Origin of the sequence: Rhizobium sp. Leaf453 (assembly GCF_001425605.1) — a bacterium.
Classification (GTDB): domain Bacteria; phylum Pseudomonadota; class Alphaproteobacteria; order Rhizobiales; family Rhizobiaceae; genus Pararhizobium.
On sequence record NZ_LMRG01000031.1, the window covers coordinates 57516 to 115186 of the forward strand.

At 61.1% G+C, this 57671-nt stretch carries 56 protein-coding genes (1 of these 56 only partly in view); 14 read left to right on the top strand and 42 right to left on the bottom strand.

Annotated features, from left to right (window positions below; translation table 11 throughout):
• Window positions 1-3: 3 nt before the first annotated feature.
• Together ASG68_RS29335 and ASG68_RS29340 are read left to right on the top strand one after the other, a co-directional pair.
• Window positions 4-867 carry an SDR family NAD(P)-dependent oxidoreductase gene (locus ASG68_RS29335; RefSeq protein ID WP_062584661.1) on the top strand — a complete coding sequence of 288 codons (864 nt, stop codon included), beginning with the start codon at window positions 4-6 and terminating at the stop codon, window positions 865-867.
• 85 nt (window positions 868-952) lie between these two features.
• The gene (locus ASG68_RS29340) at window positions 953-2509 is read left to right on the top strand and encodes a VOC family protein (RefSeq protein WP_062584662.1); all 1557 of its coding nucleotides are present in this window, start codon (window positions 953-955) and stop codon (window positions 2507-2509) included.
• Window positions 2510-2515: 6 nt separating this feature from the next.
• Here ASG68_RS29340 and ASG68_RS29345 read toward each other — a convergent pair whose 3' ends face one another.
• From ASG68_RS29345 to speB, 12 genes are all read right to left on the bottom strand, one after another.
• The gene (locus ASG68_RS29345; protein WP_062584664.1) at window positions 2516-3076 is read right to left on the bottom strand and encodes an NADPH-dependent FMN reductase; all 561 of its coding nucleotides are present in this window, start codon (window positions 3074-3076) and stop codon (window positions 2516-2518) included.
• Window positions 3077-3170: 94 nt separating this feature from the next.
• On the bottom strand, window positions 3171-4124 hold the full coding sequence (locus ASG68_RS29350) for a ring-cleaving dioxygenase (RefSeq protein WP_062584666.1): 954 nt from the start codon (window positions 4122-4124) through the stop codon (window positions 3171-3173).
• Window positions 4125-4226: 102 nt separating this feature from the next.
• Window positions 4227-4730 (bottom strand): DUF3833 family protein, encoded by a 504-nt coding sequence (locus ASG68_RS29355; protein ID WP_062584669.1) that lies wholly within the window; start codon window positions 4728-4730, stop codon window positions 4227-4229.
• 97 nt (window positions 4731-4827) lie between these two features.
• A complete protein-coding gene (locus tag ASG68_RS29360; RefSeq protein WP_062584671.1) occupies window positions 4828-5610 on the bottom strand; it encodes a carbon-nitrogen hydrolase family protein in 783 nt (260 codons plus the stop codon).
• A complete protein-coding gene (locus tag ASG68_RS29365) occupies window positions 5607-6407 on the bottom strand; it encodes an ABC transporter permease (RefSeq protein WP_062584674.1) in 801 nt (266 codons plus the stop codon). Before ASG68_RS29365 ends, ASG68_RS29360 begins: the two co-directional genes overlap by 4 nt.
• Complete coding sequence (locus tag ASG68_RS29370; protein WP_062584676.1) at window positions 6404-7258, bottom strand: ABC transporter permease; 855 nt, start codon at window positions 7256-7258, stop codon at window positions 6404-6406. The genes ASG68_RS29365 and ASG68_RS29370 overlap by 4 nt, the downstream gene beginning before the upstream one ends.
• Window positions 7255-8292 (bottom strand): ABC transporter ATP-binding protein, encoded by a 1038-nt coding sequence (locus tag ASG68_RS29375; protein ID WP_062584678.1) that lies wholly within the window; start codon window positions 8290-8292, stop codon window positions 7255-7257. Before ASG68_RS29375 ends, ASG68_RS29370 begins: the two co-directional genes overlap by 4 nt.
• A 234-nt stretch (window positions 8293-8526) precedes the next feature.
• Window positions 8527-9615, bottom strand: a complete 1089-nt coding sequence (locus tag ASG68_RS29380; RefSeq protein WP_062584680.1) for an ABC transporter substrate-binding protein — start codon at window positions 9613-9615, stop codon at window positions 8527-8529.
• A gap of 89 nt (window positions 9616-9704) precedes the next feature.
• A complete protein-coding gene (locus ASG68_RS29385; RefSeq protein ID WP_062584682.1) occupies window positions 9705-10352 on the bottom strand; it encodes an amino acid ABC transporter permease in 648 nt (215 codons plus the stop codon).
• Window positions 10349-11017, bottom strand: a complete 669-nt coding sequence (locus ASG68_RS29390) for an amino acid ABC transporter permease (protein WP_062584684.1) — start codon at window positions 11015-11017, stop codon at window positions 10349-10351. Before ASG68_RS29390 ends, ASG68_RS29385 begins: the two co-directional genes overlap by 4 nt.
• A gap of 3 nt (window positions 11018-11020) precedes the next feature.
• Window positions 11021-11821 carry a transporter substrate-binding domain-containing protein gene (locus ASG68_RS29395; RefSeq protein ID WP_062584686.1) on the bottom strand — a complete coding sequence of 267 codons (801 nt, stop codon included), beginning with the start codon at window positions 11819-11821 and terminating at the stop codon, window positions 11021-11023.
• A 96-nt stretch (window positions 11822-11917) separates the two neighbouring features.
• Complete coding sequence (gene speB / locus ASG68_RS29400) at window positions 11918-12979, bottom strand: agmatinase (RefSeq protein ID WP_062584936.1); 1062 nt, start codon at window positions 12977-12979, stop codon at window positions 11918-11920.
• A gap of 254 nt (window positions 12980-13233) precedes the next feature.
• Between speB and ASG68_RS29405 the strand changes: the two genes are divergently transcribed.
• Window positions 13234-14283: a LysR substrate-binding domain-containing protein gene (locus ASG68_RS29405; protein ID WP_062584688.1), complete on the top strand. Its 1050-nt coding sequence runs from the start codon at window positions 13234-13236 to the stop codon at window positions 14281-14283.
• A gap of 36 nt (window positions 14284-14319) precedes the next feature.
• Entirely contained in the window at window positions 14320-15498 is a 1179-nt protein-coding gene (locus ASG68_RS29410; RefSeq protein ID WP_062584690.1) for an aminotransferase, read from the top strand.
• Window positions 15499-15509: 11 nt separating this feature from the next.
• Here the strand turns inward: ASG68_RS29410 and ASG68_RS29415 are convergent, their stop codons facing one another.
• From ASG68_RS29415 to ASG68_RS29450, 8 genes are all read right to left on the bottom strand, one after another.
• Entirely contained in the window at window positions 15510-16394 is an 885-nt protein-coding gene (locus ASG68_RS29415; RefSeq protein WP_062584692.1) for a DMT family transporter, read from the bottom strand.
• A gap of 72 nt (window positions 16395-16466) precedes the next feature.
• Entirely contained in the window at window positions 16467-17498 is a 1032-nt protein-coding gene (locus tag ASG68_RS29420) for an alcohol dehydrogenase catalytic domain-containing protein (RefSeq protein ID WP_062584694.1), read from the bottom strand.
• Window positions 17499-17520: 22 nt separating this feature from the next.
• The gene (locus ASG68_RS29425) at window positions 17521-18954 is read right to left on the bottom strand and encodes an aldehyde dehydrogenase family protein (RefSeq protein ID WP_062584696.1); all 1434 of its coding nucleotides are present in this window, start codon (window positions 18952-18954) and stop codon (window positions 17521-17523) included.
• A 16-nt stretch (window positions 18955-18970) separates the two neighbouring features.
• Window positions 18971-19705 (bottom strand): MBL fold metallo-hydrolase, encoded by a 735-nt coding sequence (locus ASG68_RS29430; RefSeq protein WP_062584698.1) that lies wholly within the window; start codon window positions 19703-19705, stop codon window positions 18971-18973.
• 2 nt (window positions 19706-19707) lie between these two features.
• Window positions 19708-20799, bottom strand: a complete 1092-nt coding sequence (locus tag ASG68_RS33120; protein ID WP_062584700.1) for an ABC transporter ATP-binding protein — start codon at window positions 20797-20799, stop codon at window positions 19708-19710.
• Window positions 20796-21584 (bottom strand): ABC transporter permease, encoded by a 789-nt coding sequence (locus ASG68_RS29440; protein ID WP_062584702.1) that lies wholly within the window; start codon window positions 21582-21584, stop codon window positions 20796-20798. The genes ASG68_RS33120 and ASG68_RS29440 overlap by 4 nt, the downstream gene beginning before the upstream one ends.
• 1 nt (window position 21585) lies before the next feature.
• Complete coding sequence (locus tag ASG68_RS29445; protein ID WP_062584704.1) at window positions 21586-22449, bottom strand: ABC transporter permease; 864 nt, start codon at window positions 22447-22449, stop codon at window positions 21586-21588.
• A gap of 214 nt (window positions 22450-22663) precedes the next feature.
• Window positions 22664-23758 carry a spermidine/putrescine ABC transporter substrate-binding protein gene (locus ASG68_RS29450; protein ID WP_062584938.1) on the bottom strand — a complete coding sequence of 365 codons (1095 nt, stop codon included), beginning with the start codon at window positions 23756-23758 and terminating at the stop codon, window positions 22664-22666.
• 117 nt (window positions 23759-23875) lie between these two features.
• Between ASG68_RS29450 and ASG68_RS29455 the strand changes: the two genes are divergently transcribed.
• Entirely contained in the window at window positions 23876-24502 is a 627-nt protein-coding gene (locus ASG68_RS29455) for a TetR/AcrR family transcriptional regulator (RefSeq protein WP_062584706.1), read from the top strand.
• Window positions 24503-24516: 14 nt separating this feature from the next.
• Window positions 24517-24909 (top strand): YybH family protein, encoded by a 393-nt coding sequence (locus ASG68_RS29460; protein ID WP_062584708.1) that lies wholly within the window; start codon window positions 24517-24519, stop codon window positions 24907-24909.
• A gap of 80 nt (window positions 24910-24989) precedes the next feature.
• Here the strand turns inward: ASG68_RS29460 and ASG68_RS32080 are convergent, their stop codons facing one another.
• The 3 genes from ASG68_RS32080 to ASG68_RS29470 all read right to left on the bottom strand — a co-directional run bounded on the left by ASG68_RS32080 (window position 24990) and on the right by ASG68_RS29470 (window position 27232).
• Window positions 24990-25136 carry a hypothetical protein gene (locus ASG68_RS32080; protein ID WP_156373622.1) on the bottom strand — a complete coding sequence of 49 codons (147 nt, stop codon included), beginning with the start codon at window positions 25134-25136 and terminating at the stop codon, window positions 24990-24992.
• Between the two features lie 169 nt (window positions 25137-25305).
• Window positions 25306-26223, bottom strand: coding sequence for a transglutaminase-like domain-containing protein (locus tag ASG68_RS29465; protein ID WP_062584710.1), 918 nt, complete (start codon window positions 26221-26223; stop codon window positions 25306-25308).
• Window positions 26224-26551: 328 nt separating this feature from the next.
• On the bottom strand, window positions 26552-27232 hold the full coding sequence (locus ASG68_RS29470; RefSeq protein WP_062584715.1) for a GntR family transcriptional regulator: 681 nt from the start codon (window positions 27230-27232) through the stop codon (window positions 26552-26554).
• A 357-nt stretch (window positions 27233-27589) separates the two neighbouring features.
• Here ASG68_RS29470 and ASG68_RS29475 point away from each other — a divergent pair, with 357 nt between their 5' ends.
• Genes ASG68_RS29475 through ASG68_RS29505 form a run of 7 tightly spaced genes read left to right on the top strand, consistent with a single transcriptional unit; the run spans window position 27590 to window position 34120 of the window.
• Window positions 27590-28720, top strand: a complete 1131-nt coding sequence (locus ASG68_RS29475; protein ID WP_062584941.1) for a BMP family ABC transporter substrate-binding protein — start codon at window positions 27590-27592, stop codon at window positions 28718-28720.
• A gap of 17 nt (window positions 28721-28737) precedes the next feature.
• Window positions 28738-29868, top strand: a complete 1131-nt coding sequence (locus ASG68_RS29480) for an ABC transporter permease (protein ID WP_062584717.1) — start codon at window positions 28738-28740, stop codon at window positions 29866-29868.
• Entirely contained in the window at window positions 29868-30788 is a 921-nt protein-coding gene (locus ASG68_RS29485) for an ABC transporter permease (RefSeq protein WP_062584718.1), read from the top strand. Before ASG68_RS29480 ends, ASG68_RS29485 begins: the two co-directional genes overlap by 1 nt.
• Window positions 30789-30799: 11 nt before the next feature.
• Window positions 30800-31516 (top strand): cysteine hydrolase family protein, encoded by a 717-nt coding sequence (locus ASG68_RS29490; protein WP_062584719.1) that lies wholly within the window; start codon window positions 30800-30802, stop codon window positions 31514-31516.
• A complete protein-coding gene (locus ASG68_RS29495; protein WP_062584943.1) occupies window positions 31516-33066 on the top strand; it encodes an ABC transporter ATP-binding protein in 1551 nt (516 codons plus the stop codon). Before ASG68_RS29490 ends, ASG68_RS29495 begins: the two co-directional genes overlap by 1 nt.
• Window positions 33066-33743 (top strand): cysteine hydrolase family protein, encoded by a 678-nt coding sequence (locus ASG68_RS29500; RefSeq protein WP_062584720.1) that lies wholly within the window; start codon window positions 33066-33068, stop codon window positions 33741-33743. Before ASG68_RS29495 ends, ASG68_RS29500 begins: the two co-directional genes overlap by 1 nt.
• A complete protein-coding gene (locus ASG68_RS29505) occupies window positions 33743-34120 on the top strand; it encodes a cupin domain-containing protein (RefSeq protein ID WP_062584945.1) in 378 nt (125 codons plus the stop codon). Before ASG68_RS29500 ends, ASG68_RS29505 begins: the two co-directional genes overlap by 1 nt.
• Before the next feature lie 76 nt (window positions 34121-34196).
• On the opposite strand, the gene ASG68_RS29510 is transcribed toward ASG68_RS29505, so the two are convergent.
• The 15 genes from ASG68_RS29510 to ASG68_RS29580 all read right to left on the bottom strand — a co-directional run bounded on the left by ASG68_RS29510 (window position 34197) and on the right by ASG68_RS29580 (window position 51244).
• Complete coding sequence (locus ASG68_RS29510; protein ID WP_062584722.1) at window positions 34197-35516, bottom strand: extracellular solute-binding protein; 1320 nt, start codon at window positions 35514-35516, stop codon at window positions 34197-34199.
• Window positions 35517-35609: 93 nt separating this feature from the next.
• Window positions 35610-36455, bottom strand: coding sequence for a carbohydrate ABC transporter permease (locus ASG68_RS29515; RefSeq protein WP_062584724.1), 846 nt, complete (start codon window positions 36453-36455; stop codon window positions 35610-35612).
• Window positions 36455-37387, bottom strand: a complete 933-nt coding sequence (locus ASG68_RS29520) for a carbohydrate ABC transporter permease (protein ID WP_062584726.1) — start codon at window positions 37385-37387, stop codon at window positions 36455-36457. Before ASG68_RS29520 ends, ASG68_RS29515 begins: the two co-directional genes overlap by 1 nt.
• A 1-nt stretch (window position 37388) precedes the next feature.
• Window positions 37389-38480, bottom strand: coding sequence for an ABC transporter ATP-binding protein (locus tag ASG68_RS29525; protein WP_062584728.1), 1092 nt, complete (start codon window positions 38478-38480; stop codon window positions 37389-37391).
• Between the two features lie 206 nt (window positions 38481-38686).
• Window positions 38687-40198 (bottom strand): alpha-N-arabinofuranosidase, encoded by a 1512-nt coding sequence (locus ASG68_RS29530; RefSeq protein WP_062584730.1) that lies wholly within the window; start codon window positions 40196-40198, stop codon window positions 38687-38689.
• A gap of 114 nt (window positions 40199-40312) precedes the next feature.
• On the bottom strand, window positions 40313-41239 hold the full coding sequence (locus ASG68_RS29535) for an ArsR/SmtB family transcription factor (RefSeq protein ID WP_062610330.1): 927 nt from the start codon (window positions 41237-41239) through the stop codon (window positions 40313-40315).
• 117 nt (window positions 41240-41356) lie between these two features.
• Window positions 41357-42625: a glycerate kinase gene (locus ASG68_RS29540; protein ID WP_062584735.1), complete on the bottom strand. Its 1269-nt coding sequence runs from the start codon at window positions 42623-42625 to the stop codon at window positions 41357-41359.
• Between the two features lie 6 nt (window positions 42626-42631).
• Entirely contained in the window at window positions 42632-42946 is a 315-nt protein-coding gene (locus ASG68_RS31985) for a Dabb family protein (RefSeq protein WP_062584737.1), read from the bottom strand.
• A gap of 9 nt (window positions 42947-42955) precedes the next feature.
• On the bottom strand, window positions 42956-44611 hold the full coding sequence (locus tag ASG68_RS29550) for a GMC family oxidoreductase (protein ID WP_062584739.1): 1656 nt from the start codon (window positions 44609-44611) through the stop codon (window positions 42956-42958).
• 170 nt (window positions 44612-44781) lie between these two features.
• The gene (locus ASG68_RS29555) at window positions 44782-45555 is read right to left on the bottom strand and encodes a 3-ketoacyl-ACP reductase (RefSeq protein WP_062584741.1); all 774 of its coding nucleotides are present in this window, start codon (window positions 45553-45555) and stop codon (window positions 44782-44784) included.
• Window positions 45552-47051: a GMC oxidoreductase gene (locus tag ASG68_RS29560; protein WP_062584743.1), complete on the bottom strand. Its 1500-nt coding sequence runs from the start codon at window positions 47049-47051 to the stop codon at window positions 45552-45554. Before ASG68_RS29560 ends, ASG68_RS29555 begins: the two co-directional genes overlap by 4 nt.
• A 9-nt stretch (window positions 47052-47060) precedes the next feature.
• Window positions 47061-48173: an ABC transporter ATP-binding protein gene (locus tag ASG68_RS29565; RefSeq protein ID WP_062584744.1), complete on the bottom strand. Its 1113-nt coding sequence runs from the start codon at window positions 48171-48173 to the stop codon at window positions 47061-47063.
• A gap of 4 nt (window positions 48174-48177) precedes the next feature.
• A complete protein-coding gene (locus ASG68_RS29570; protein WP_062584746.1) occupies window positions 48178-49059 on the bottom strand; it encodes a carbohydrate ABC transporter permease in 882 nt (293 codons plus the stop codon).
• On the bottom strand, window positions 49059-49937 hold the full coding sequence (locus ASG68_RS29575) for a carbohydrate ABC transporter permease (RefSeq protein ID WP_062584748.1): 879 nt from the start codon (window positions 49935-49937) through the stop codon (window positions 49059-49061). Before ASG68_RS29575 ends, ASG68_RS29570 begins: the two co-directional genes overlap by 1 nt.
• Window positions 49938-50020: 83 nt before the next feature.
• Window positions 50021-51244, bottom strand: a complete 1224-nt coding sequence (locus ASG68_RS29580) for an ABC transporter substrate-binding protein (protein ID WP_244484363.1) — start codon at window positions 51242-51244, stop codon at window positions 50021-50023.
• Window positions 51245-51653: 409 nt separating this feature from the next.
• On the opposite strand from ASG68_RS29580, the gene ASG68_RS29585 reads away from it, so the two are divergent.
• Window positions 51654-52661, top strand: a complete 1008-nt coding sequence (locus tag ASG68_RS29585) for a LacI family transcriptional regulator (RefSeq protein WP_156373626.1) — start codon at window positions 51654-51656, stop codon at window positions 52659-52661.
• Between the two features lie 266 nt (window positions 52662-52927).
• On the opposite strand, the gene ASG68_RS29590 is transcribed toward ASG68_RS29585, so the two are convergent.
• The 4 genes in view from ASG68_RS29590 to ASG68_RS29605 are tightly spaced (at most 10 nt apart) and all read right to left on the bottom strand, a layout consistent with a single transcriptional unit that may run on beyond the window.
• Complete coding sequence (locus ASG68_RS29590) at window positions 52928-54436, bottom strand: aldehyde dehydrogenase family protein (RefSeq protein ID WP_062584754.1); 1509 nt, start codon at window positions 54434-54436, stop codon at window positions 52928-52930.
• Window positions 54436-55215 carry an enoyl-CoA hydratase/isomerase family protein gene (locus tag ASG68_RS29595; RefSeq protein ID WP_062584756.1) on the bottom strand — a complete coding sequence of 260 codons (780 nt, stop codon included), beginning with the start codon at window positions 55213-55215 and terminating at the stop codon, window positions 54436-54438. Before ASG68_RS29595 ends, ASG68_RS29590 begins: the two co-directional genes overlap by 1 nt.
• Window positions 55208-56821, bottom strand: coding sequence for an acyl CoA:acetate/3-ketoacid CoA transferase (locus ASG68_RS29600; protein ID WP_062610332.1), 1614 nt, complete (start codon window positions 56819-56821; stop codon window positions 55208-55210). Before ASG68_RS29600 ends, ASG68_RS29595 begins: the two co-directional genes overlap by 8 nt.
• 10 nt (window positions 56822-56831) lie before the next feature.
• Window positions 56832-57671 carry the 3' portion of a Gfo/Idh/MocA family protein gene (locus ASG68_RS29605; RefSeq protein ID WP_062584759.1) on the bottom strand. Its footprint extends 162 nt past the window's final position, so 840 of the gene's 1002 nt are visible here — the last part of the coding sequence; its start codon lies off the right edge, out of view; it ends in the stop codon at window positions 56832-56834.

The window sequence follows — 57671 nt, forward strand, 5'->3', positions numbered from 1 at the left end:
GCGATGAACCACGCAGCCTTTGCCAGCAACCATGTCGCCGTCGTCACCGGTGCAGCCTCCGGGATCGGGCTTGCCGCCGCACGGCGTTTCGCGGGGCTCGGCATGAATGTCGTGCTGGCCGACCTGCCGGGGGAGAAGCTGGAAGCAGCGGCGCGCGAGACCGCATCGCTCTCGCCGCATGGGCCGGAAAGCGTCATTGCGGTTGCGACCGACGTGTCCAGCGTCGATTCGCTAAAAGCCCTGGAAAAGGCGGCCATCGATCGCTTCGGCAAGATCCACGTGCTGATGAACAATGCGGCTATTCAGCCCGGCAGCTCGATCCTTGGGAGCCAGGATATCTGGCAACGGGTGATCGACGTCAATATGTGGAGCGTGATCAACGGCTCGCGCATCTTCGCGCCCGGCATGATCGCCCATGGCCAGACGGCGTTGATCATCAATACCGGCTCCAAGCAGGGCATCACTACACCGCCCGGCGATCCCGCGTACAATGTCGCGAAAGCTGGCGTGAAGGTATTCACCGAGGCCCTCCAGCACGAATTGCGCAACACGGCCGACTGCAATGTCACGGCGCATTTGCTGATCCCGGGCTTCGTCTATACCGGCCTGACCGCCAACGGTCGCACCGAGAAACCGGACGCCGCCTGGACACCGCAGGAAACCATCGATTTCATGATGCAGAGCCTGGAAAACGACGACTTCTATATTCTCTGCCCGGACAATGACGTGCAGCGATCGACGGACGAGAAGCGCATCCTCTGGGCCGCCGGCGATATCGTCGAAAACCGTCCGCCGCTATCACGCTGGCATCCGGATTACGGCGATGCCTTCAAGGCCTTTCTCGCCAGAGACCGCCAGAAGCAGTAGATTTCTCGCTTCCGGCCTATCGATCACTTCCGTAGCTTCTACTCCCTGCGCGCTTCGCGCGGACAGATTCACAGGTTCCCACTCCATGACAAGCGGCATCCACCACATTACCCTGATCACCCGCAAGGTTCAGCCGAATGTCGATTTCTATGCGGGCTTCCTGGGTCTGCGTCTCGTCAAGCGCACGGCGGGTTTCGAGGACGCGACACAGCTTCACCTGTTTTATGGCGATGCTGCCGGCTCGCCGGGATCGCTCATCTCGTTCCTCGTCTGGGAAGATGGCGCGCCGGGCCGCGTCGGCCATGGCCAGCCGAGCGAAGTTTCCTTCGTTGTTGCGCCTGACAGCATCGGTTTCTGGCTGACACGAGCACTTCGCTACAATGTGGCCACGGAAGGACCGGCGCAGGAATTCGGAGAACCGGTGATCCGTCTGAAGGATCCGGACGGCGTGATCATCAAGCTGGTGGGAACCGATACGATCGCTGCGCCGGCGCTCCATGTCCACGGCGATATTCCGCCGCATGATGCCATCCGGCGCCTGCGTGGAGCAACCATTCTTACCGCAATGCCGGAAGGAACTGCCGCCTTCGTCACCCGGCATTTCGGTTATACGGAAACCGATAAGACCGAGACGATCCGCCGGCTCACATCGGAATCCGGCGATATCATCGACGTGCGCGATGCCGGCGGCTTCTGGACGGCCGCGCCAGGCACGGGAACCATCGATCACATTGCCTTCAGGGCAACGGACAAGGCAGCCGTCCATGCGGTGCAGATGCAGCTTGAAGCCGAGGATGCCGGCACGATCTCGGCGCACGACCGGCAGTATTTCTATTCGCTCTATGTCCGCGAACCCGGCGGTACGCTGTTCGAACTGGCGACGGACGGTCCGGGCATGGCGATCAACGAAGATCAGGCGACGCTCGGCACACATCTCTTTGTCCCCGAGCATTTCGGCGGCGAAAATCAGGACAGTCTCGTCATTTTGCCGCAATTCGCGCTGCCCGGCGAGGCGCGTGTTCCCGCCCGCGAACTGCCCTTCGTGCACCGCTTCACCGTTCCGGAAAATCCGGACGGCCGCACGCTGATCCTGCTGCATGGAACAGGCGGCAATGAGACCAGCCTCTTGCCGCTCGGACGGCAGATCGCGCCGGATGCGGAACTCTTAAGCCTGCGGGGACGCAGCGTCGAGGAAGGCTATCCGCGCTTCTTCCGCCGCATCACCAACACCACCTTCGACCAGAAGGACATCATCTCCGAGGCGGAAGCCTTCGTTGCCTTCGTCGAGGGTGCTGTCACCGGCTATGGCATCAACCTGCAGAAGACGGTGTTCGTCGGCTATTCCAACGGGGCAAACATGCTCGGCGCCGTAATGCTTCGCCATCCGGGCCTGATCCACACCGCCGTGCTGCTGCGCCCGATGAGCGTACTGGAGAGCATTCCCGTAGCGGACCTGACGGGAACGCGCGTGTTGATGACGAGCGGCGCGCAGGACCCCTATTCGCCCTACGCGACGGAACTCGAAAAGAACCTTCTGAACGGTCACGCCGCCGTGGAAAGTGTCATGATCAATGCCGGGCACCAACTCAGCCCGCAGGACGTGACCATAACCAAAACATGGCTCGCCGGGCTGGAAATCTGACCCGGACTACCGATCCTTGACCGTTGCGACATAGGCGGCAAAAGCTTCGACGAAAGTCTTCAGCCGAGCCTTGGCTTCCTCGTCGATCATGTTGCCGTCCTTGTCGAACACCGATCCGGCCTTCGGCACCATCAGCCGCTTGCCGGCCCAGAGATCGGCGCCGAGCGTGCGGAACACCGACAGCCACGCATCCTGGCTAAGCAGGGTTCCGAACGGGCCGGGCGACGCACCGGCGAGCGCAAAGGCTCGGCCGGCAAAGACATTCGGCGCGCCGGTCATCGACGAACTCACCCAGTCGATCGCGTTCTTGAACACGCCGGGCATCGAATTGTTGTATTCCGGCGTGAACAGGATGACGCCATCGGCGCTCGCGATCTGGTCCTTCAACAACTGCACGGCTTCCGGCACGCCTTCCCGCTCGACATCGGCATTGTAAAGCGGGATGCCCTCGATCGTTCCCGTCGTGAAGCTGACACCTTCCGGCGCCAGCGGCAGAGCGGCATTGAGCAGGGACCTGTTGAACGAGGCCTTGCGCAGGCTTCCGGAAATACCGAGCAGTTTTGTCATGGAGCGATCCTTTCGCGTTTGGTGCCAACATGCTGGCCGCGACAAAAAAGTACAGTGCAAAAAGCCGGGATGAACCCGGCTTTTTGTCTGACGATCAGACGAGCGGCTTCAGCCTCGCCTCGATCTGGGCACGCTTGTGCTCCAGGAACGGCGGCAGCGATAGGCCCTCGCCCAGCGTTTCCATCGGCTCGTCGACGGCAAAACCGGGGCCATCCGTGGCGATCTCGAACAGGATACCGTTCGGCTCGCGGAAATAGAGCGAGCGGAAATAGAACCGCTCCACCTCGCCGCTCGACGGCAGCCGGAAACTGTTCAACCGCTCGGTCCACTCATGCAGCGCAGTCTCGTCCGGAGCGCGGAATGCGACATGATGAACCGCACCCGCTCCCTGCCGTGCGGTTGGCAGGCCCGGCTGGACTGCGACATGCAGTTCAGCGGCTGGACCACCCTCGCCCATCGAGAACACATGCACATCGCCATTGCCGTCCGGAGACGGATACTGCCGCTGCTTCGTCATGTTCATTACATGCTCCAGCACTAGCTCCGTATTGGTGATATCGGGAACACTCATGACGATCGGGCCAAGACCCTTGATCTGATGCTCAGCCGGTACAGGACTGCGGTCCCAGGGATGGGACGGCGCCAGGCCACCATCATCGATCAACCGGAAGCGCTGGCCTTCGCCATCCTCGAAATCGAGCGACAGGCGGCCATCGATCTCGATGACACCGCCGGTGGCTACGTTCAATTCGCGAAGGCGGGCTGCCCACCATTCGACGCTCTCCGTACTACCGACGCGAAGACTGGTGCGTGAAACGCTGTGCGTACCGCGTGTTTCGCGGTTTACCGGCCAATCGAAGAAGGTGAGATCCGTGCCCGGCGTTGCCTGTCCGTCGGCGTAGAAGAGATGATAGGCGGTGGTGTCGTCTTGGTTCACGGTCTTCTTGACCAGCCGCATGCCGAGCGTCTGCGTGTAGAAGCGCAGGTTTTCCTTCGCGTTCGCGGTAATGGCGGTGAGATGGTGAATTCCTGTCAGTTGCAAGCTCATTGCTGCCTCCATTCGATGATCTGGAGCGAATATCGTCTGGGCAGCCTGTTTAATAAAGAGGTCCGATACGGACAGAATGTTCACTAAAATTGAACGACTGCTTTAGCGCTTGAAATCAACCTTCACGCGGGCAACCGGAAAAACATACTTCCAGACTGAAGCAGTGTTGGCGACAGTTTTTCCATCCTTCGAAAACACCAGTTTGTCGAAGAAATGCACGATGTTCCGGCCTTGCCCTGGATCAAGATCAACCAAATAATTGAAGCGCACTGTATTGCCATCGACCCGCACAGTCGTCTCGCCGACCACATCTTCCCGCGTTCCAGTATATGTGTTCGGTCCGGTCCGCACGAAGCGCCAGGTCTTGCGGTCCCTCTCGCCATCAGCGTAGACGAAGTCCTCGCGCAACGTGAAGATTTTGCCGCGCGTGCGTCCGGTCAGGACGACATCGAACTTTCGGCTCACACCGTTAATGGCGGAAAACGACCCTACGGCCGTCGTCTTTCCGCGGAAAAACGTCTCCATCACTGTATCGGCAGCCGAGGCCGGCAGCGTCGGGAGCAAGAGACCAAGAACGGCCAGCGAAAACAGAATGCGCTTCATCATGTCTCTCCCTTGGTGTTGAAGGAGAGTACGGATCGCAAGGCCGTATAGTTTTCATGGGCCGCTGTAAAAGCGCAGCATCACCGTATCGTGATGACGGTCACGCCGGAATGCGCAGGTCTGTCAGATAGGTATTCTCGGCCTTCGAGACGCTGAAAGTGGAGGGATTGACCGTGACCACCATCAGCGTTTCGCCATGCGAGGCTGCGCCTGCCAGAAGACTGCCATCGGGGGCCGCGATCCGGGACGAACCGGCAAAGGTGAAGCGCTCGTCGGCGCCGCAGTGATTGATGTAAGCGACGAAGACCTGGTTTTCGAAGGCCCGCGTCTGGATCATGTGATCGGCGATGAACGTACCGGAATAGCCCGCCGGTAGCGCCGTCGGCACCAGCACGGCATCGACGCCGGCCAGCGCTAGACGGCGAACATTTTCCGGGAATTCGACATCATAGCAGATCAGCATGCCGCAGCGCACACCGCGATGATCGAAGGTCACGGTTTCCGGTTCGGCCGGCGTGAACAGGCCGCGCTCGTAGTCCCCGTAGAGATTGGACTTGCGGTAGACGACGGGAGCCGTGTCACCATCGACATAGACGGCGCTGTTGAAGACGGTTCCTTCTGCCTTTTCGGCAAAGCCGGCAATGATCGCGATGCCGGCCTGGGCGGAGATCGTCTGCAGCCGCTGCACCAGCGCCCCGTCCACCGGCTCCGCCAGATCGCGGATGACGTCGCCGGCGCCATAGCCCGTCAGCCCCAATTCCGGCGTCACCAGCAGGCTCGCGCCCTTGGCGGCCGCCTCCCTTGCCGCCAGCCCGATGCGGGCGAGATTGGCGGCGACATCGCCGGGCACCGATTTCATCTGCAGGGCGGCAAGCGTGATCATGTGTCGTCCGATGACATGGCGCCGAGCAGCTTCGGCAGATCGCCGAACCGCGCGACAAGGGAGAAGATGACGGCGGCCGTTGCCACGAACAGGATCGTGACAGAGGCCATGGTCGGCGTGTAGCCATAGCGCAGCGCGTTGAAGATCTTGATCGGCAGGGTTTCCATGGTGAAACCGACGGTCATATAAGCAACGATGTACTCGTTGAGCGACAGGACGAAGGCGAAGGCGTAGCCAGAAACGATATAGGGCAGGATCAGCGGAAGAACCACTGTGCGGAAGATCGTCCTGTCGTCCGCACCCATGGTAGCAGCGGCCTCCACCAGCGAACGATCTATCGCCGTGAAGCCGAGCGAAAGCGTCACCAGCGGCAGCGTCACGAAAAAGATCGCGTGGCTGACAACGGCCGTCCAGGGCTGGCCATAGAAACCGGTGGTCGCCCAGAACGTCAGGAGGCCGAGCGCGGTGATGACGGGCGGCAGCGTGAACGGCGCGATGCCGAGAAGCTGGAAGATGTTTGCCCAGGGCGCGATCCGCCGCCACAGGAACCATGCAAGCGGCAGGGCAATCGCCACGGCGACAGCCGCAGAGAGGATCGCCAGCGTCAGCGAGGCAAACAAAGCGTTGCGCCATTCCGGATTGAGGAAGATTTCGCCATACCAGGAGAGCGAAAATCCCTTGGGCGGAAAGGCGAGCGTCTGTTTCTCGTTCACCGACACGCCGGCAACGACGATCATCGGCAGCGCCAGAAACACGCCGATCAGGAAGAAATAGACTTTGCTGAGCGCGCCGGTCATGCGGCTTCTCCCTTGCGTCCGGCCATCACCGTCAGGGCCACGAGACCGAGGGTCACCAGCACCAGGAACACCGCCATCGCGGCCGCGAACGGCATGTTCGATTGATAGATCGCCTGATCGGTGATCAGCACCGACAGCGTCCAGTGCTGCGGCCGGCCAAGAAGCTGCGGCAGCAGGTAGGAGCCGAGCGCAAAGATGAACACCATGATCAGCGTCGCGGTGATGGTGTTGCGCAGCGCCGGAACGACGACCGTGAAGAACGCCCGGATCGGCGAGGCGCCCAGCGTGCGGGCCGCTTCCGTCAGCGTCGGATCAAGCCGGACGAGCGCTGGATAGAGCACCAGAACCGTATAGGGAAAGGCCTGATAGACCATGCCGGTCAGCACCGCACCGAAACTCGGCAGCAGCGCCTTTGCCTCGCTCATGACGCCCATCATGACCAGCAGATTGGTGATGCCGGCCGTGCGGGAAAACAGTGTCGACCACGCAAAGCCGATGATGACTTCCGACAGCGACAGGACCGACAGAAGCGCGACCAGCCAGACGATCTGAACCTTCCTCGCCATCCGGGTCAGCAGATAGGTGAAGGGAACGGCAAGCAGAACGCAGCAGATCGCCACCGTTATCGCCAGCATCAGCGAAAAGCCGAGCACATTGGCAAAGAACAGGCTGAGGAAGCGCTCGTAATTCGAGAAGACAAAGGCCGGCACATAGAAGCCGCCCTGCTGGCGCTGAAAGAACGAGACGGCGATCATCGTCGCGAAGGGCACGACGAAGAAGACGATGAGCATCATCGCCGGGAAGAATAGCGGGCCGTAATCGCCGAGTTTTTGCGGAGCTTCGCGTCTCATTTGGCCAGCACCACGCAGACATCGGGAAGCAGCATGACGCCGACCGGCTGGCCGACCGCGACCTCCGGCCGCGCGCGCGGTGTGGAAACGGCAACGATCTGGCGGCCGGCAATATCGACAAAGGTTTCGATCGTGCCGCCGAGATCACGCACGAAGGTCACCGTGCCGGCGAGCGCGCCATTGCCCGGCGCTGTCAGGTGAATGTCTTCCGGTCGGATCGACAGCGTCGCCTTGGACACGCCGGCCCCGAGCGATACACCGGACACCGGCTGGCCCAGAACCGTCACGCGGCCGGCGCTGTCGGCTTCCGCTTCAAGCAGATTGGTCGAACCGATGAAATCGGCGACGAATGTGTCGGCCGGGCGACGGTAAATCTCGATCGGCGAGGCCGCCTGGCGGATTTCACCCTTGCTCATGACGACGACGGTGTCGGCCATGGTCATGGCCTCGCGCTGGTCATGGGTGACGACGATGGTGGTGATGCCGAGCTTTTGCTGCAGCTGGCGCAATTCCACCTGCATGGCCTCACGCAGCTTGGCGTCGAGCGCCGACAGCGGCTCATCGAGCAGGAAGAGTTTCGGTGAAATCGACAGGGCACGGGCGATCGCCACGCGCTGGCGCTGGCCGCCCGAAAGCTTGGAGACCGGCCGGTCGGCATAGCCACTCAAATGGATCATGGCGAGAAGCTCTTCGACGCGCTTCTTCTGCTCCTCCTTCGCCCTGCCACGGATCCGCAAGGGATAGGCGATGTTCTCGCCGACGGTCAGATGCGGAAACAGCGCCAGCGACTGGAACACCATGCCGAGTTCGCGCTGGTGTGTCGGAACCTTGGTAATGTCCTTGTCATCGAGCCGGATGGCGCCGTCGGTCGGAAGGTCGAGGCCGGCGATCATGCGCAACAGCGTGGTCTTGCCGCAGCCGGATGGGCCGAGCAGGCAGACGAACGTGCCATGCGGCACCGTCAGCTCGACATTGTTGACCGCGGTGAAAGTCCCGAATTCCTTCGTGACATTGTTGAGGACGAGGCCTGACATGAATGGTCCTTTTGAAAAAATCCGGGGCATCATGGCCAGCAACATCGATCGTGTATGCTGCCCTTCACCCCCCTCTGTCCCTTCGGGACATCTCCCCCTCAAGGGGGGAGATTATTCTTTTCATGCTCCCACCATCGTAAGGGAGGCGTGAGGTTTGCGGCTCATCTCCCCCCTGAGGGGGAGATGTCGGTGTCACCGACAGAGGTGGGTATCCTCGCTCTGTCAGAACGCCCCTCAACCCACGATCAGTTCGGTCCACTTCTGGTTCAGCCAATCCGACTTGGTCTGGTAGAGGTCGTAGCGCGGAATGATCGGCTCGATGTCGGAGGAGACGGCTGCGAATTCGGCATCCGTCAGGTCGGTCAGTTCGCGCTTGACCGTCGGCGAGGTGCCGACCTTGCGCGACAGGATCGCCTGGATCGCCGGCTGGCTCATGTAATCGATGAACACATGGGCTTCCTCGACCTTCTGCGAGGCACGCGACAGCGCCCAGCAACCGGAATCCTGGATGCCACCTTCCTTCGGGAAGGTGGAGCGGACGGGATTACCGTCGGCGGCAGCGAGGCCGGTCACGTCGTGGTAATACTGGCCCATCGGGATTTCGCCAGACTTCAGCGACTGCTCGAACTGCGCCTCGTCGCGATACCACAGGCGGACGTTCGGCTTGACTTCTGCGAGCTTGGCGAATGCCTTTTCCAGGCCCTCATCCGTGTCGAGCGCATTGGTGCCACCGAAGAAGGTCTTCGCCGTCACTTCCAGAAGGAAGGAGTTGGAAACCAGCGCCAGAAGGCCGAGCTTGTCGGCGTTTGCCGGATCCCACAGCGCTTCCCACGAGGTCGGGGCTTCCTTGTAGACGTCGGTATTGGTCACCAGCGTGATGTACCAGGAAACGGCACCGATGCCGGCGATGCGGCCATCCGGATACTTGTTGACGAAACGGTCGAGCAGGTTCGAGGCATTCTTGATCTTGGCGGTATCGAGCGGCGCCCAGAGGTCGGTTGATTGGCCTTTCAGCATCGAAACCTGCGACATCATCGAGACGTCGGCCGGTGCCTGGCCAGCCTTGGCAGCCTGCTCGAGCTGGACGAGCCATGCTTCACCGGTCGGCTCGGCAACGGATTCGACGGCGATGCCGGTCGCCTTGGTGAATTCCGGGAAGATGTTCTTGTCGAACGAATCCTTGAAGTAACCGCCATAGACGCCGACCTTCAGCGACTTGTCCTGCGCGCGCAGGATAGACGGCATGGCCAGCATGGAGGCGCCGGCAAGGCCGGCACCCAGCACGGCGCGACGGTTCACGCCGGATTTCAGAAATTCAGTCATCATCGTTCTCCTTTTTATGCCGGACGCCTTCTGGCTCCCGGTCTGTTCCCAATTTTCGGTGCGGCTTGCAAGTCCGGACCGTGGTTCAATCAATGTTTCAGGGCACGAAGCTCCAGCATCTTGGCGTATCGAGTCAACGGAAAACACAGAGCAAAATAGATAAGGGCGACAAAGCCATAGACCTTGAACGGCTCGAACGTCGCATTGTTGATCGCATTCGACGTCCTGACCAGCTCCTCAAAGCCGATGATCGAGGTGAGCGCGGTGCTCTTGATCAGCTGCACCAGGAAACCGACCGTCGGCGCCCGGGTCATCGTGAATGCCTGCGGCAGGATAATCAACCGCATCTGGCTGATGTAGTGGAGCCCCAGGCTGCTTCCCGCATCCCACTGCCCGACAGGCACCGCCTCGACACCACCGCGCCAGATTTCGGCCAGGAACGCACTGGCACAAAGCGTAAGCCCGAGCACGGCAGCCGTCCAGGGTTCGATGCGCAGGCCCAGAAGCGGCAGGCCGAAGAACAACAGGAAGAGCTGCATCAGGAGCGGCGTGCCTTGGAACAGGCCGATGTAGTATTCGGCGAACCGCTTGACCCAGCGCCGCTTGGAAATGCGCAGGAACAGGATCAGCAAGCCGACGACGATGCCGCCAGCAAAGGCGACAGCAGACAGCAGGATCGTCCAGCGTGCGGCCAGAAGCAGGTTGCGGATGATGTCCCAGAGCGTGAACTCGATCACCGGACACCTCCGGGCAGGAAGCGATTTCCACCGGCGACCAGCAGGCGGCGCAGGCCGATGCTCATGCCGAGATAGACCAGCGTGATGACGAAATAGGTCTCGAAGGCACGGAAGGTGCGGGCCTGCAACATGTCCGCCTCGTAGGTCAGTTCGCGCACGGCTATTTGCGAGACGACGGCGGATTCCAGCATCATGATGACGATCTGGCTGGTGAGGGCCGGATAGATCACCTTCAACGCCTGCGGCAGGACAATCTTGACGAAAACCTGCCGGGGTTTCAGGCCAAGCGCCAGAGCCGCCTCTCTCTGCCCCTTGTGGACCGCATCGAGACCGGCACCGACGATCTCGGTCGTGTAGGCCGTCATGTTCAGCGTCATCGCCAGAATGGCCGCCACAACAGGGTCGAGCCGGATGCCGAGGCTCGGCAGGCCGAAGAAGATGAAGAACAGCTGCACCAGGAATGGCGTGTTGCGCACCAGCTCGACATAGCCGCCAATCAATTGACGCAGCACGGCATGACGGCTGCGCCGGGCCGCCGCGCCGAGGATGCTGAGCACGATGCCGGCAACAGCCGACACCGCGATCAGGAACAGGGTCATGGTGGCGCCGTTGGCGATCAGGAAGACCGCGTCCTTCAGCCAGCCGAAGTCGAGCACATAACCCAAGGATCAGTCCTTCAGGTTTTCAGGATTGAGCGGGACCTTCAGCCAGGCTTCCGAGCTTTCGTTCAGCTTGCCGTCGGCCAGCATCTTGGCAACAGCGTCGTTGATCGCCGTCTTCAGGCGATCCTCGCCCTTGTTGAGGGCCAGATGCGATGGCGAGGTCAGGAGCTGGAACTTCTGCTCCGGCTTCAGGGCTTCCTGGCGAGCCAGAACCTGCGCACCGACATCGTTGCCGACGACCATCAGGTCGGTTTGGCCGGAAATGAAGGCCTGGATGACGGAATTGTAGTTGTCGAAGCGCTTGATGTCGGCATCCTTGGGCGCGGCTTCCGTCACCGACGTGTCCTCGAGCGTACCGCGGTTGACGGCGATGCTCTTGCCGGCGAGGTCTTCCTTGCCCTCCACCTCCATGGCGGCCGGGCCGATCACGGCGATGTAGTACGGTGCATAGGCGGCCGCGAAATCGATGACCTCGGCACGCTCCTTGCTGAAGCCGACGCTGACCAGCATATCGACGCGCTTTTCGGTCAGATAGGGAATTCGGTTCTGGCCGGTGATCGGCACGGGAACCAGCTTCACCTTCAGGCTATCGGCGATGTACTGCGCGACGTCGATGTCATAGCCCTTGAGGCTCATGTCGGCACTGGCCGAGGAGAAGGGCGGGAAGTCGGCGAAGACGCCGACATTCAGCACGCCCGCCTTGGTGATGTCGTCGAGCGCATCGGCATTGGCCGCCGAGGCGAAGCCGAGAACGGCGCCGCCGAGCAGGAGCATGGCGGCAAGAGATGATTTCAATGTGGTTTTCATTTTTGTTCCCCTTTTTGGTCATTGCTCTTGGGTGGTGCGGGCAATCCGGCCGCAACCCGCAGGAAGTTTCCCTGCGGGATATTCAAAAGATCTTCTTCAGTCCCGTTCACCGTTGACGAACGGGCTGAACACCATAAGGCTCAGGATTTCGAACAGGACCTGCGAGCCGACATGGGCCGTATTCGTCGTTGCGTCATATTGCGGCGCGACCTCGACGACGTCGCCGCCGACCAGGTTCAAGCCCTTCAGACCACGGATCAGTTCAAGCACTTCGCGGGTGGTGAGGCCACCGATTTCCGGTGTGCCGGTGCCCGGTGCGAAGCTCGGATCGACGCTGTCGATGTCGAAGGAGAGATAGGTCGGGCCGTCGCCGACGATCTTCTTCGCCTTCTCGATGATCGCCGGAATGCCGAGGCCAGTGACCTCCTCGGCGTGGATAACGGTCATGCCGGACTCGTAGGAGAACTCCCACAGATATTCCGACGAACCGCGAATACCGATCTGGATCGTGCGGGTCGGGTCGAGCACGCCGTCAAGCACCGCGTTGCGGAACGGACCGCCGTGATGGAACTTGGTGAGATCGTAGGCGCCGCCGGTGTCGCAATGGGCGTCGATATGGATCATGCCGACCGGGCGCTTCTTGCCGACAGCCTTCAGGATCGGATGGCTGATCGAATGGTCGCCGCCGACAGAAAGAGGAACAACGCCGGCATCGACGATCTGGTTGATACGCTTCTCGATATCGTCATGGCTGAGTTCCAGCCGGTAACGGCTTTGGAACGGCACGTCGCCGATATCGGCCACGCGCAGATCATGCACCGGCGCGCAACCGAGAACGTGATTGTAGGGGCCGATCCGCTCGATCGTGCGCATGGCGCGCGGCCCGAAGCGCGAGCCGGGACGGTTGGTGACGCCAAGATCCATCGGCACGCCGACGATGGCGACCTGGAGATTGCCGAAATCCGGCTCATTGGCGTCGACGGGCATGTAGGGAGCCGTCAGGAAGGTCGGAACGCCGGCATATGGCGCCAGGCGCGTGCCGTTTTTCGAGAAGATCTTGTCGGCGACCTTGCGGAAGGTGGGGTCGAACATTTCGCCACCATGCGCCTCGCCGTATTTCGCCTTTAATTCGCTGAGCTTCTTGTCATCCCAAGTCATGTCCACGACCTCCTTTCGAGCCCGGGACGACGTGCGGAATTGACGTTCGAAAGGCCGGAAATCGGCCTGAATGATCGCCAATAAACGGAGATCGCATCGTCATTGTGCCGATGGAATTTCCGTGCATGTTCCCCAGGCTTTTGCCTTTGTTGCGCATATAAGGAAACAAATTCACTGGAAAATCAATTGACATTGTTATAGCATTTGGTGTGAGAAAAACTCACAATTCAATTCGCCTTCCGGAGCCTCCTTTCGTGTCCAGCCGCCTGCCGCCGCTCAACCCGCTTCGCGCCTTCGAGGCGACGGCCCGGCGTGGTTCGGTCTCGGCGGCTGCGCGCGAACTGAACGTCACCCACGGCGCGATCAGCCACCAGATTCGGGCGCTAGAGCTTTCCTTCAACGCGCCGCTGTTCGAGCGCGGCGGCAAGCGGTTGAAGCTCACCTCCCAGGGCGCGTTGCTGCTGCCGGCTGTCACCAATGCATTCGAGGGCATCGCGGCCGCCACCGCCGCCATGACCCGGCCGACCACAAGCGGCGAACTGCGCATTGCCTGCGTACCGGCACTCCTGTCCTTCTGGATGATCCCGCGCCTGCATCAGTTCACCGAGCAGTTTCCCGACGTGCAACTGACCCTGATCGCCTCCAACGATGCGGCCAACCTGTTTTCCAACGACGTCGATGTCTGTCTGCTCTACGGCGACGGCAACTGGCCGGATTGCTGGGCGCGGCTGTGGAGCCGGCTGGAACTGTTTCCCGTCGTGAGCCCCACCCTCGTCAACATGCGGCCGCTGCGCTCGCTGCGCGACCTGCGCGACCACGTTATCCTGCATGGAGACGACGGGCGCGAATGGAATACCTGGCTTGCGGCGGCCACCGAGGGTACCGACATCCAGCGCGGCCGCCAGCACTTCATGAGCGACGCCCGCCTGTCAACGGAAGCGGCGCTGCACAATCAGGGCGTGGCGCTCGGCGACACGATCACCGCCGGCAGCCTGATCGCAAAGGGCGAACTGATCGCCCCCTTCGACCTGACCGTGCCCGCCAACGACGCCTTCTATGTTTCCTGCCGCAACGAGGTTCGGGCCGCGCCGATCGTCAAGGTCTTCATTGACTGGCTGTTTGCCGCACTCGAAAGTGACCCCATGCCGGAATTGCAGACCTCGGCGCGCACCATCATCCGCGCCCGTCCACCCAAGATCAGCGCGCCGGAACGGCTGCCGACCAAGGATGGCTTCCAGCCCGTCTCATCCCCTACCCGCGCCCGCCGGCCGGAGCCGACACCGAAACGCCGCGCCAAATCTTGAAAAACACGCTCGATTAGAACCAACAGGATCGCCGTAATGCCGCATTTCAATCCGCTGATCGCCAGACTGTCGCCGCCACCGGTGCCTTCCGTGCTCGCTTGGGGCAAGGCCTACGATGGCGCGCGCGGGCCACGGATCGATCTCAGCCAGGCCGTTCCGGGCTACCCGGCCCATCCCGACATGCTCAAATGGCTTGGCGAAACGGCCTCCTCGCCCGCTTATACCGGCTATGGCGCGATCGAGGGCGAAGACGTTTTGCGCGCCGCCTATGCCGCCCATGTTTCGGGCGTCTACAGCGCATCCATTGCTGCCGAAAATATCCACATCACATCGGGCTGCAATCAGGCCTTCATCTCCACCGTGATGGCGATTGCCGGCGCAGGCGACACGGTGCTGATGACCAACCCCTTCTATTTCAACCAGGAAACGACGCTTTCCATGCTCGGCATCGGCGTCGAACTGGTTCCCTGCGACGCGGCTCTCGGCTTCCTGCCCGACGTCGATGCCATCGCCTCGGCGCTGAAGCCGGGCGTGCGGGCACTGGCACTCGTCACGCCCAACAATCCGACCGGCTCGGTCTATCCGCCGGCTCTGCTGCGCCGGATTTTCGACCTCTGCTGTGCCAACGGAACCTGGCTGATCCTCGACGAGACCTATCGCGACTTCCTGCCCGAAGGCAGCGGCGCACCGCATGATCTGCTTGGTGTCGCGGGCTGGCAAGATAGCCTCGTCTGTCTCTACAGCTTCTCGAAGTCCTTCTGCATTCCCGGCCATCGCCTCGGCGCGATCACCGCCGGTCCGGCGCTGGTGGAGCAGGTGGCCAAGATCATGGACAACCTGCAGATCTGCGCGCCTCGCTCGGCACAGGCGGCCATCGCCAGGGCGCTGCCGGCACTGGACGACTGGCGCGCAGGCAACCGCGCCGAAATCACCCGGCGCGCAGAGGCACTGAAGCAGGTCATGAGCGGGCTGAAGGGCTGGAAACTTCAGGCGATCGGCGCTTATTTCGCCTATATCCGCCATCCCTATCCGGATATCCGCTCGGAATTCGTTGCGGAAAAGCTGGCAAAGATCGCCGGCATCGTCTGCCTGCCGGGCGATTATTTCGGCGAGGGTCAGGAAGGCTACCTGCGTTTCGCCTTCGCCAATGCCGACGTCCCGACAATCCTGCAGCTTGAAGAGCGGCTGTCCAACTTCAACCTGCCGGGAATCTGAGGCGCCCTGGATTATCCCCGGCGGGCGACCATGATGCCGGACAGCACGATCAGCCCGCCGATCGCCTGCATCAAGCTGACGGGTTCGCCGAGCACCACCCAGCCGAGGGCGGCGGCGCCGATCGGCTGCAACAGCAGGGTGAGCGAGGAAAAGGCAGCCGGCAGATAGGCCAGTGCGTAGGTGATCAGCACCTGGCCGCTGGCATGGCTGATCAGCGCGAGACCGAAGACGATCGCCCATCCATAGGCCGTGACGGGAGCAAGCACCGGCTCAAAGATCAATGCCAGCGGCAGCATGGTCAGGGCCGCCGCCGCGGAACTCCAGACCATGATGCGCAAAGTGTCGAAACGGCTGCGCAGCCGGCCGACGACAAGGATGTACCCGGCGTAAAAGACAGCCGAGAGCACGGCGATACCGTCTCCATGCAGCACACCGCCGCCGATGGCCGCAAAGCCACCCTTGAGAACGACGATGCCGATCGCCGCCAGCGCCAGTCCGGCCAGAAAGGCGCGGGTGATCGGCAGGCGAAACAGCAGCCAGCCGAAGATCGTGACGAAGACCGGAGCGAGGTTTGCCAGCAGGGTCGAATTGGCGACCGAGGTGATGTGCAGCGACAGGTGCCAGCAGACAAGGTTGATGGCGAGCATCACACCGGGAAGAGCCAAAAGCACCCCATCCCTTAGTGTTTGCGGCTTTGGGCCATTATCCCTGCGGATCAGCGACACGATGAACAATGCGACAAACGCGATCCCGACACGCCAGAAGGCCGTCGCCAGTGGCCCGACTTCCGACAAGCGGACAAAGATCGGCGAACCGCTGATCGCCATTCCGCCCAGCACGAGGCAGATGAGCGCCGAACGATTGTCAGCGGTTTTCGAAACGGAAATATCGGACACGAAGGGGCCTTGAGCGGAGGAAGGCCCCGCAGTATCAGACCGGCCGCTTCGTGGCCAATGGCTTTTCGTGACTTAGAGCGAAAAATCGATGCAGAGCCGGCCCGTCACGCTTCCCGCCTGCAGGCGGTCGAGCGCGGTGTCGACCTGCGACAGCGGGATCACCTCGACATCGGCATCGAGCCTGTTCTTCACGGCAAAATCCAGGAAATCCCGCAGGTCCTGCCGTGTGCCGACGGACGAGCCGAAGACCCGGTGGCCACCATCGATCAGCCACATCATCGACAGCGGTACGGGATCATGGACCAGTGCGATGGCGACGATATCGCTCATCGGGTTGGCTGCCTGCTCGATCGTCTGCCAGACAGCCGGCGTCGGCGCGAAGTTGATGGAAATATCGGCGCCGCCGAGTGCCTTGACCTGCATCCCGGCGTCCGGACCGGCGGAAACCAGATGATCGGCGCCGCGCTTGCGCGCCTCCTCGAGCTTGGCCGGATCGCGGTCCACGGCAATGACGGTCGCGCCGTGGGCCTTGGCGATCATGATCGCATATTGCCCGAGCCCGCCACAGCCGATGACAAGGCAGGTCTTGCCCGGCCGGATCGACGTCTTGCGCAGTGCACTCCAGGCGGTGAGCCCGGCGCAGAGAAGCGGTGCGCCCTGAACCGGATCGATGCCATCGGGGATGACGCAGGCAAACCGGCTTTCGAGCAGGGCATATTCGGCGAAGGCCCCATGCGCATGGATACCGCGCGCACGCTGGTGCGTGCAGAAGGTTTCGGAACCCGTGAGACAAGGGCCGCAATCGAGGCAGGTATCATAAAGCCATGGAAGGCCGACGCGGTCACCGAGTTTCAGGGATGTCTGCGTCCCCTCGCCGATGGCGACGATCCGGCCGATCCCCTCATGCCCAAGCACCAGCGGATAGAATTCGTCCGGCAGGTTTTCGTCACCGTTGCGCAAATGCAGATCGGAATGGCAGACGCCGCAGCTTTCCAAACAGACCAGAAGCTGCCCGGCCTGCGGCACCGGCGTCTCGATCTCTTGGCAAACAAGGGGCGTTGCGGCGCCCGTGCAGAGCGCCGCCTTCATCATTTTCGGGATCATGTCTTCGTCCTTGCTGCTGCGATCAGGCCGCGTCTGGCCGGTGCACGGTCTTGACCTCGAGGAAATCCTCGAGCCCGAACATGCCGCCTTCACGGCCATTGCCGGACTGCTTGTAGCCGCCGAACGGGCTGCCATAGCGATGCGGTCCGCCATTGATATGGACCATGCCCGCACGAAGCCTTGAGGCGACGCGCTCGGCACGCATCGGGTCACCCGTCTGGACATAGGCGGCGAGACCGTAATTGGTGTCGTTGGCGATCTCGATTGCCTCTTCCTCGGTCTCGAACGGCATGATGGAGAGCACCGGGCCGAACACCTCCTCGCGGGCGATACGCATGGTATTGTTGACGTCGGCAAAGATCGTCGGCTTGACGAAATAGCCGGTTTCGAAGCCATCCGGCTTGCCGGCGCCACCGACCAGCACGCGCGCGCCTTCCGCAATACCGGCCTCGATCAGCGCCTGCACCCGGCCGAACTGGATATCGCTGACCAGCGGGCCAATATGGCTGCCTTCTTCGGTCGGATTGCCGACGCGGGCTTCCTTGCCGACGCGCTCAGCAATCTCGACGGCCTTGTCATAGACCGACTTCTGCACCAGAAGACGGGTCGGCGCGTCGCAGGACTGGCCGGAATTGTTGAAACATTCCAGCACGCTGCCAGTGACGCGATCTTCGAGATCGGCATCCTCGAAAACGATGTTCGGCGACTTGCCGCCGAGTTCCAGCGTCACGCGCTTGACCGTATCGGCCGCATCCTTGCTGACGGCGATGCCGGCGCGGGTCGAGCCGGTGAAGGACATCATGTCGATATCCTTGTGCTTCGACAAAGCGGCACCGGCATTCGGGCCGTCCCCGTTGACGAGGTTGAACGTCCCAGCCGGAAAACCGGCCTCGTGCACCATTTCCGCATAAAGCAGCGCATTGAGCGGTGTGAATTCGGATGGCTTCAGAACGCAGGTCGAGCCCGTCGCCAACGCCGGCACAACCTTCAGCGCGATCTGGTTGATCGGCCAGTTCCAAGGCGTGATGAGGCCGCAGACGCCGATCGGTTCACGCAGCAACACGTCACCGTTCGGCAGGACCTCACGCATATGCGCGCGCTTCAGGGCATCGATGAAGCCCTGCAGATGGCCGACGCCGACATCGGCCTGCTGCTCGGTGCTCATGGTGATCGGTGCGCCGAGTTCCATGGTGATCGTCTGCGCCATTTCGTCGTAACGGCGCTTGTAGATGGCAAGCAGTTTTTCCAGAAGCGCCAGCCGTTCCTCGACGCCGGTACGGCTATAGCTCGCGAACGCCTTCTTGGCTGCGGCGACGGCGCGGTCGATATCGGCAGCGGTCCCCATGGAAATCACCGCGATCGGCTTTTCCGTCGCCGGGTTCAGCACTTCGAGATCGTTGGCGGCCAGCGGAGCGACCCATTCGCCGTTGATGTAGAATTTGCGTTTGTCGAGCATGCTTCTTTCCTTCCCGTCAGATCGTCTTCTGTTTTTCGGTGAGCCAATCGGTGATCAATTGGCGGTAGCGCTCGCCGCTAAAGCTTGGAAAATGACCGCCATGCACGATGCGGGCGGGAATTTTCAACAGGCGTTCCATCGAAGCGAGATAGTCGTCGGCGTTGGAGTGATAGGTATCCTCGATCAGCGGCCCGTCATAGAGGATGTCGCCGGAGAACAGAATTTCGGTCGTCTTCTCGTAAAGCGCAATACCCCCCGGGGAATGGCCGGGCGTATGGATGACCTCGAACACTCGGTCGCCGAGATCGATCACGTCTCCGTCTTCGAGAATGCGGGTGGCGGGCGCCTTTTTGACGGCGTAGCATTTCGAGCAGTAGGGCTCGGGCGGCAATGCATCGAAAATGTCGTCTGTGACATAGGGATCGGCCAGCGTGTTCTGCCGGGTCGGATTGGCAAGCAGATCGGCTTCGGCGGAATGCACCGCGCGGCATTCGAACTCGTGATGGCAGCCGATGTGATCGAAATGCGTGTGGCTGGCGACGGCAATGAGGTCGCGGCCGGTAACGAGCGGCACATATTCCCGCAGCGACACGACACCCATGCCGCTATCGACCAGCATGTCGCGATCCCGGCCGCGCACATGCCAGATGTTGCAGCGATAGAATTCCTGGATATACGGCTCGGAAATGGCGGTGACATCGTCATCGAGACGCTTCACCTGATACCATTTGTCGGCGCTGATGCGTTCCATGCTCACCTCCCCGCAGGCAAGGCTACGATATCGGCAAGATTGACGGCAAGGGGGACGATCTGGCCATCCGCAACGGCGGTCGACTGCGGCATATGCGCGACGATGGAAAGATCCGGTGCCGCCGTCGGCTTCAGATGGCGGCGGTAATGGGTGCCGAAAAAGGCGCTGCCGGTAATGGTCGCTTCGCCCAGCGAGACGGTCGGGCCATCCGCTTGGCCCGCACGGCGGAAATGTTCGGGGCGGATGCAGAGCGTCACCGCCTGTCCCGCGACGGGTGCGGCAGCCGTGAAGCTGGCCACCGGCAAAGTCATTGAACCGACGGCCGTCTCAACCGTTGCCGAAGCGCCCTCCACCGCCTTCACCGTTCCCGGAATGAAATTCACCTCGCCCATGAACCCGGCGGAAAACACCGAGCGCGGCCGCATGTAGATATCGGCGGGTGGTCCGAAATCCTCGATCCGGCCCTGGTTCATGACGACGATCCGGTCGGCGATCGCCATCGCCTCTTCCTGATCGTGCGTGACATGCACGAAGGTCGTGCCGACCCGCTTCTGGATCGCCTTCAGCTCATCCTGCATCTGACGGCGCAGTTTCAGGTCCAGCGCGCCGAGCGGTTCGTCGAGCAGCAACACGTCAGGATCGACAGCCAACGCGCGAGCCAAAGCGACACGCTGGCGCTGGCCACCGGAAAGCTCGTGCGGCTTCTTGTCGGCGGAGGCTTTCAAGCCGACGAGATCGAGAAAGCCGAGTGCCTTTTCGTCCCGCTCTGCCTTGGCCATGCCGCGCATGCGCAGGCCGAAGCCGACATTGTCGCGCAGCTTCATATGCGGAAACAGGGCATAATCCTGAAACATGGTCGTCGTCGGCCGTCTGGCCGGCGGCACGCTGGTCATGTCCTTGCCGGCAATGGTGACGCGGCCCTTCGTCGGAGACTGGAAGCCACCGAGGATCGACAGCAGCGTGGTCTTGCCGCAACCGGACGGCCCGAGCAGAACGATGAATTCACCGGCCCTGATATCGAGCGAGACGTCGTTGAGCGCCGTGAACGCACCGAAGGTCTTGGTGGCATTGGCGACAGAAACAGCGGCAGTCATGATTTTTTCGTCCTTCCGAACAGGGTCAGTTCCAGCACCGCCAGCACGGCGACCGAAACGAGGAAGACCAGCGAGCCGATGGCATTGGTTTTCGGATTGAGGCCGGAGCGCAGCAGGCTCCAGATTTCGACCGGCAGCGTCACGTCGAAACGCGAGAGCAGGAACGCGATGATGAATTCGTCCCAGCTGAACGTGACCGACAGGAAGAAGGCGGCGAGAATCGAGGGCAACAGCATGGGCGCGGTGACAAGTGTCATGACCTTGAAATCACTGGCGCCGAGATCGCGCGCGGCGCGCTCGATATTGATGTGATGATCGCCCATCGAGGAATAGATAATGGCGAAGCAGAGCGGCAGGTTGATCACGACGTGGCCGATGCCGACCGTCCAAAGCGACAGCTTGATGCCGAACGTGTTGAGCACTGTCAGGAGGCCGAGCGCGATGATCAGGTAGCTCACAGTCATCGGCGCGATCAGCAGTCCCCTCTGCAACGCCGAGCCCGGCAGCTTGTAACGGGCGAGCGCATAGGCCGCAAGAAAGCCGAGCAGGCAGGCGATGACCGAAGAGACAATCGCCACCATGAAGGAATTGGCAAGTGCTGCCATCAGCTTGCGGTCGGCAAAGACCGCCTCGTACCATTGCAGCGAAAAGCCGTTGAATGGCGGCACCGGCAGGCGGCCATCCTGGAAGGAAAACAGCACCAGCACCGCCACCGGCAGGAAGATGAAGCCATAGATCAGGCCGGCATAGGCGAAGGAGGCAAATTTCGTCAGCGTGTCGCGCATGTCAGGCCCTCTCGATCTTCAGCCAGCGGGCGCAGAGCGCATAGGCAACCGTTACCGCGAGCATCAGGATGATCGACAGTGCCGCAGCCATCGGGAAATCGGCGCGGCGGCCAAGCTGCAGCATGATGATCTGCGGCAGGACGAGTTCATTGTTGCCGCCGAGGATTTGCGGCGTGACATAGTCGCCGATGCAGAGCACGAAGGTCAGGAACGCACCGGTCATGATGCCCGGCAGCGTCAAGGGCAGGATGACATGCCAGAAGGTCTGAAAGGCATTGGCGCCGAGATCGGCCGCTGCCCGGCGATAGTTCGGCGATAGCTGGATCAGGTTGGCGTAGATCGTCAGCGTCAGCAGCATGACGAAGAAATGCACGAAGCCGATGACGGTGGCCGTGCGGTTGCTGGCAATTTCCAGCGGCTCGCTGACCAAGCCGAGCGTCATCAGCGTCTGGTTGATGACGCCATTCTTCGACAGAACCAGCAGCCAAGAATAGGAGCGCACGACATAGGATGTCCAGAATGGCAAAACCGCCATGATCAGCGCCAGCCGCTGCAGCCGCTTGGGCACCCGCTCGGCAATGATCCATGCGAGCGGATATGCGAGCAGCACCGACAGGACGGTGACGATCAGGGTGATCTCCAGCGAATTGACCAGCCCCTTGAACAGCGAATCCTTGGCGAAAAAGGCGATGTAATTGTCCAGATTCCAAGCCCGCACGATCTGGCCGCTCTGCCGCGACCACAGGCTCATCGCCGCCATGAACAGGAACGGCACGACGAAGAAGGCGATCGTCCACAGAAGCGCCGGGGCGACGAAACCCCAGGCCTTGCGGCGTTCAGTGTCTTCGAGGGTGGTGGTGGACATGGGAGGCTTTCTGGTTTGAGAAGGCTGCGGCGCGCGCATGATCTCCCCCTTGGTGGGGGAGAAAGCAAAATCAGGATCTTAGCTTCAGCTAAGTCCTAGATTTTGCAAGAGAGGGGGCTTCTTCCGTGCACACCCCTCACCTGCAATTTCTAACACTTAGCCTCTGGCTAAGAGTTGAAATTGCTTCCTCTCCCACAAGGGGAGAGGAAAACCTCTACTGCTGCATCATGTCCGTCCAGGCGTCCTGCATCTTCTGGTCGAGTTCGGCGCTGGGGATCGGGTAAAGCTGGGTCTTCTTCAGGTATTCGGCCTGGTCGTTCCAGCGCAGCGCTGCCTTCTGAGCATCGGTCAGATGCTCGCCGGCCTTCATGTTGGCAGGCATGGCCCAATAGCAGGAGGAGGTGGCAAGGCGCGCCTGGCCTTCCGGGCTGAAGATGTACTGGACGAATTTCAGCGCCAGATCCTGCTTCTTCGATGCCTTCATGACGCCAATCGACTGCGCCCAGCGGACGGCGCCCTGGTCCGGAACGGTCCAGTCGAGGTTCGGCTTCTCGCCCGAAAGCGCCGCCGTGATCCATTCGCCACCGCCGACGAGGATATCGACCTCGCCGGTGGCAAGCGCCGTCTGCGAGGAGACGACATCGCTCACCTGCTTCGACACCGCCTTCATCGCGGCGAGCTTTTCCGAAATCGCCGGCATGTCGGCATCGGACAGATCGGCAGTCTTCTTGCCGAGGCCGAGACCAACGAGACCGATCATCGGCAGGTAATAATCATAGAGCGCGATGCGGCCCTTGTACTTGTCGGACCAGAGGATCGACAGGTCCTTCATATCGGCCGGATCGACCTTGGTCTTGTCGTAGGAAATCGTGTTGTAGCCGAACTTTTCCGTGACGGCGTAGGTCTTGCCGTCCTTCATGTTGTTGGCCTCCATCCGCACTTCCGGGAAGATGTCGGCGGTCGGCAGCTTGTCGGCGGGAATTTCGGCGAGCAGATCGAGCCCGACAGCGCGCTGGACATCGACGCCATCGATCACGAGCACATCCCAATCACCCGGCTGCGACTGTTCGAGAATGGAGAGTGCTGCGCCCGTCCCCTCATAGTCCTTGAGGTTGACCTTGACGTCGTTGGCCTTCTCGAACGGTTCGACAAGGGCCGGATCGGTGTGGTCGCACCAGACCAGTGCATTCAGTTCTTCCGTTGCGAAAGCCGGCGCCGGCGCGCTGACGGTGGAGACGGCAGCCAGCGAAACGGCCGCGGCCGACGAGAGAAATCGGCGCATGGAAACGCCACCCAAGGAAATGGTCATCATGTTGCCCTCTGGTTCACAGCGCTCATTGCGGCGCCTTCGAGAAAAAGATTGAATGAGTTCATTTTTTAAGTCAATGTGAATTTTGAGGACATTCATAAAAAAGGAAATCGCGGGATGACGGGTCTTCGCGCCAAGCAGAAAGCCGACAGAAACCGGCGCATCCTGGAAGCGGCCACCACCCTCTTCCGCGAGATGGGCTATGACGCAGCCCGCATCGAGGACATTGCCGAGCGCGCCGAGGTCTCGGTCGGCACGTTCTACAATTACTACCAGAACAAGGGCGACATCCTCGTCGCTGCCGTGTCGATGGAAGTCGAGGAAGTGCTGGCGGCCGGCAAGATCATCGTCGAGAATCCGCCGGCCACAGTGAGCGAAGCGCTGCAGGCGCTGATCGGCCAGTATTACGATCACTCGCTGGTCTATCTGAGCAAGGAAATGTGGCGCACCGCCATGGCCATCTCGATCCAGCAGCCGGAAAGCCCGTTCAGCAAGCGCTATACCGAACTCGACGGCCGCCTCTGTGATCAGGTCTCGACGCTGATGACCAAGCTGCAGCTGCGCGGCGGGGTCATGCCGGGGATCGATGCAGTGGCTGCGGGCCAAATGTTCTTCAACAATCTCAACATGATGTTCATCGAATTTGTCAAGGACGAGGCGATGGAGTTGGACACGCTGAAGGACATGGTCGGCCGCCAGAACCGGCCGCTTGCGACGCTGATCAGCGGCCCGAAAATACAATAAGAGGAAATTCAGGGATGGAACACACGACGAACGCGGTTCTCGCCGCCGCAGACAGCCTCATCGACGCCTTTGCCCGGCATGACCGGGAAGAATATTTCGCGGCTTTCACTGAGGACGCAACCTTCATCTTCCACAATCTCGACCGCCCGCTGCGCAACCGCGCCGCCTATGAAGCCGAGTGGACGCTGTGGGAAACGCGCGATGGCTTCAAGGTCCTCTCCTGCCAGTCCACGGATCGCAATCTGCAAATGCTGGGCACCGTCGCGGTCTTCACCCACGCGGTCGAAACGCAACTGGAATTCAACGGCGAGCCGGTAACCAGCCAGGAACGGGAAACGATCGTCTTCGAAAAGCAGGCCGATGGCCGATGGCTTGCGGTCCACGAACACCTGTCCAAGGAGTCCTGACAAATGAAAGCCCCTGCATCCGTTTGGGATCAGGGGCTTTCAAAACAGCATATAAGCGATGATTTCGCCAAATTTCGATCTCAGATCGCGCCGAACACTAGCGCGGAGACGAAGAGGAAGGCCGCAGCCAGCGCGGCTGCCTGAGCCGCGATATTCCAGGAAAACTGTCCCGACTGTGCGCCGTAAGCTGCCGGGCGATTCTGCATGACTTGTTTCGAACCTTGCATCTTGTCCTCCACCAGAGTTGTTGCAGATGTCCTGCCGCCTTTTCGGCCGCAGCGTCTTTTTGAGTTCTCCGATATTTTCCATCAAGTTTATAGATATTATTTTCTTCGTTTTGCGCCATCCGGGAAAAAAGCAACCAGATGATCAACGGCAGTTAACGCGGAAGAGGCTTTAATGTTCCTGCTCGTGCTGCCTCTCCTGCACGAGTCGCGACCACCTTTCGCTGAACCATGGCGTGAGCAGTGAGACGTCGCCCTGACTGTGCGGCTTCGTCAGGGCACTATCGGCTTCTTTTGAAGTCCAGACCTTGAATGTCGTCAGTTCATGCTTGCCGAAGGTCTGGATGAGCGGAATATCGGCCGCATCCCGTCCCCGTGCCACGACGATCCGGCCGATGCGGGGCACGTTATGGCGCGCATCGAACGTGTACCAGCGATCGCCGAGATAGACCTCGAACCAGGCATTGAAATCCATCGGCGCCGGATTTCCCTCGACACCGATATCACCCATATAGCCGTTAACGTAGCGCGCCGGCATGTTCATGCAGCGGCAAAGCGTGACAGCCAGATGCGCATAGTCGCGGCACACCCCCGCCCGTTCTTCGTGCGCCTCCATGGCGGTGCGCAACGTCGATGTATAGCCGTAGCTGAAGGTCAGCCGCTCATGCACATAGTCGCAGATCGCCTGGACACGTGCCCAGCCCGGCTCGATGTCGCCGAATGTCCGCCATGCGAGAGCGCCGAAACGATCGGTCTCGCAGTAGCGGCTGGCGGAGAGATACGGCAGGCATTCAGCCGGCAGCTTTTCGACCGCGACCGCGCTCGCTTCCGGATTGACCGGGTCGGGCCGGCCGCTGTCGCGGATGACGGCATCGTAGCTGAGCGTCATGCCACCTTCCGGCACGACCATGCGCATGCAAATATTGCCGAAGGGATCGGTGATCTCGCTCATCTTGATGACCGGATCGGCGATTGGGCCGCGCTCACTGACGATATCGGCGCGCCGCGCTCGATCCACTGAAAGGTAAGTCATCATCGGCGTTGGCTGGACGCAACTGACGCCGATCTCGTATCCGAACCGTATGAACATTGCCTACCTCCCTCAGACAAGGCCGGAACGGATGTCCAGCGTATTTTGTTCCGGCTTCAGGCATGGAAATGAGAGAGCCTTAGCGGCCTCTTACACAGGAAAGCATACTGGGACGCCTGATGCGGTTGTCGCACCGCTTTTCGGCCTGCACACAGCAGGACCAAACTTGCACGCACGGCATCACGCCGCGTCATCGGACCAATCGCCCACGCCCCTGATGGAAGCGCCAAACAAAGCAGCAAGTTTTCAGATTCTAGGCCGATTTGCGGAACCGCGCAACACGCGGAATGCAACCCCTGATAGGATGATTATCCCGTCGAATGCGCGGTCAATTTTTGCCCGGCTCCGAGGCAAACACAGCGCTGGCGCTGCTGACGAACGAAACATGCGCATAGGCTGCCTGCCCGGCCGCAGCACCATCCGCCCGGAGAATGGCTGTCACGATCACATCATGCTCGTCATAGGATTTCGCCAGACGCCCGGAGATCCGAAATTGCGCGCGCCGGAAAGGCGCCAGACGCGCCCGGGTCTGGCTGACGAGATCGGTGATATGATTGCTATGCGCGCCGCGATAAAGTCTTGTGTGGAACTCGGTGTTGTGCGCCTCGTATTCTTCCTCGGCTCCGCGATGCACCAGTCGAGCAGATGCCTTGTGTTCGGCCTCCAGCGCGCGACGCTCATCCACCGTCATGCGCTCGGCCGAGAGCCGCGCGCAAATCCCTTCCAGTTCGGCCATCGCTTCGAACATCGAGGCCAGATGCTGCTGGGTGACATTGGTGACGATGGCGCTCTTGTTCGGCTGCCGGCCGACGAGACCGATGGCGCAAAGCTGTCCGAGCGCCTCGCGCACCGGTGTCCGCGACACCTCGAAACGGTTGGCCAGCGAAATTTCGTCGAGCCGCTCGCCCGGCCGCATTTCACCGGTGATAATCATATCGGCGATCGCCCGCACCAGCTGCTCGACGGTGGTTCCGGATCGGATGATGTCTCTTTTTCTGGCGAGCTTCACGGGTCGATTCTGATTGGTACGCACACTGCATACAGATGCAGCGCGGGGATGACGATGTCAACGCTTGATTTAATTCATTGAATTGGCTTGATTAAATAAGCTCAATCGACGGTTTTGCGCCAACAAGCTTCAAAATTCGAGCTTGCTTAAGGGCAACAGTTCGAAAAAATCAGCCGTAAATTTACGCTTTGCTGAAAAATGCATCAAGAATGGCAAAAATTGCATACAGTTTGCCTCAGCACCAATCAGCTCGATGAATCCCTTCAATTAAAACAATATCTTAAAGATTGGCATGCGCATTGCATACAGTTTCTCGTGACCTTTTTCGAACCCGGCAATCGCCGCGAGGAGCCCGCCATGACCAAACTCCTGCCCATGAACCGTCGCAGCTTCCTTCAGACCACAGCCGTCGGTGCCGCCGCGCTTGGTCTTTCCCCATCGCTCTTTTCCGCCACCGCCGCCGCACAGACCGCCCTGACCGTCGGTTTCATCTATGTCGGCCCGAAGGACGACTACGGCTACAATCAGGCCCACGCGGAAGGCGCCGCAGTCATCAAGGCGATGGCCGGCGTCACTGTCGTTGAAGAAGAGAACGTCCCCGAGACAGTCGATGTCCAGAAGACCATGGAATCGATGATCAACCTCGATGGCGCGACGCTCGTCTTCCCGACATCCTTCGGCTATTTCGATCCCCACATGCTGGCCATGGCGGAGAAATATCCGGACGTGCAGTTTCGCCATTGCGGCGGTCTGTGGCAGGAAGGCAAGAACCCGATGAATACCGGCTCCTATTTCGGCTATATCGGCCAGGGTCAGTATCTGAACGGCATCACCGCAGGTTACGCTTCGAAGAGCAAGAAGATCGGCTTCGTCGCCGCCAAGCCGATCCCGCAGGTATTGCAGAACATCAATTCGTTCCTGCTCGGCGCCCGCTCGGTCGATCCGGCCATCACCTGCCAGGTGATCTTTACCGGCGAATGGTCGCTGGCGGTGAAAGAAGCAGAAGCCACCAATGCCCTGATCGACCAGGGCGCCGATGTCATCACCTGCCATGTCGACAGCCCGAAGGTCGTGGTCGAGACCGCTGCCGGTCGCGGTGCCTTCGTCTGCGGCTACCATGCCAACCAGAGCCCGCTCGCACCGGAAAAATACCTCACCGGCGCCGAATGGGCCTGGGGCAATGTCTACACCGACTTCGTCAAGAAGGCTCAAGCCGGCGAAAAGCTCGGCAATTTCGTCCGTGGCGGTCTGAAGGACGGCTTCGTCAAGATGAGCCCGCTCGGTCCGGCCGTATCCGCCGAGGCGCGCACCAAGTTCGACACGACACTCGCCGAAATGATGAAGGGCACGTTCTCCGTCTTCAAGGGACCGATCAAGGACAACAAGGGCGGCGATGCGGTCACAGCCAGCCAGGTACTGGCCGAAGATGCGATCGAACTCGAGAGCATGGCCTATCTCGTCGAGGGTGTCGTCGGTTCGACCTCCTGATCGAAGGGAAGAGCGCCATGACCATCGAGGCGAACACGTCAGCCCTCCCCCCGCTTTCCGCCCAAACCGGAAACCTGCGCCCTATGCTGGAATGGCTGGCGCGCAGGGCCGAACCGTTGGTGATTTCGCTGGGGGCGATCCTCGCCGGCCTGGCGCTCTTTTCCGTCGTCATCGTCGTGATCGGCAAATCGCCGGCCGACCTTTTCAAGCTGATGTATACCGGTGGCTTCGGCAGCTGGTTTTCCATACAGAATAGCCTCAGCCGCGCGGCACCGCTGCTGCTCACCGCCCTTTGTGTCGCCTTGCCCGCACGGCTCGGCCTCGTCATCATCGGCGGTGAAGGCGCTGTCGTCCTCGGCGGCGTCGCGGCTGCGGCGATCGCCCTGCCATTCATCGGTTCCGCACCGCCGATCATCGTTCTGCCCCTGATGGCGCTCGCCGGCATGCTCATGGGTGGCCTGTGGATCGGCGCGGTCGGCATGCTCAGACACTATCGCGGCGTCAACGAGACCATCGCCTCCTTGCTGATGGCCTACATTGCGATCGCTTTGATGAACCATTTCATCGAGGGACCGTTGCGCGATCCCGCCAGCCTCAACAAGCCGTCCACTGCCCCGCTTCCGGCCGAATACATGCTCGGCAATATTCCGGGCATGGATGTGAACTGGGGTCTGGCGATCGGCGTCGTCGCCTGCATCATCTCCTTCATCCTGATCGAGGCGACCAGCTTCGGGTTTGCTGCCCGCATCGCCGGTGGCAATGTCCGCGCGGCGCAGATCCAGGGCCTTCCCGTCGGTCGGTTGATCGTCGGCTTTGCTGCGATTGCGGGCAGCTTCGCCGGCCTTGCCGGCATGGTCGAGGTTGCCGCCGTGCAGGGCTCGGCCAATGCGTCGCTGGCGGCAGGCTACGGCTATACCGGCATTCTTGTCGCCTTCCTCGCCCGGCATAACCCGCTGGCGATCATTCCCGTCGCCATCCTGCTCGGCGGCATCGATGCGTCCGGCGGCCTGATCCAGCGCCGCATGGACCTGCCGGATGCGACCGTGCTGGTGCTGCAGGGCACATTGTTCGTGGTCATCCTGCTCTGCGAGACCTTCTACGGCCGGTTCAAGATTTTCAATCCAGACCTTTGGAAGAGGACAGCATAATGGAAGGCATCGGCATCTGGGGCGTCCCGCTCGCCATTTTCGCAGGCGCCATCCGCGTCTCCACACCCTTCATCTTCGTCAGCCTCGGGGAATCCATCACCGAGCGCTCCGGCCGCATCAATCTCGGGCTGGAGGGCACGCTGGTCTTTGGCGCCATGACGGCCTATGCCATCGCCGTCATGAGCGGCTCGCCCTGGCTCGGCGTGCTTGCGGCCATGGCGACGGGCGCCATCTTCGGCCTCATCCACGGCTTCATCTGCAAATTCCCGAAGGTCAACGACATCGCCATCGGCATCGCCATGATGCAATTCGGCCTCGGGCTTGCCTTCTTCCTCGGCAAGCCATTCATCCAGCCGGTCGCGCCACGCCTGCCCTCCATTCCGCTCGGTGGCTGGTCGGATATCCCGCAGGTCCAGTCGGCGCTGAACATCAATGTCCTGTTCGTCATCGGCGGGCTGCTGGCCGTTGCCCTCTGGTGGGCCTTCAAGAACACCCGTCTGGGCCTGATCCTGCGTGTCGTCGGCGACAGTTCGGATGCGGCCCGTGCCATGGGTCTCAACCCCGATACAGTACGGCTTTTCGCAACCGCCGTCGGCGGCTCGCTGGCCGCGGTCGGCGGCGCCTACCTGTCGCTCTATTATCCCGGCTCCTGGAATGAAGGCATTTCCTCCGGCCAGGGCCTGATGGCCGTGGCGCTGGTGATCTTCGCCCGCTGGAACCCGATCGGCTGCTTTCTTGCCGCGCTGCTGTTCGGCGGCGCCGGCGCGCTCGGCCCGGCGCTGCAATCGGTCGGGGTCACGCAAGGGTATTACCTGTTCTACGCCGCCCCTTACGTCCTCACTCTCGCCATCCTCGTCGCAACCTCCTCGCCCAGCCGCTCGCTTGCCGGCGCGCCGGGCGCCCTGTCGATCACCAAATAGGAGCTTCCACCATGAACACGGTTTCCAGTGCAGCGCTGATCGGTGAGAAGCTCAGCTATATCGATGCCGATCCCTACCCCTGGCCCTATAACGGCGCGCTCAGGCCCGATAATACGGCACTGATTATCATCGACATGCAGACCGATTTCTGTGGCAAGGGCGGCTATGTCGACCACATGGGCTACGATCTGTCGCTGGTTCAGGCGCCGATCGAGCCGATCAAGACCGTTTTGGCGGCGATGCGTGCCAAGGGTTATCACATCATCCACACCCGCGAAGGCCACCGTCCCGACCTCGCCGACCTGCCCGCCAACAAGCGCTGGCGCTCGCAGCGTATCGGCGCCGGCATTGGCGACGCCGGTCCCTGCGGCCGCATCCTGACGCGCGGTGAACCCGGCTGGGACATCATTCCCGACCTCTATCCGATCGAAGGCGAAGTCATTATCGACAAGCCCGGCAAGGGATCGTTCTGCGCCACCGACCTCGAACTCATTCTCAACCAGAAGCGCATCGAAAACATCATCCTCACCGGCATCACCACCGATGTCTGCGTCTCCACGACCATGCGCGAGGCCAACGATCGCGGCTTCGAATGCCTGATGCTGGAGGATTGCTGCGGCGCGACCGATTACGGCAACCACCTGGCGGCCATCAAGATGGTTAAGATGCAGGGCGGCGTCTTCGGTGCCGTGTCGAATTCCGAAACCCTCGTGAGGCAACTGCCATGATCACCCAGGTCCGCGACACGCCCCTCCCGCAACCCGGCAAGGCCGTCGGTATCCAGACGATCGGCATGACCATGCGCTTCGGCAGCTTTACCGCGCTGGATAATGTGTCGATCGACATTCCCGCCGGCAGCTTCCATGCCCTGCTCGGGGAAAACGGCGCAGGGAAATCGACGCTCGTTAAATGCATCATGGGCTTCTACCACCAGACCTCCGGCTCGCTGTCGGTCGATGGCCGCGAGGTGGCGGTTCATTCGCCAAGGGATGCAGCGACCTACGGCCTTGGCATGGTCTACCAGCAGTTCACGCTGGTGCCGTCGCTGACGGGCGCTGAAAACCTCGTGATCAACCGCGCGCATGTACCGGCGGTGATCAACTGGGCGAAGGAACGCAAGGACCTTGCCGCCTTCATGGAACGCATGCCCTTCAAGATTCCGCTCGACCGACCCGTCAGTGAACTGGCGGCGGGCGAGAAGCAGAAGCTCGAGATCGTCAAGCAGCTCTATCTCGGCCGCAGCTTCCTGATCCTCGACGAACCGACCTCGGTGCTGACGCCGGCAGAAGCCGATGAAATGCTGGGCCTGGTGCGCGGCATGACCGAGCGCGGCGAACTGACCGTGCTGATGATCAGCCACAAGTTCCACGAGGTGACCAAGTTCACCGACGCGGTGACTGTTCTCCGGCGCGGCAAGATGGCCGGTGGCGGACTGGTGAAGGACCTGTCGACCAAAGACATGGCGGCGATGATGATCGGCGATGTCAAGCTCGCCGAACTCGACACCCGCCTGCCGGTGCCCGCCGATGCCAAGCCGATCCTCGTTGTCAGCGACATCAAGGCGCCGGATCGCACCGGGCTGAAGATGATCGATATCGGCAATCTCACTGTCCATGCCGGCGAAATCGTCGGCATCGCCGGCATTTCCGGTAACGGCCAGAAGGAGCTTGCCGAGGTGCTGGCCGGCCAGCGTTCGCCGGACGCCGGCAGCATCACCGTCAAGGGCTCGCTCTATGGCGCGACACGGCAGGAAACGCGCGTCAACAATGTGCGTTTCATTCCGGAAGAGCCGCTCAACAACGCCTGTGCACCGAAGATGACGGTGACGGAGAACCTCGCCTTCCGCACCTTCGACATCAAGAAGCAGGGCGGCGATGCCGTCTGGCTCGACATGAAGTCGATGCGCAAGCGGGCAGCGTCGCTGATCGCGGATTTCAAGGTCAAGACGGCGTCGCATGCCTCGCCGATCGCCTCGCTCTCCGGCGGCAACGTCCAGCGCGCGGTGCTGGCGCGCGAGCTGACGGGCGATGTCGATCTGCTGATCGTCTCCAACCCCTGCTTCGGGCTCGATTTCTCGGCCGTTGCCGAAATCCGCGCCCGCATCATGAAGGCGCGCAATTCCGGCACCGCCGTGCTGCTGCTGTCGGAGGATCTGGACGAGCTTCTGGAAATGTCGGACCGGATCATGGTCATGTCGGACGGCAAGCTGGTCTATGAGACACCGGCGCTGTCGGCCGATATTTCGGTGATCGGCGCGCATATGGCAGGGCATCATTGATGCCAGAAAAACTCACAGCAACGATCAAGGCAGAGCCCTTCCCCTTCCCCCTCAAGCGCGACGCCATCGCGCTTGTGGTCATCGACATGCAGCGCGATTTCGCCGAACCCGGCGGCTTCGGCGCAAGTCTCGGCAATGATGTCAGCCGGATCACGAAGATCGTTCCGGATGTGAAAAAGCTGATCGAAGGCTTCCGCAGCGCCGGCCTGCCGGTGATCCACACGATGGAATGCCACCGCCCGGACCTCTCCGACCTGCCGCCCGCCAAACGTAATCGTGGCAATCCGACACTAAAAATCGGTGATGAAGGTCCGATGGGCCGCGTGCTGATCGTCGGCGAGCCGGGGACCGCAATCCTGCCGGAACTCGCACCGGTGGATGATGAAATCGTCATCGAGAAGCCCGGCAAGGGTGCATTCTATGCCACGCCGCTCGGTGATATCCTCAAGTCCAAGGGGATCGAGCAATTGGTCTTTGCCGGCGTGACCACTGAGGTCTGCGTCCAGACGACGATGCGCGAGGCCAATGACCGCGGTTATGAGTGCCTGCTCGCCGAGGAAGCGACGGAAAGCTATTTCCCGGAATTCAAGGCTGCCGCCATCGCCATGATGAAGGCTCAAGGCGCCATTGTCGGCTGGGTTGGATCGGTGGATGATATCATTGAAGGAATTGAATGATGCCGGAGACGACGCGCGAAAATCTGACATCGGGCGGGTGGAAAGACCTCGTCTTCGAAGACTTTCGGGACCAGGTGACGATCCACTGGATCCAACCGTTCGAAAATGAACAGCCTGGCGTCGCCCTTCTGAAATACGAAGCCGGCGCTTCCGTTCCCCGCCATCTCCATGTCGGGCTTGAAACCATCCTGGTGCTTCAGGGCACGCAATCGGATGAGGCCGGTGACTACGGTCCGGGCAGTCTGATCGTCAACAAGGAGGGAACGGAACATTCGGTCTGGAGCGATACCGGTTGCGTCGTCCTCATCCAGTGGGACCGCCCGGTGAAGATACTGGAGGAGGAGCGGCCAAAGCGGTCCGTCCAAGGCGGACGGTAAAGGTCACGCATCTGCGATAAAACGAAGAGCCCGCCGCGTTTCCGCGACGGGTTCCACACTTTTGGGAGGCGCTTTCTTACAGGTTTTCGAGCAGTTCGTTGACGCGGCTTTCGGCATCCTTCAGCGCTGCATCGACTTCCTTCTGACCGCTGATCGCAGCGCTCATTTCTTCACCGATGATATCCTGGATGGCGAATTGGCGTTGGACGGCAGCCGGCAGCGGCTTGCCGAGATCGGCGACGGCAGCAACCGTATCACGATGCGGCAGGGCCTTGAACGCGTCCGAGGTGATCACGGACTTGTAAGCCGGCAGATGGCCGGTTCGCGACCATTCGAAATCGTTGTCGGCGAAGAACTTCAGGAACTTGCCGATGCCGGCGATCTCTTCAGGCGTCCGGTCCTTCTGCGACACGGCCCAGGTATGGCCATCGGCATATTGCGCGTGCGCGCCGCCGAAGAGCTGCGGATACGGATAAACCGCATAGCCGCCCTTGTTCAGCGCCGTGCCGGCCGTTTCGGACTGGGCATTGTAGTCGCCGATAACCCAGGTGCCGTTCAGCTGAACGCCGCCCTCGCCGGCGAGGAACGCATTGATCGCGCCGCCGTAATCGAGATCCTTGATCGTGTAGTCTTTGTCGAAGATCGCCTTGTAGAGTTCGACGACCTTCTTGGCTTCCGGCGTATCGAGCTTCACATGCTTCGGGTCAGCGAAGAAATCGGAATCCTGCTGGAAGAGATAGGTATAGAGATTGCGGGTGTAGAGTGCGGTCTCATTGGCAAGATTCTGCACGAAATAAGGCTTGCCGGTCTTCTGCTTGAACTGCTCCGCCTGAGCCAGAAGCTCATCCGTCGACTTCGGCAGGATCGGAGTACCATCGGCATTGACGAGGCCGGCCTGCTTAAACAGGTCCATGTTGATATGGTAGAGCATCGTCCAGGTATCGATCGGCAGGCCGTAGATCTTGCCATCCTTGGTCGCACCGTTGCGGGCAGCATCCGTGAAGCTGTCCGGCGTCAGGCCATTCGCACTCAGGACGTCATCGAGCGGCAGAAGAAGTCCCTTCGACTGGTAATCAGACAAAACGGATTCATGGATGGTGACGATGTCCGGTGCATCGCCCGAGGCGAACTGCGCGGTCAGCTGGTCGTATCCCGGCCATTCCACTGTTGTCACCGACACATGCACATCCGGATTGTCGGCGTTGAACTTGTTGATCAGCGAGGTGATGATGCCGCATTCGCCGACCGCCTTGGATACGTCGGTGTTGGTCCCGAAATCCGCGTCGCAGGCGCCGAAGAAGCGCTGCACCGTCAGTTCGGTTGCCGCGAACGACGAGCTCGCGACCATGATGGCGCCGGCCGACACGGCTGCGAACAGTATATTTTTCAAGCGCATTTCAGTTCCTCCTACTGAGTTCCCGTCGCTCCCCCTGGAGTGACGTCATGCTTCTTCGATCACCCCGGCCTCTCCCGCCGTCGGGCAATGGCGTTATCGGACCGCGGCGCCCGAGACGGCGGTGACGATGTATTTCTGGAAAAAGAGATAGACGATCAGGATCGGCGCCCCGGCAAACACGGCCTGCGCCATCAGGAAGCCGATGCCCTGCGACTGGGCAAAATTGACCTGGGTGGACGCGATGCCGACCGTCAGCGTGAACATTTCCTTCTTGGTCGCCGAGATCAGCGGCCAGAAATAATCGTTCCAGGCGCCAAGGAAGGTGAAGATGCCGAGCGTTGCCTGGGCCGGAACCGTCAGCGGCAGCAAAACCTTCCAGAAGATCCGGAACCGGCTGGCATTGTCGAGCATCGCCGCCTCGTCCAATTCCTTGGGGATGGCGCGGAAATACTGGGTCATCAGGAAGACACCGAAGGCGCTTGACAGACCGGGGAGGATCAGCCCGGGATAGCTGTTGTGCAGACCGATCCAGCTGAAGATCTGGTGACGAGCGACCAACACGGCCTGCTCCGGTACGGCGAGACCCAGCAGCACGATGATGAAGAGCGCATCGCGGCCCGGAAAATTCAGCCGTGCGAAGCCGTAGCCCGCAAGCGAGGACAGGACGAGGGTAAAGATCGTCAGGCCGCCAGCGACGATGGCGCTGTTCAGCACCCAGCGGAACACCGAGGACGTGCCGACCGTGTTGATATAATTCACCAGCGTATAGGGCAGCCGGAAGACCGAGTTTGGATCGACCATGAGTTCTTGGTTGTTCTTCAGCGACAGGGCGACGACGAAGAACACAGGCGCGATCATGACGATCGCCAGCAGGATGACCAGTCCGAGCAGGACACGGTCGCCGAAAGCACGACCCTTGATGGCGGGATTATGGCTCATCAGAGTTCTCCCTTCCGGCGTGTTACGAGATACTGCGCCATGGCCGCGATGAGGATCAGGATGAAGAGGATTTCCGATGCGGCGGCGCCAAGCCCCAGGTCCCAGCGACGGAATGCCGTGTCGTAGATGTAGAGCACGATCGGCTTGGTGAGGTTGTTCGGACCGCCGCGCGTCATCAGCCAGGGCTGGCCGAAGAGCTGGAACTGGAGGACGATCTGGATGATGATCACCAGGACGAAGGTGCGCTTGATCGACGGCAGGGTGATCGACCGCAGCGTCTGCCAGCGATTGGCATTATCGAGTGCCGCCGCCTCGTAGATATCCTGCGGAATCTGCTGCAGCGCCGACAGGAACAGCATCATCGGCAAGCCGATGCACCACCAGATCGTCGCGATCGCGATGCCGATCATGGCAAGGTTCGGATCCGAGATGAAGGACGGCGCCGTTGCCCCGAACCAGCCGTAAACAATGGACAGAAGGCCATTGTTGGGAATGTAGACGATGCGCCAGATCAGCGTGACGATGGTGACCGACAGTACCGAGGACGAGAAGAAGATCGTCCGCAGCACGGCCGCCGATCGTGTCCGCCGGTTGAGGCAGAGCGCCAAGAACAAGCCGATCAGCGCCAGCGCCGGGACTGTCAGGCCGACAAAGTAGAATGTGTTCCAGATGGACTGCAGGAACACCTTGTCATTGAACAGCCTGATATAATTGCCGAAGCCGACGAACTTGCCGGTCGAAAAGGTATCGGCCTTGTGGAACGACAGCCAGATGCCCCAGAACAGCGGGAACACCAGAAGCGTCGTGAAGAAGAACAGGTAGGGCGCGACGAAAATGAAATTCCGCCATTTCGGCGCATAGATGTCGGCGCTGGGAACCCTGACGCCGGCGGCCGGCGTCGCGGTCTGCGGGAGCGTCAGTTGCTCGGCCATCTCAGACCCCTCTCGCGTGCCAGGCATGCCCGGCCTCGTTGAAGAGGTGCGACTTGCGGCCATCGAAGGCGAGACCGATGCGGTCGCCGACCGCAACGGGACTGTTGCCGGCATCGGAGCCGACAACCTGCTGGCCATCGCCAAGGCGAGCATAGACCAGCGTGCGCTCGCCCAGCCGCTCGATCACATCCACCACGCCTTCGGCATTGCCCTGCCCTACCGGCGCAACGCGGACATCTTCCGAGCGGATGCCGAACGTATACTTGCCGTCACCCAACTGGTTGGAGCCGATATCGGTTTCGACCGAGACGCCACCGGCAAACCGGGCGGTGACATTGGTACCCGAAGTATCCAGCGTCGCATCGACGAAGTTCATCGCCGGCGAGCCGACGAAGGTCGCGACGAAGCGTGTCGCCGGCCGCGAGTAGATTTCCATCGGCGTACCGATCTGCTCGATCTTGCGGTTGTTCATGACGACGATGCGATCGGCGAGTGTCATCGCCTCGATCTGGTCATGGGTGACGAAGATCATCGTCGATTTCACACGATGGCGAAGCTGGGCGAGTTCGACGCGCGTGCGGACGCGCAAGGCCGCATCGAGGTTCGACAGGGGCTCGTCGAACAGAAACGCTTTTGGTTCCTTGACAATGGCGCGGCCGATGGCGACACGCTGGCGCTGGCCGCCCGAAAGCTGACCCGGCTTTCGCTCCATGAGATGGCCGATTTCCAGCATCCGCCCGGCTTCAGTGACACGGGCCGAAATCACATCAGCGGAAATGCCGATATTGCGCAGCCCGAAGGCCATATTGTCGGCAACGGTCATGTGCGGATAAAGCGCATAGGACTGGAACACCATGGCGATGTCGCGCTGTCCAGGCGGCAGGTTGTCGATGCGCTGACCATTGATGGAAATCGTGCCCTCGTCGACACTTTCCAGACCCGCGATCATGCGCAGCAGTGTCGATTTCCCGCAGCCCGACGGGCCGAGAAACACCATGAATTCATTGGGATCGATGGACAGTGAGAGATGGTCGATGACCGTCGCCGCGCCGAAACGCTTGACTACGTCCTTGATCTCGATATGCGCCGTCACGTCAACCTCCCTTGCCGTGATGGAACGGTCCGATCGGTGCTCAGGCGCTGGCGCCCACTCAAACCAACCCGGCCATTCCGCAGATTTGCAGTCCTCGACCTGATCCCTCCCCGGTCTCGGCGCCATCTCCGCAGCGCCAAGTATCTCCGAAACGAGAACCAAGTCAATATTTATGATATATATCAATTATTATGATATATAAATCGTCAGACCTTCGCGCGAATGACCTGATAGGACAACGGTGGCAGGGTCACGGAAACCACATCGCCTTTGATCGAGGCGCCCGAGCCCTTGCGCGGCGCGACATTGTCGGGATTTTCAGCCGTGTTGACGGCGCGCAGATCCGCATGGGTCATCACCTGGTGATCAAGGATTTCGGCATCTTCGAACCCAGCCAGGCTGAATTCCGTCTCGATACTGTCAGTCAGGTGGCGGTTGACCGCGAAGAAGGTGACCGTCTTGCCCTCGGCGTCATGAACGCCGGACACGTCGATGAAGGGCACCTTGTCGGCCACCGGCGCATCATAGGTCGGCGAATTGACAGCCAGATTAAGCGCAGTGCCACGACCGAAGACCGAGGCAAAATAATAGGGGTAGAAGATCGTCTGGCGCCAGGCGGCACCATTCGGCGCGGTCATGATCGGCGCGATGACGTTGACCAACTGCGCGATGCAGGCGATGCGCACAACGTCGGAGCGACGGATGAATGTGTTGAGGATCAGGCCGACCTGCAGCACATCCTCGAAATTGTAGATGTCTTCCAAGAGCGCCGGGGCATGCGGCCAGCCGTGGTTGCCGGCGAGCAGCGCCTTGTCCTGCTCCTTGGAATGGTACCAGACGTTCCATTCGTCGAAGGAGATATAGACCTGCTTCTTCGAGCGCTTCTTGGCCTTGACGTAATCGATGACGCCGGAAACCGTGGCGATGTAGTTGTCGAGCTCGACGTTCTGCGCGAGATAGTTCGCCGTGTCGCCGGCCCGGTTTTCGAAATACATGTGCAGCGAGATGTAATCGACCTCGTTGTAGGTATGTTCGAGAACGGTCGCTTCCCATTCCGGATAGGTCGGCATATGGGCATTGGACGAGCCGCAGACGATCAGTTCGAGCGAGCTGTCGAAGGCGCGCATGGCCTTGGCCGTCTCGTGTGCCAAGCGGCCGTATTCATCGGCCGTCTTGTGGCCGATCTGCCAGGGGCCGTCCATCTCGTTGCCGAGGCACCAAAGCTTGGTGTTGAACGGCTCCTTGCGGCCGTTGGCGATGCGCATGTCGCTCCATTTGCTGCCGCCGGGATGATTAACATATTCGAGGAAGTTGCGGGCTTCATCGAGACCGCGCGAGCCGAGATTGACGGCCAGCATCATTTCCGTGCCGACGCTGTCGCACCAGTCGGAAAATTCGTGAATGCCGACCTGGTTGCTGTCGGATGTGTGCCAGGCAAGATCGAGCCGCGTCGGGCGATCTTCCTTCGGACCAATGCCGTCTTCCCAATTGTAGGCCGAGACGAAATTGCCGCCGGGATAGCGAACGACGGGAACCTTCAATTCCTTGACAAGATCGATGACGTCCTTGCGCATTCCGTTTTCATCGGCCGTGTCATGATCCGGTTCATATATGCCGGTATAAACAGCCCGCCCCAGATGCTCGATGAACGAGCCATAGAGGCGGTCATCGATCTGCGAAATCACATAGTCACGGTGCGCGACAACTGTAGCCTTCACGGCATATCCTCCCAAACAATCGTCTTTTGTGATATCAATCACTTTTGGCGATAATTAAGAGGAACGCTGCGTGAACGTCAAGTATGATAATTCAGAAAATCGGGTTTGTATCCATTATTTCGTTTTCAAGCGCATGATGATATCCTGGTCGTAATTTCCGAAGCCACGACCGAAGATATTGATTCCACCGGGATGTTTGGCATCCTCGCGCACGGCGATGCGCAACCGGATCGAATGATGCTCCGACAGCTTGAGGTCGCTGAGCGCCACATCGGAGATCTTCAGCCCGTCGATATAGGTGCCGTCGGCCGTGATCCGCCAGTTCTTCAGCTTGCCGTATTGAGAGCCTTTGAGCTTCCACCAATCCGGCGTGAAGACTCCGCGCTTGTCGCCGTAATCGCCAGGCGATGTCCATGTCGCGGTATCGACGCCATTGACAGAAAGCGTGATATCGGAGGGCCAATCGGCGCTGGTGCCGGGCACTTCCGAACTCAATTCCATTGCAAATTCAATCTCTTCAATCTGCGTGTTGGTGAGCCGCGCATTGTTCGGAAACTGGTATTCGACATAGCCGCGGGTGAACCAGATCAGCCCGGCCTTCATGCGGTCAGGATCAAGGAAGGTATCCGGCACATCGAGCAGACCGATGATTCCATCGACCGAACAGAGGCCGCAGGGACCGGTGACCTCACAACTCGTATAGAGCCCGAGCGGCATGGCCACCTCGATGCCGCTGGATTTCAGCGTTTTGATATCGTCCTTGAAGACGACCAGGACCTCGTCGAAATTGGAATAGCAGATCTTCTGGTTACCCTTGCGCGCCTTCTGCGATTCCGTGCGTATCAGCCTCGCCTCCTCCAGAATGGCGACGTTGGTGGAGACTGTAGACTGCGGAAGCCCAAGGATTTCAGATATTTCGTTGACGTTTTGCGGGCCTTTGACATGCAGGAGCTTGAGCATCGCAACCCGGGATGTCGAGGCAAGCCCCTTGAGGACTGCCATGCCCTCTTCCGGGTCGATCACTAGAAAATTACGGCTCATCCAATATTCCCGGTCTGCGCGCTGCTCCACCAGCAAAGCCAATTAATATCAAAAAAAATGATATGGTCAACGGCGCTTTGTCAGCGGCCGCTTTCAAAACGCAGGTTTGAGGAGGGTCTAAACGATCAGCAGCGCGCGCAGGTCGTTTACATTGGTGCCGGTCGGACCGGGCACAAACAGGTCACCGCTGGCGTTGAATGCACTCCAGGCATCGTGCCGGGCCAGGTGATCACGCGGATCGGCCCCGGCGGCGCGCATGCGGGTAACCGTGGATCCATCGGCAAAGGCGCCGGCATTGTCCTCGGAGCCGTCGATCCCGTCGGTATCGGCAGCCAGCGCATGAATGCCTTCGACACCATCGATATCCAGCGCGAGGGACAGGAGAAACTCGCTGTTACGGCCACCCTTGCCATAGCCCTCTCCCGAGATCGTCACGGTGGTTTCGCCGCCGGAGAGGATAACAATTGGCTTGCGGAACGGTCGGTTGCGCAGCGCCGTTTCCCGAGCGATCGCCGCATGCATGCGGCCGATATCTCGCGCCTCCCCTTCGATCGCGTCGGAAAGGATCACAGCCTCGACGCCCAGCGCCCGCGCTTTTGCCGCCGCTGCATCGAGCGACACGGCTGCCGAGGCGATGACGTGATGGGTCTGGTTGTTGAAAACGGCGTGATCGGGAGGTGGAGCGGCGGCCCGTTCAGACGCCAGATGGCGCATCACCGTATCCGGCAAAGCAATGCCATAGCGGGCAACAATCGCCAATGCATCCTGCGGCCTCGAAAGGTCCGGAATGGTCGGGCCGGAGGCGACAAGCGCAGGATTATCGCCGGGAACATCCGAAACGATCAGGCTGACGACGCGGGCGGGATGCGCGGCAAAGGCCAGCCGTCCACCCTTGATACGCGAAACATGCTTGCGCACGACATTCATCGCTGAGATCGGCGCGCCGGAAGCGAGAAGCGCCCTGTTGACAGCAATCTCGTCGGCCAGCGTCAGGCCTTCCGGCGGCACAGGCAGCAGTGACGAGCCGCCACCGGAGACCAGCGCCACGACCAGATCGTCCGGGGTCAGCCCCTCGACCAGTCGTAACAGTTCCGCCGATCCGGCAAGCCCGGCCTCGTCCGGCACCGGATGCGCCGATTGCAGCACTCGGATACGCTTGCACTCTGCGGTCGGACCGTGCCGCGCAACGACGGCGCCTTCCAGAGGCCCGTCCCAGAGGCTTTCGAAGGCCGCCGCCATCTGGCTTGCCGCCTTGCCGGCGCCGATGACGAGCGTCCGTCCCTTCGGCTTTTCCGGCAGATGGGCGCGGATTGCCGCCAGGGGATCGGCAGCCTCGACGGCCGCCGCAAACAGGCTGGCGAGGAAAGCGCGGGGCTCAAGGCTCATGCGTTATCAGCCCGCAATCTCGAAATCATAGACGAAGACGCCATCGACGCCGCCTTCTGTCGCCGCGACGATCCGGCCGCCGGCCTTTTCATGGGCGGGATGGACGAGATAGGCATCGCGCGCCGCCGCATCCTTGAAGTCGATGATGAAGCCATCGGTATAGCCCTTGCCGAGCCCCTCCGGGCTGACATTCGGTCCGATTTCAACGGACAGATAGCCGGGCACGAGCGGCTGTAGAGCAGCGATATCGGCGAGGATGGACGCGCGCTCGGCGGCGGAAACATCGGCCTTGAAGCGGATGAAGACACAATGGCGGATCATGGGAACCTTCTATCGGATATCGGCGCGCGCACGCGGCCGCTGGTCGTTGCGTTCATGGGAAAAGATCGCGGCCGGCAGGGGCTGCTTTTCGCGGATGATGTCGGAGCCTTTCTCGCCCATCATGATCGTCGGACCATTGGTGTTGCAAGAGGGAACACGCGGCATGACGGATGAATCGCAGACGCGCAGGCCCTGCAGTCCATGCACCCTGAGATCGAGGCCGACGACCGCATCAGCGCCCGTACCCATCTTGCAGGTGCCAACCGGATGATGGTCTGTCTTGGCATTGGCACAACCGTAATCGAACAGTTCATCGTCGGTCATCACCTTCGGACCCGGCAGGCGCTCGGCCATGATGTACGGCTTCAGCGCATCCTGCTGAAAGATTTCGCGAGCGATCTTCAGCCCCTCCAGCGACATCTTGCGGTCATGCGGATCGCTCCAGTAATTCGGATCGATCAGTGGAGCGGCGGCCGGATCGGAGGATGACAGGCGCACCGTCCCCCTGGAGCGCGGATGCAGATAGGCTGAGTTGAGCGTCACGCCGGCATTCTTCAGCTTCTCGACACCCGCCTCGATGCCGGAGCCGAGGCCGAGATGAAACTGGATATCCGGCGAGCGCGCATTCGGGTCGGCATACCAGAAGCCGCCGGTCTCGAAGAGCGAAGAGGCGACCGGCCCGGAACGGAACAGCACATACTGCAAGCCGGCCCAGAGCGTCCGGTGAAGCTTCGCGACACCGTCATAGGTATGGTCGCCGGTGCATTCGGAAATGACGAAGAGATCGAGATGGTCCTGAAGGTTCGAGCCGACGCCCGGCAGGTCGTGCTTCACCTCGACACCGACCGAGCGCAGGTGATCGGCCGGGCCGATGCCGGACTGCTGCAGCAGTTTCGGCGAACCGATGGCGCCGGAGGAAACGAGAACTTCGCGATCGGCGCGGATGATTTCCAAACCGCCGGATGTCGCAACCTCAACGCCGACGGCGCGCGTTCCCTCCAGCACGATCCGGGTAACGCGCGCGCCGAGCCGGATGGTCAGGTTCTTGCGGTTCTTGATGGGGTTGAGATAGGCGAGCGACGCCGACGAGCGGCGGCGATTGCGCTGGGTCAGCTGGTAGAAGCCGACACCCGCCTGCTGCTTGCCATTGAAATCGTGGTTGTAGGGAATGCCGAGTTCCTGTCCGGCGCGAATATAGGCATCGCAGATCGGCAGGCCGGAAACGGGCATGGAAACGCCGAGCGGACCGCCATAGGAGTGATAATCATCGGCAAAACGCTGGTTGTCTTCCGAGCGCTTGAAGTACGGCAGGACATTGCGATAGTCCCAGCCGGTGCAACCGTCCTCGCTGGCCCAGAGATCATAATCGGCTGCATTGCCGCGTGTGTAGAGCTGCGCGTTGATCGAAGAGCCGCCGCCGATCACCTTGGCCTGCGTATAGCGCAACACCCGGTTTTTCATGTGCTTTTGCGGCACCGTTTCCCAGCCCCAGCTGGCGACGCCCTTGGTCATCTTGGCAAAACCGGCCGGCATGTGGAATAGCGGGTTCCAGTCGCTGCCGCCCGCTTCCAGAAGCAGCACCTTGACCTCTGCATCTTCCGTCAGCCGATTGGCCAGCACGCAGCCGGCAGGCCCGGCGCCGGTGATGATATAGTCATAGCTCATGTCGTCGTCCTCAAAATCCAAATATCGGGGGTAGTTTGCCCCTCATCCGCCCTGTCGGGCACCTTCTCCCCGTGAACGGGGAGAAGGACCGTGCCGCAAACTCCGTAGTCCCCTCTCCCCGTTTACGGGGAGAGGGCTAGGGTGAGGGGCAATCCAAACGAGCCACTTTCCTAAAGCCTTCCGATCGAAAGCCCGCCGTCCGCGTTGATCACGGTGCCGGTCGCAAAGCCGAAGCTGCCGCTGGCCAAGGCCGCGACCATGCTGCCGATATCGTCGGCCTCGCCCCAGCGCTTCATCGGCACCAGCCCGCCATCGATCAGCGCGTCGTATTTCGCCGAAACGCCGGCCGTCATGTCCGAGCGGATGATGCCGGGGCGCAGTTCGAAAACGGAAATCCCGGTCTCGGCCAGCCGCAGCGCCAGCCCTTGCGAAAAGGCGGCAAGTCCGGCCTTGCTGATGCAGTAATCCAGCCGCTCGGGCGAAGTCATGGCGGCCGAGACCGAGGTGATGTTGATCACCGAGCAATGGCCATTCGCGTCGTTCGCCAGCATGGCTTTCACCACGGCCTGCGTGAAGAAGACCGTGCCGCGCAGGTTGGTGGCGAGGATCGTGTCGAAATTATCAGGTTCAAGATCGAGGAAATCACCGCGCACCACCGATGCCATGCCGGCATTGTTGACGAGGCAGTCGATCGAGCCAAATTGCGAAAGAATGGCATCCACCGTCGCCTGGTGGCCTGAGAGATCAGAGAGGTCCGCCTTGAGGAAGATCGCCCTTGCCCCCAGCACCGCCAGCTCATCGAGCACGCCGCCGATCTGGTCCGGCTCGCCGATACCGGTGATGACGATATCGAAGCCAGTTTTCGCCAGGGCCTTGGCTATGCCGAGCCCGATGCCGCGGCGGCCGCCGGTGACGATGGCAACGGGACGTTTGTTCTCCGTCATGCCGCCAGTTCCTTTGAGATGATGTGATCGGCGACGCGCAGCGCCTGGGCGGCAATCGTCAAGGCCGGATTGACCGCCGCCGAAGTCGGCAGGCAACTGCCGTCGACAACATAGAGGTTGGAATGATCATAAGCCCGGCAGAGCGGATCGAGCGGAGCCGAGGCCGGATCGTTGCCCATGCGCACCGTGCCGCACTGGTGCGACGGCGTGCGCTTGTCGAACGGACGGGACAGGACGATCGGATAACCGGCCGCCTTGAAATGCGCGCGCATCTTCCTCTCCAGGCCGGAGAGTGACTCCAGATTGGAGCGCTGCCACTGCATCACGATGCCCTTGCCATCGACCATAATGCGGCTTTCGGGATTCGGCAGATCCTCCGTCATCATGTACCAGTCGATGGCGTGGCCAGCCATGAAATCCAGGGCGAAGCGCGGTGCGTACCATGGCGCATTGGCCTGCAGGATATCTCCGTTGATCTTGCCGAGCAGCTGGACATTGCCGAGCGGCAGGTTATCCCGGCCGCCGGTCAGGTAATAGTCGTTCAGCATCAGCGTCTTCTGGTAGACACTGTCATTGCGCCGGAACGGGTTGATCGCCAGCATGGCGCTGGAATTGTGGTTCATGAAGTTGCGGCCGACCTGATCGGAGCGGTTGGCAAGCCCTTTGCCGTCGCCGGAGCGTAGCAGGATCGCCGCCGAATTGATCGCGCCAGCCGAAAGGATCACCAGCTTCGGCGACAATTTTTTCCGCTCGCCTCTGTGGTTGTAATGGATGGCCTCGATCCGGCCGCCCAGGCCTGCCTCCAGCGTCTCGACATGAGCGGAGGTTATCAGCTCAATGTTGGGATCCTTCAGCGCTGCAGCGAGCGGCGCGCTCTCGGCATCCATCTTGCCCTTGCCGGTGTTGGGAAAGCCATCCCACGGCGTGCGCCCGCCCGCCAGCCATGCCTCGATATCGACACCGAGCGGCAAGGTCGCCGGATGCAGCCCCTGTGCTTTCAGTTCCGCGCGAGCGCGGGCGATGTCCGGCTCGTCCGGTACAGGGCCAAAGGAATAGGGTGTCGAATGGGCCGGCTCGGTCGGATCTTGCCCCAACTCCCCGCGCACTTGGAACAATTGCTCCGCCTTACCGTACCATGGATCCAGTTCCTCGTAAGGAAAGGGCCAGGCAGGCGAGACACCACCGAGATGCTGCATCTCGGCAAAATCCTCGGCGCGATAACGCAGCAACACGGCACCGAAGAGCTTGGAATTGCCACCGATGAAGTAGAAATTGCCCGGATTGAACGCCGTGCCATCCGGTTCGCGCCACATCTCCTTCGGGCGGAAATGACCATCGACAAAAATGGACTTGTAACTGCGGGTTTCCGGCGTGTCCGGAAGACGTTCGCCGCGCTCGAGCATTACGATGCGAGCGCCCGAGCCGGCAAGCCCGGCGGCGATGGTCGCCCCGCCGATGCCGGAGCCAATGATGACGATATCGGGCTGCTGTGCCATGACGTAAACTCAGCCGATACGCTGCTGGCTTTGCGGATCGAAATAGACCGCCTTGTCCAGGTTGAAAGCAAGCCGGGTGTTCTGGCCGGGCGCGATGCGGGCATCGGCGCGCAGGCGGGCGACGACTTCCTTGCCGCCAAGCTTGGTAACGGCGAAGGTGTCCGAACCGGCCGGCTCCACAACTTCGATCAGGCAATCGCCTTCGAAGAGCGAGCGGGCATTGCGATCGGCGCCATCCGGGTCGGTCAGCGCTTCCGGGCGAATGCCGAAGACCACCTGCTTGCCGGCATAAGCGGCGAGACCACCGATCTGCGCAGCCGGGACACGCAACGGTTCGGCATCGGGACGGACCAGCGAAACGCTGAGATCGTTACCGCTCCCCTCGACCGTTGCAGTCAACAGGTTCATCGCCGGCGAGCCCATGAAGTCAGCGACGAACAGGTTGGCCGGATTGTTGTAGATTTCCGCCGGGCTGCCGAACTGCTGCAGGACACCGTCCTTCAGCACGGCAATCTTGGTCGCCAGTGTCATCGCCTCGATCTGGTCATGCGTGACGTAGACAATCGTCGTCTTCATGCGCTGGTGCAGGCGTTTGATCTCTGTGCGCATGTCGACACGCAGCTTCGCATCAAGGTTGGAGAGCGGCTCATCGAACAGGAAGACCTGCGGATTGCGCACCAACGCGCGGCCCATGGCGACGCGTTGGCGCTGGCCGCCGGACAATTGGCTCGGCTTGCGCTCCAGCAGATGACCGATCTGCAGCATGTCGGCAACCTGCTTGATCGCCTTGTCGCGCTCGTCCTTTGGCACGCCGCGGATTTCCATGCCGAAGGCGATGTTGCCGGCAACCGTCATGTTCGGATAAAGCGCATAGGACTGGAAGACCATGGCGATATCGCGCTTGGACGGGTGCAGACCAGCGACCGACTTGCCGTTGATGGCGATCTCGCCCGAGGTGATCGGCTCAAGACCGGCAATCGTGTTCAAAAGCGTGGACTTGCCGCAACCGGACGGGCCGACCAGCACGAGGAAGCCGCCCTCGTCGATTTCGAGGTTGATATCTTTCAGGATTTCCAGCGCGCCGTAGGACTTGCGAAGGTTGGTGATTTTCAGAAAGGACATGGCTTTAACCCTTCACGGCGCCGGACATCAGACCACGGACGAAGTAGCGGCCCGAAACGATGTAGACGACAAGTGTTGGCAGGGCGGCGAGGATCGCGCCTGCGAAATGGACGTTGTATTCCTTCACCCCAGTCGAGGAAGAAACGAGATTGTTGAGCGCCACCGTCATCGGCGTCGAATTGGCGCCAGAGAACGAAGCGCCGAACAGGAAGTCGTTCCAGATGTTGGTGAACTGCCAGATGACGGATACCACGATGATCGGGCCCGACGACGGCAGCAGGATGCGCCGGAAAATCTGGAAGAAGCTGGCGCCATCGATCTGCGCCGCCCGCACCAGTTCCGTCGGAAAGGCTTCATAGTAGTTGCGGAAATAGAGCGTCGTGAAGCCGAGGCCGTAGACGATGTGCACGAAGACGAGACCGGCGGTCGTGCCGGCCAGACCGAAAAGACCGAGCATGCGGGCCATCGGGATCAGCACGATCTGGAACGGAATGAAGCAGGACAGAAGCAACATACCGAAGAATACGCCGGAGCCCGGGAACCGCCACTTGGTCAGCACATACCCATTGAGAGCGCCGACGATGGTGGAGATCGCCACAGCCGGGACCACCATCAGGATCGAATTGATGAAGAAGGGGCGCAAGCCTGTCGGCTGCACGCCGATCTGCGCCGTCGACCAGGCGGACCGCCACGGATCGAGCGTCCAGGTCATCGGCAGGTTCAGCATGCCGCCCTGGCGGATTTCGTCCAGCGGCTTGAAGGAATTGACCAGCATCACGTAGAGCGGCAGCAGCGAATAGGCCGCAAACAGGATGAGCACGGAATAGATCAGCGCGCGCGTCAGGCGGCCGCTGGAGATGGCATTGTCGGGGCTCTGAATGCTCATCAGCGCTTCTCCCCTTTGATTTCGGAATAGAGGTAGGGGATGATGATCGAGAAGATCATCACCAGCATGATGATGGCCGACGAGGCGCCGATACCCATCGAATTGCGGGTGAACGTGTAGGAATACATGAACGTCGCCGGCAGTTCGGTCGCCTGCCCTGGACCACCGCCGGTGAGAGCGATGACAAGGTCGTAGGCCTTGATGGCGAGGTGGGCGAGCACGACGAAGGCCGATAGGAATACGGGCCGCATCAGCGGAATGATGATCCGCCGGTAGATCGTCGTGGTCGAAGCGCCATCGATCTGGGCGGCCTTGATGATCTCGTTGTCGACACCGCGCAGACCGGCGAGAAACATGGCCATGACGAAGCCGGTGGATTGCCAGACAGCGGCAATAACGACGCAATAGATCGCGTAGTTGCGGTCCTTGATCCAGTTGAAGGTGAAGCTTTCCCAGCCCCAGAGATGCATGGTGTTTTCAAGCCCGATGCCGGGATCGAGGAACCACTTCCAGGCCGTGCCGGTGACGATGAAGGACAGCGCCATCGGATAGAGGTAGATCGGCCGCAGCAGACCCTCCATGCGGATCTTCTGGTCGAGCAGGATCGCAAGCGCCAGCCCCATCACCGAGCAGATGGCAATGTAAAGGGTCGCGAAGATCGCCAGGTTAGAGATCGCCCGCCACCAATGCGGCAGAGCCCAGAGTTTGGAATAATTGCTGAGGCCCACGAAATTGTAGGAGGGCAGCATCTTGCTGTCCGTGACCGACAGATAGCCGGTATAGGCGATAAAGCCATAGACGAAGACGAGGACAATGAGGAAGCTGGGAGCGAGCACCAGTTTTGGCACAATATCCTGCAGCCGGCTGCGGCTATCCATGGCGAATACCACCGTTTCAAAGACAAATGTCTGTAAGGAATGATGTCCGGAGTGCCTAAGCACTCCGGACAGGTACAACGATTTTACTGAGCGGCAGCGACGGCGGCCGGCAGTTCCTTGACGGCTTCTTCAGCGGTGAGTTCACCGTTGAATTCGCGCGTCACGACGTCGTAGATGGCGTTCTTGACGGCAGCTGGGTTGGCATGGCCATGGGCCATGGAACCGAACAGCTTGCCGTTCTTGTCGGCGTCGGCGAGGTCGGCAATGGCCTTCTTGCCGCAAGCGTCAAACGCATCGTTCGGAACGTCGGTACGGGCCGGAGCCGAACCCTTGACCACGTTGAAGGCCGACTGGAAGGTCGGGCTTTCGATCGCGGCAGCCATCTGCATCTGCGCCGGCACCTTGTCGTCGGCAACCTTGAACATCGCGAACTGGTCGGAGTTGAAGGTGACCGAGCCCTGGGTTTCCGGATAGCGCATGCAGACGAAGTCGGTGCCCGGCACCTTCTTGGCCTTCACGAATTCGCCCTTCGCCCAATCGCCCATGAACTGGACGCCGGCCTTGCCTTCGATGACCATGGCCGATGCCAGGTTCCAGTCACGACCCGAGAAGTTGTCGTCGACATAGGAACGCAGCTTGGTCATGCGCTCGAAAGCGGTCTTCATCTTGTCGCCACCCAGCGCAGCCGGGTCGAGATCGATGAAGGCGGACTTGTAGAAATCGGTGCCGAGCGAGAGGACAACCGCGTCGAAGATGGTCGCATCCTGCCAGGGCTGGCCACCATGCGCGATCGGCGTGATGCCCTGAGCCTTGAAGTTGTCGAGAAGCGCGACCAGTTCATCCCAGTTCTGCGGCTCCTTGCCGCCGGCCTTGTCGAGGGCTGCCTTGTTGATCCACATCCAGTTGGTGGAGTGGACGTTGACCGGAGCAGCGATCCAGTGGCCGTCATACTTGGAGAACTGCTGCAGGGCCGCCGGGATGACCTTGTCCCAGCCTTCCTTGGTGGCGATCTCGTCGAGATTGCCGAGTGCGCCTTCCTTGGCCCAGTCGAGAATGTCGAAGCCGAGCATCTGCACTGCCGTCGGGGCGTTGCCGGCCGTGACGCGTGCACGCAGCACTGTCATGGCTTCCGTACCGCCACCACCGGCAACCGGCATGTCGGTCCAGGAAATGCTCTTGCCTTCCAGGTCCTTTTTCAGGACGTCCAGAGCGGCCGCTTCACCACCCGAAGTCCACCAATGCAGAACTTCGACACTTTCGGCAGCATGAACGGCAGTGCCGCCCACGACCACGCCGCCCGTCATCATCAATGCTGCAATTGCTGTCGTCGTCATAAACTTGCGCATCGTAATCCTCCCGTTTGCAAGTCTGAAAAGCGGGAAACTCCTCCCCGCCGTTGAATGCCATCCCGTCCCAAAACGGGGAAGCAATTGGTCTGCGGTCTCCACCGCTGACACATTTAAAACGTTATAAACCGTATCAAGTCAAGCGCTGCAAACCATCTCCCGGTCAATAGCCTTAACATGCTGAATTTAGACATTTATAAGCTAAATCATCGATTCCGCATCGCAGCAAACGACGCCGAAATAGTATGATTTAAAACGTTTTCACAAACGCGTTGCGCCTGCGTTCGTCTAACGTTACAAAGACCCTCTGCCGTCACCCCAAGGGAGTATGTCATTGACCTATGCTCCCAGTTCCTCGACAAGGGGCGCCATGTTGAAAAGCGAAAAGCCGACCCTGCGAACGATCGCCGACCTGACGGGTTTTGCCGTCACCACGGTGTCGCGCGCATTGAGCAATGCGCCGCAGATTTCGGCCGATACGCGCAGGCGCGTCCATGAAGTGGCGGCCGAGATCGGCTACCTGCCGGACCGCGCCGCCCAGCGCCTGAAGACCGGCCGGACCAACGTCATTTGCGTGTTGCTCGATCCGCACGAGGAAATCCTCGGCTATGGCATTTCGCTGATGCACGGCCTGGCCGAGGCGCTGCAAGACACCGCCTACCACCTGATCGTCATGCCGAACTTCATCAACGGCGCCAATATCGACGCCGTTCGCCATGTGGTTCGCAACGGTATGGCCGACGGTCTGCTCTTCTCGCGCACCGAACCCTTCGATCCGCGCGTTCGCCTGCTGCTCGAAAACGGCTTTCCCTTCGTCACCCACGGCCGAACCGAATTCACCACGCCGCACGCTTATGTCGATTACGACAATTTCTCGTTCGCCTACGAGGCGACCAAGCGGCTGATCTCCCGTGGCCGGCGCAAGCCGATGATCATTCTGCCACCCAAGCGTATGACCTTTTCCCAACACCTGCTGCACGGCTTCATGACCGCCGTGCGCGAGGCAGGCGTCGCCTACGAGATCCCCGAAGAGATCGACCTCGACTGTCCCGTCGAACAGATCCGCGACTATATGAGCCGGCGTGCTGGTGAGCCCGACGCCCCCGACGGGTTCGCCTGCGGCGGCGAGGTCTCGGCACTTGCCACCATTACCGGCATGAGCGACCACGGCCTGACGCTCGGCCTCGAATACGACATCGTCGCGAAGCGGACGTCGCAGTTGCTCAGCCAGATCCAGCCGAAGGTCGAGACGATCTACGAAGACCTGACCGACACCGGCAAACAGATGGGTCGTGTCCTTTTGGCCCGCATCGCGGGTGATGAGACGACGGACATGCAGGTTCTGTTGAAGCCGCAGATCGGGTTTGGTGGGTTTTGATCGACTCTTAGCGCCTCGGCGCGCTCCCTCTTCTCCCCGCCGGGGAGAAGGTGGCCCGAAGGGCCGGATGAGGGGGGCCGAAGGCCGCCCTTCCCTGGCTCCGGCTTCGCCTACGCCCCCCTCATCGCCTCGCATGCGCTCGGCACTTCTCCCCGCTGGGGACAAGAGGGAGCACACCGCCCCGCCTGGACACGAGGTCATGCCAAAACTCTGTTCTACTCGCAGCATTCCATGACCTCCTTTCTAATTGATCCGCCCCGAAAATCTCAGCGTGGCATCCACCAGCCGGTGCGGCCGCCGATATGCATGTTCAGCGTCTTGGTCTCGGTGTAGTCCTCCACCGCATGGCGGCCGAGTTCGCGGCCGAGGCCGGACTGGCGGTAGCCGCCGAAGGGCAGTTCGGAGGCGCCGTCCATGAAGGTGTTCATCCAGATCGTGCCCGCCCGCACCTTGCGGCCGATGGTCAGGCAGGTATCGAAATCGCGGCTCCAGACGCCGGCGGAGAGGCCGTAATCGATGGAGTTAGCGATGCGGATCGCCTCGTCCGTCGTCTCGAACGTCAGGACCGACAGGACCGGGCCGAAAACCTCTTCGCGGGCAACCGCCATGTCCGGCGTCACGGCCGACAGGATGGTCGGTGACATGAACTGGCCGGAACCGAGATCGAGCGCCGAGCCGCCATGCGATACCGTCGCACCGTTGCCGGAAGCGGCGGAGACATAACCGACGATCTTTTCCAGATGCTGCGGCGTGATGATAGCGCCAACCTGCGTCGACGGATCGAGGGGATCACCGACCTTGACCTTCGCAGAAAGCTCGGCGACCCGACGAACGACGTCATCGACAATATCGCGATGAACGATCAGCCGTGAGCCGGCATTGCAGCATTCGCCGGCATTGAAGTATGCGCCGAAAACGGCGGCATCGATGAAATCGTCAAGATTGGCGTCGGGGAAGACGATCTGCGGGTTCTTGCCGCCCAGTTCCAGCGATACCTTCTTCAGGGTCTGCGCCGCATTGGTCATGGTCAGCTTGCCGGCACCGGTCGAGCCGGTGAAGGACACCATGTCGACATCCGGATGCGAGGTCATGAGCGCGCCGACATCCGGGCCGGTGCCGGTGATGATGTTGACCACACCGGCGGGAACACCGGCGGCTTCGAGAATTTCGCCGAGAACCAGTGTCGAGCCGGAGGTGAGTTCGGATGGCTTGACTACCGTCGTGCAGCCGGCGGCGAGCGCAAACGGCAGTTTCTGGCTGACAATGAGGAACGGAAAATTCCACGGCGTGATGATGGAAACGACACCGATGGCTTCGCGCAGCACGACGCCGAGCGTGCCGTCACCGAGTGTATTGTAGCTTTCGCCATGCAAATCGCGGGCAAGAGCCGCCGCATAACGCCAGATGTCGGCGGCGCCGCCGAGCTCGGCCTTCGCCTGGCTGATCGGCTTGCCGCTTTCGATGCAGTCGAGATAGGCGAGTTCATCCGCACGCGCAGCGATCATGTCGGCAGCCTTGAGCAGGACCAGCGATCGTTCCGATGCCGTCATGCGCGGCCAGGCACCGTCGTCGAATGCCTTGCGGGCGGCCGCGATGGCGCGCTCGGCATCCGCCTTTTTCGCCGCCGGATAGCGGCTGACCGTGACGCCATGGCCGGGGGCCATGCGCTCCAGCGTCTTGCCCTCGGCGGCATCGGTCCACTTGCCATCAATCAGCATCTTGAAATCGCGCACGAGGATATTGCCGAGCGACTTCGGCTTCACCAGAACCGTCATTACCATTCTCCCTTGAATTCCGCGGGGCGCTTGCCGGAAAAGGCCGCGACACCCTCTTTCATGTCGCCGGTCTTGGCAGCCAGGATCGATCCCAGCGCCTCGACGGCCGTGCCATTGTCTTCACCATTCGCCGAAGCGATCATCAGCTTGCAGATTTCGACTGCGGCCGGTCCGCGCTTGACGATACGGCCTGCATAATCCTTCGCCGCTGCCAGAACCGTCCCGGTCTCGACAACCGCGTCCACCAACCCGTTCGCGCGCGCTTCCTCAGCCGTAAACATCTCGCCGCCCAACACCATGCGGCGGACGATCTGCGCACCGAACCGCCTGACCAGACGCTGCGTGCCGGACCAGCCCGGCACCATGCCAAGGCTCGTTTCCGGCAGGCCGATCTTGATCTGCTGCTCGGCAATGCGGATATCCGCCGCCGCCGCCAGTTCCATGCCGCCGCCCAGCGCATGACCGTTCATGGCCGCGATCACCGGCATGCGCAGGGTCGCCAGCCGCTCGAACACGCGATGGCCGAAGCGCACCCAATCATGACCGAATTCTTCCGGAAGCATCGCGCCCCAGGCCTTTATATCGCCACCGGCGCAAAAGGCCTTACCCTCGCCCGTCAGGATGACAGCGCGGATGTTCCGGTCCGCCTCGATCGTGTCGCACGCGGAGGCCAGCGCCTTCAGCATGTCGATGTCGAAGGCATTCAGCTTTTCAGGCCGTGCGATCGTGAGGATGGCAACAGAATCCTGGATATCGATGCGAATCCGGGCGTCAGACATGCGCGCCTCCCGGCAGGCTGCGCGCCGGCTTTTGCGGCAGGGTCAGACCGATCGGCGCTTCGTGGAACAGCGCTGCATCCATGATCTTCAGGTCGTCCGAAACGATCAGCGGGAATTCCGACTGGTCGAGAATATGCGTCTGCAGATCGACGCCCGGCGCGATCTCCGTCAGAACGATGCCGGCGGGCGTCAGCTTCATGACGCAGCGCTCGGTGACATAGGTGATGTCCTGTCCCTGCTCGACAGCGCGGCGGCCGGAGAAGGTGACATGCTCGACCTCGTTGACCAGCTTCTTAAGCTTGCCTTCCTTCTCGATCACCAGCTTACTGTCGGCCATCAAGAGTCTGGCACCGGCATTGAACATGCCCGAGAAGACGATCTTCTTTGCCCGTGCGGTGATGTCGACAAAGCCGCCCGCCCCTGCTGTCACATGTGGTCGGAAAGAGAGTTTCGAGACGTTGACCGAGCCGGATTTATCGATCTCGAGGAAGGACAAGAGCGAGGCATCGAAACCCGCACCCTGGAAATAGGTGAACTGATAGGGCGACGGCATGAAGGCGTCTGCATTCGAGGCGCAACCGAAGGCGAAATCGAGCAGCGGCACGCCGCCGACAGCCCCCTGCTCGATGACCCAGGTCACCGAACCATGCAGTCCTTCTTCCAGCAGGATGCGCGGCACATTGGCCGAGATGCCGAAGCCGAGATTGACGCAAGAGCCACCCTCAAGCTCCTGCGCGACGCGGCGAGCGATGACCTTCTGGATGTTGAATTCCGGCACGCGGAAGCTGTCGAGCGGCCGGAAGATTTCGCCTGATATGGCCGGATCGTAATCCGTCAGCGTCGTCTGCTTCTGGTCGGGATCGACGATGACGTAATCGACCAGCATGCCGGGCACGCGCACATCATGGGGTTTGAGCGAACCGGACTTGGTGATGCGCTTGACCTGCGCGATGACGATGCCACCATTGTTGCGGGCAGCGAGCGCCTGATCGAGACCGCCGAGATAGGCGCCCTCGTGCTCATAGGTGAGGTTGCCACGCTCATCGGCCGTCGTTGCCCGGATGATCGCCACCTGCGGCACGATCGCCTTGAAATAAAGCCAGTCCTCGCCTTCGAACTCCATTTTCTTGACGACCGGCTCGGCGGCAGCCGCCGCATTCATGGCGCAGCCTTGGCGGGACGGATCGACGAATGTATCGAGACCGATCTTGGTCAACACACCCGGCCGCTTGGCTGCGGCTTCGCGATGCATGTCGAACAGCACACCGGACGGGATGTTGTAGGCGGCGACCTCGTTGCTGCCGATCATCTGCCAGATCAACGGCGGCTCGGACGTGGACGGACCGGAGGGATAGGAACCGCCGATGATCTTCTTCAGGAGGCCTTTTTTCGCAATGTAATCGACACCCTTGATGCCGCTCATGTCACCGGCGGCGATCGGATGCAGGGTCGTCAGGTGACGCGGATGGCCAACGGCATCGAACCGCTCGCCGATCGCCTTCAGCATCAGGTCCGGGCAGCCGAGACCGCTCGACGACGACACGGATACGGTCGCTCCATCCGGGATCAGGGCGGCGGCTTCGGCCGGGGTGATATGCTTGCTCATGGAAATGCTCTCAAAATCCCGGTTCGATCGTGACCGTTCCGCCCGCCTGCGCTGCTTTCGCGACGGCAAGACCGGTCGCCAGCGACCAGATGCCATCCTCCCCGGTGCAGAGCGGCTTGCCCTTGCCGGCAATCGCGGCGTCGAAGGCGATCAGGGTGTTTTCATAGAGATTGCGATGGTCAATCGGCAGTTCAGTTTCGCCGTCCGCATTGCGCAGCGTGACGGTACCGCCCGGCTTCTGGATCATGCAGTTTCGGCCGAAGAGCGAACCTTCCGAACCATGCACTTCGAAGCTGGTCACCGCATATTTGGTGGTGAAGCCATCATGGAACTGGGCGATCAACCCAGACTTGAAGCGCAGCGCGCCCATGGTCGCATCTTCAAGCCCGGCCTGCGCCATGCCGCCATATTGGCCGAACGCGATCGCCTCGATCGGATCGTCGCCAAGTACGAAGCGCAGTGTATCCGTGTCGTGCACGGTGATATCGAGAATGACGCCGCCGCCCGCTTCCGGCTTCTCCAGCCGCCAGCCCTGCAGATGCACCGGCAGGTAACCGGCATGGCAGACGCGGGCGGCAAGTGGCTTGCCGATCTTGCCGGCGGCAATGGCGTCGCGCATCGCCCGGTGGGTTTCAGCACCCCGCAGATGATGGTTGGTCGCCATGACGACGCCGGCATCCTTCGCCGCGTTGACCATGGCATGCGCATCCTCCAGCGACATGGCCAGCGGCTTTTCGCAGAGAATGTGCTTTCCGGCCCTGGCTGCGGCGAGAACCTGATCGCGATGCAGTTCGTTGGTCGTTGAGATGTAGACGGCATCGACATCGGGATCGCCGACCAGTTCGGCAAC

Coding starts and splice junctions, on each gene's coding strand:
- ASG68_RS29335 (WP_062584661.1), top strand. CDS start 4: ATGAACCACGCAGCCTTTGCCAGCAACCATGTCGCCGTCGTCACCGGT.
- ASG68_RS29340 (WP_062584662.1), top strand. CDS start 953: ATGACAAGCGGCATCCACCACATTACCCTGATCACCCGCAAGGTTCAG.
- ASG68_RS29345 (WP_062584664.1), bottom strand. CDS start 3,076: ATGACAAAACTGCTCGGTATTTCCGGAAGCCTGCGCAAGGCCTCGTTC.
- ASG68_RS29350 (WP_062584666.1), bottom strand. CDS start 4,124: ATGAGCTTGCAACTGACAGGAATTCACCATCTCACCGCCATTACCGCG.
- ASG68_RS29355 (WP_062584669.1), bottom strand. CDS start 4,730: ATGATGAAGCGCATTCTGTTTTCGCTGGCCGTTCTTGGTCTCTTGCTC.
- ASG68_RS29360 (WP_062584671.1), bottom strand. CDS start 5,610: ATGATCACGCTTGCCGCCCTGCAGATGAAATCGGTGCCCGGCGATGTC.
- ASG68_RS29365 (WP_062584674.1), bottom strand. CDS start 6,407: ATGACCGGCGCGCTCAGCAAAGTCTATTTCTTCCTGATCGGCGTGTTT.
- ASG68_RS29370 (WP_062584676.1), bottom strand. CDS start 7,258: ATGAGACGCGAAGCTCCGCAAAAACTCGGCGATTACGGCCCGCTATTC.
- ASG68_RS29375 (WP_062584678.1), bottom strand. CDS start 8,292: ATGTCAGGCCTCGTCCTCAACAATGTCACGAAGGAATTCGGGACTTTC.
- ASG68_RS29380 (WP_062584680.1), bottom strand. CDS start 9,615: ATGACTGAATTTCTGAAATCCGGCGTGAACCGTCGCGCCGTGCTGGGT.
- ASG68_RS29395 (WP_062584686.1), bottom strand. CDS start 11,821: ATGAAAACCACATTGAAATCATCTCTTGCCGCCATGCTCCTGCTCGGC.
- speB (WP_062584936.1), bottom strand. CDS start 12,979: ATGACTTGGGATGACAAGAAGCTCAGCGAATTAAAGGCGAAATACGGC.
- ASG68_RS29410 (WP_062584690.1), top strand. CDS start 14,320: ATGCCGCATTTCAATCCGCTGATCGCCAGACTGTCGCCGCCACCGGTG.
- ASG68_RS29420 (WP_062584694.1), bottom strand. CDS start 17,498: ATGATCCCGAAAATGATGAAGGCGGCGCTCTGCACGGGCGCCGCAACG.
- ASG68_RS29425 (WP_062584696.1), bottom strand. CDS start 18,954: ATGCTCGACAAACGCAAATTCTACATCAACGGCGAATGGGTCGCTCCG.
- ASG68_RS29430 (WP_062584698.1), bottom strand. CDS start 19,705: ATGGAACGCATCAGCGCCGACAAATGGTATCAGGTGAAGCGTCTCGAT.
- ASG68_RS33120 (WP_062584700.1), bottom strand. CDS start 20,799: ATGACTGCCGCTGTTTCTGTCGCCAATGCCACCAAGACCTTCGGTGCG.
- ASG68_RS29440 (WP_062584702.1), bottom strand. CDS start 21,584: ATGCGCGACACGCTGACGAAATTTGCCTCCTTCGCCTATGCCGGCCTG.
- ASG68_RS29445 (WP_062584704.1), bottom strand. CDS start 22,449: ATGTCCACCACCACCCTCGAAGACACTGAACGCCGCAAGGCCTGGGGT.
- ASG68_RS29450 (WP_062584938.1), bottom strand. CDS start 23,758: ATGACCATTTCCTTGGGTGGCGTTTCCATGCGCCGATTTCTCTCGTCG.
- ASG68_RS29455 (WP_062584706.1), top strand. CDS start 23,876: ATGACGGGTCTTCGCGCCAAGCAGAAAGCCGACAGAAACCGGCGCATC.
- ASG68_RS29460 (WP_062584708.1), top strand. CDS start 24,517: ATGGAACACACGACGAACGCGGTTCTCGCCGCCGCAGACAGCCTCATC.
- ASG68_RS32080 (WP_156373622.1), bottom strand. CDS start 25,136: ATGCAAGGTTCGAAACAAGTCATGCAGAATCGCCCGGCAGCTTACGGC.
- ASG68_RS29465 (WP_062584710.1), bottom strand. CDS start 26,223: ATGTTCATACGGTTCGGATACGAGATCGGCGTCAGTTGCGTCCAGCCA.
- ASG68_RS29475 (WP_062584941.1), top strand. CDS start 27,590: ATGACCAAACTCCTGCCCATGAACCGTCGCAGCTTCCTTCAGACCACA.
- ASG68_RS29480 (WP_062584717.1), top strand. CDS start 28,738: ATGACCATCGAGGCGAACACGTCAGCCCTCCCCCCGCTTTCCGCCCAA.
- ASG68_RS29485 (WP_062584718.1), top strand. CDS start 29,868: ATGGAAGGCATCGGCATCTGGGGCGTCCCGCTCGCCATTTTCGCAGGC.
- ASG68_RS29490 (WP_062584719.1), top strand. CDS start 30,800: ATGAACACGGTTTCCAGTGCAGCGCTGATCGGTGAGAAGCTCAGCTAT.
- ASG68_RS29500 (WP_062584720.1), top strand. CDS start 33,066: ATGCCAGAAAAACTCACAGCAACGATCAAGGCAGAGCCCTTCCCCTTC.
- ASG68_RS29505 (WP_062584945.1), top strand. CDS start 33,743: ATGCCGGAGACGACGCGCGAAAATCTGACATCGGGCGGGTGGAAAGAC.
- ASG68_RS29510 (WP_062584722.1), bottom strand. CDS start 35,516: ATGCGCTTGAAAAATATACTGTTCGCAGCCGTGTCGGCCGGCGCCATC.
- ASG68_RS29515 (WP_062584724.1), bottom strand. CDS start 36,455: ATGAGCCATAATCCCGCCATCAAGGGTCGTGCTTTCGGCGACCGTGTC.
- ASG68_RS29520 (WP_062584726.1), bottom strand. CDS start 37,387: ATGGCCGAGCAACTGACGCTCCCGCAGACCGCGACGCCGGCCGCCGGC.
- ASG68_RS29535 (WP_062610330.1), bottom strand. CDS start 41,239: ATGAGCCGTAATTTTCTAGTGATCGACCCGGAAGAGGGCATGGCAGTC.
- ASG68_RS29540 (WP_062584735.1), bottom strand. CDS start 42,625: ATGAGCCTTGAGCCCCGCGCTTTCCTCGCCAGCCTGTTTGCGGCGGCC.
- ASG68_RS31985 (WP_062584737.1), bottom strand. CDS start 42,946: ATGATCCGCCATTGTGTCTTCATCCGCTTCAAGGCCGATGTTTCCGCC.
- ASG68_RS29550 (WP_062584739.1), bottom strand. CDS start 44,611: ATGAGCTATGACTATATCATCACCGGCGCCGGGCCTGCCGGCTGCGTG.
- ASG68_RS29555 (WP_062584741.1), bottom strand. CDS start 45,555: ATGACGGAGAACAAACGTCCCGTTGCCATCGTCACCGGCGGCCGCCGC.
- ASG68_RS29560 (WP_062584743.1), bottom strand. CDS start 47,051: ATGGCACAGCAGCCCGATATCGTCATCATTGGCTCCGGCATCGGCGGG.
- ASG68_RS29565 (WP_062584744.1), bottom strand. CDS start 48,173: ATGTCCTTTCTGAAAATCACCAACCTTCGCAAGTCCTACGGCGCGCTG.
- ASG68_RS29570 (WP_062584746.1), bottom strand. CDS start 49,059: ATGAGCATTCAGAGCCCCGACAATGCCATCTCCAGCGGCCGCCTGACG.
- ASG68_RS29575 (WP_062584748.1), bottom strand. CDS start 49,937: ATGGATAGCCGCAGCCGGCTGCAGGATATTGTGCCAAAACTGGTGCTC.
- ASG68_RS29580 (WP_244484363.1), bottom strand. CDS start 51,244: ATGATGACGGGCGGCGTGGTCGTGGGCGGCACTGCCGTTCATGCTGCC.
- ASG68_RS29585 (WP_156373626.1), top strand. CDS start 51,654: ATGTTGAAAAGCGAAAAGCCGACCCTGCGAACGATCGCCGACCTGACG.
- ASG68_RS29590 (WP_062584754.1), bottom strand. CDS start 54,436: ATGACGGTTCTGGTGAAGCCGAAGTCGCTCGGCAATATCCTCGTGCGC.
- ASG68_RS29595 (WP_062584756.1), bottom strand. CDS start 55,215: ATGTCTGACGCCCGGATTCGCATCGATATCCAGGATTCTGTTGCCATC.
- ASG68_RS29600 (WP_062610332.1), bottom strand. CDS start 56,821: ATGAGCAAGCATATCACCCCGGCCGAAGCCGCCGCCCTGATCCCGGAT.